This window comes from Eubacterium sp. AF19-12LB, from assembly GCF_003479125.1.
Classification (GTDB): domain Bacteria; phylum Bacillota; class Clostridia; order Lachnospirales; family Lachnospiraceae; genus Eubacterium_U; species Eubacterium_U album.
This window is the reverse complement of sequence record NZ_QUGP01000009.1, coordinates 56,638-114,308: the sequence shown is the minus strand read 5'-3', so window position 1 is coordinate 114,308 and position 57,671 is coordinate 56,638. Positions and strand designations below refer to the sequence as shown.

Below are 57,671 nucleotides of genomic sequence, written 5' to 3'. Positions count from 1 at the left end.
AGTAATTTAATCCGTCAAGATCATCTGCTTCTTCCTGAATTACGATATCAGCATCTGTCTTTTCAATATTTACAACTGTTTCAAACATAAGTCTTGATCCGTCCTGAATGAACTGACCCATTGAATGTAAATCTGTTGTCAAATCAACTGCTGCAGGGAAAATACCTTTCTGGTCTTTTCCTTCGCTTTCACCATAAAGCTGTTTCCACCATTCACCAAAGTAATGTAAACTTGGTTCATAGTTAGCTGTAATTTCAATTGATTTTCCTTTTCTTAATAAAATATTTCTGATTGCTGCGTATTTTACTGCATCGTTATCTTCAAATGTATTGTTTAAAGCTTTTTCTCTTCCGCTTGCAGCACCTTCCATTAATTTATCTATATCAGCACCACTTACTGCGATTGGAAGCAAACCTACTGCTGTAAGAACTGAGAAACGTCCACCTACATCATCAGGTACTACGAAGCTTTCATATCCTTCTTCTGTTGCAAGATTCTTAAGAGCTCCCTTTGCCTTATCTGTTGTAGCGTAAATTCTCTTTGCTGCTTCTTCTTTGCCATATTTCTTTTCAAGTTTTTCCTTGAAAATTCTAAATGCGATAGCAGGTTCTGTTGTTGTACCAGACTTAGAAATAATGTTAACTGAGAAATCTCTGTCTCCAACAACATCTAATAATCCCTTTAAGTATGCAGGGCTAATGCTATTTCCTGCATAGTAAATTTCAGGTGTTTTTCTGATTTCTTTTGATACATTGTTATAGAAACCATGTCTTAAGAAGTCAATTGCTGCTCTTGCTCCTAAATATGAGCCACCAATACCAATAACAACTAAAACTTCTGAATCACTCTGAATCTTCTTAGCTGCTGCTTTAATTCTTGCAAATTCATCCTTGTCATAATCTACAGGTAAATCAATCCATCCTAAGAAATCATTTCCTGCTCCTGATTTGTTAACCAAAACTTCTTTTGCATCTTCTGCGATTTTCTTCATTGCTACTACTTCATCATCTGAGATGAATTTTGATGCCTTTGAGTAATCAAATGTTACCTTAGCCATATCTTTTTCCTCCGTCATTTCAAATCCTGCTATCCCGTACACCTTGCAAACTGTCATGGTATCTCTCCACTAAATCCACAGTGTCCGGTAAAGCGTTTATTTATCGACATAATATAATATTCATGCCGACCGGTAAAATTTCCTTCAAATTCTCTCTAACATATATACAATAAATATTTTGTCGTCATATGTCAATGTTTTTAGCATATTTATTGAAACAATTTTATTGGAGTCAACCCGAGAATATATCCCCGAAACTATTTTGCTTAATCTGTGAATATTTCCTTAAAACATATTTGTTTCAACCTGCGAATATTTCTATATAAATTATACAATTGAACCTGTAAACATTTCTACAAAACTTATATGATTAAATCTTAATTTATTTTTGCAAAACCATTTAAATCTTTACTGCAAATATTCTCCTAAAACTTCGTTGATTATTCTCTCCTGTTCTTTTGTAATATTTATTCTACCCTGTTTTTCATTTTCTATTTTTTTATTTGTATTATTTATTTCATTTACATTAACATTCTGTTCCGATTCCTGCTCATTTTTGCTGCTACCGATTTCTATGTTGTAATCATTTTCCCGCCTACTAATCTGCTCTCGCAAATTAACACTATTTTCAAAGAAATCCGTAATAACATATATCAGTTCTGTTTTTCTGTCATTTGTATGAATTGTATTTTCAACTACAAATAATGCAAGTGCAAAATAAAATCCTACAAGAATATACGACATCGCCGTTGTCTTTCCGTATCCCTGATTATACAGTATATATCCACATAATCCGCCTATTGCGACGCATAAAAATCCGCACCAGCTAATAATTTTATTTATGGAATCAAGATAAAATATGCCTATTTTACACTTATTTATGTACCTACTTACTAAAAGCATGGGATTAGCCACCGTGCCGTTTATGGTTTTAATACTTTCAAATTTCAATTTTATCTGGCGAAGAATATTACTTTTTGGGCTATCCATATTTTCTGCCTTTTTAATCATTTTACCAAAAATCCACATTACCAGACATTTACTTACAATTCCTACTAAAAAAATACTTCCTAATAAACATAGGAAGTACGCTTTATTTTCAATTATTGATGTGATTTTTTCCATATTAACAGTAAAACATGACATACATTTGTCAAACATAAAAAACCTCCTCGTACGATATGTATTGACCAGCCTTTTGTTGGTGGCCGATAGTCGGAAACATTAATGTTTAAACTTTGTTTTCTGTTTCCTTTATACAATAAAATTTTATCATACAAGAGGTCTTTTAACACTATAAATCGTTCGTCAAATTTCTACAAATTCTTAATTAACTGTTTTAATATTTTAATTGAATTAGCCGCTGCTTTCTTTTCAAATGTAGGGTAATCCATTTCTGCACTTCCATCTGCCTTATCAGAAATCGCTCTGATTATAAGACATGGAATATTGTTAACATATGCTGCATGTGCTATAGAAGCACCTTCCATTTCTGCACAATCTCCGGCAAATGTATTTACCAAATCATCTTTCTTTTCCTTACCGGCAATAAACTGGTCGCCTGAAACAACTCTTCCTGTAAATACCTTAACAGAAAGATTTGCCTCTTCTATACTTTTGACTGCTACATCAATTAATCTGCTGTCACTATGAAATACAGAGTTGTCCATATCAGGAATAACTCCACGTTCATAACCTAACGCCGTCACATCCATATCATGCTCAATGGCATCCTTTGATATAACAATATCGCAAATATCAATATCACTATTTAATGAGCCTGCAACTCCTGTATTAATAACAGAATCTACTTTATATCTGTCAGCAAGAATCTGTGTGCATATAGCTGCGTTTACCTTTCCAATACCACACTTTACAACAACTACATCTTTGTCATGAATATGTCCTTCATAAAAATCCATTCCTGCAACTGATGTAATTTTCGCATCCGGCATTTCATTTTTTAATTCCTGGACTTCGCTGTCCATCGCTCCAATTATTCCTAACACGTTACACCTGTTCCTTTATTTATTTTCTTCTAAGTACAATTTTAATGCCTTTGCAAGCTGGTCCGGACATGAAGTTCCTCTTCCTGCACAATCAATTCCATCCATTCTTTTAATTGCTTCGTTCACATCCATTCCTTCGACTAATGCAGCAACTCCCTGTGTATTTCCACTGCATCCTCCAAGAAATCTTACATTAGTAACTTTATTATCAACAACATCAAAACTAATTTCTCTTGAACACGTTCCTTTTGTCTTATAATTCATAACTGCACTCCTATCAAAGGCTTTCTAATCGCCTATCTTCTTTTCATAAATTTCTACAACATCATCTATATCACCTTTGGCAATTAACTGACCATGTTCCAAAATGATTGCCTTGTTACACAATCTCTTAACCTGAGCCAAACTATGTGATACAAATAAAACTGTAACCCCATGATCAAACATTTTTTTCATTTTCTTTTCGCATTTTTTTCTAAATTTAGCATCACCAACTGATAATACCTCATCTAAAATAAGAATTTCCGGTTCTACAACTGTAGCAATTGAAAATCCAAGTCTTGCCTTCATACCTGAAGAATAGTTTTTAATTGGAACGTCTATAAATTCTCCTAACTCAGAAAATTCAAGAATTTCATCATATTTTGACATTAAAAATTCTTTTGAAAATCCAAGAACCGAGCCATATAAGAATATATTTTCCCTACCTGTATAGTTAGGATCAAATCCTGCACCAAGTTCAATCATAGGTGCCATATGTCCATATCTTTGCACTGAACCTTTTGTTGGCTTATAAACACCTGCAATTACTTTAAGAAGCGTACTTTTTCCTGCTCCATTAAGTCCAAGTATTCCGAGACGTTCGCCTTTTTTCAACTCAAACGAAACATCTTTTAACGCCCAGAATTCATTAAAACGAAGCTTTTCGCCTTTTAATTTCTTTATAAATAATTCTTTAAAATTATCAACTTTTTCTTTGCTTAAATTAAAACAAATACTAACATCATTAACTCTAAGAGCTACATCATTCTTTGCCATAACTCCTCCTAAATATGAAGAATAAACTTATCCTGATTTTTCTTAAATACATATATTCCAAATATCAGTAATACAACACTACAAGTTCCTGAGTATGCAAATAATTTTAAATTTGACACTCCGTAACTATAACTGTTAAACATAGAATGACCTTCTAACAATACAGCTCTGAAGTTACTGATAATTCCGTAAAGCGGATTTAATTTGATAAGAATTAATCCCTGTCCCATACTTGAGATTTTGTAGAAAATTGCTGAGCAGTACATAACAAGCATCAACACAACATCCCACAAATATTCCATATCTCTAAAGAATACACATACCGTTGACAATACCATTCCTGCACCAATTGACAAAATAAACAAAATTGTCAAAGGAATAACCGCTTCAATTACATGCCATGTAAGTGGAACACCTAAAACTACTGAAACTACTGCAAGAACTATTAATGACAGTAAGAATAAAATGTAGTTATAAATGCAACTTGAAAGCGGATACAAATACTTAGGTACATAAACTTTCTTTATCATTGCCTGATTTGCCCTGATAGACCTCATCGCAATCTTTGTTGAACTTGAGAAGCAACTATATATAAGTCGTCCACACAAAATGTAAACAGGATATAATCTGTCACCTTTACCAAGCAACTGTCCAAATACGATTGTAAGAACAATCATTGTAAGTAACGGTTCAAGCATTGTCCATATCAATCCAAGATATGATCTTCTATACTTTAACTTAATTCCTTTTTTTACAAGTTCGATTAATAAATATCTGTATCTTGCAAAATTTTTCACGTACTTATTCATATAACCTCCAAAACTGAAGCACTTATTTTTATAGTTTATCCATATAAGATTAAATTCCCGACAATAAACTAATCTTATTATATATTATAATTTTTTTATGTCAAATTAACGGGAAATATAATGATATAAATAGCTTTGGCTTATATAATTAATAATAGTTGCCACTTTTGTTACACACATAAAAATGCACCACTTTCGTAACAAAATTTGTTTAGAAAGTAGTGCATTAAAATCAGCATATTGTGAATATGTATATCTGGGAAATTTTCCAGTTTTACCAGCCAAAGCTTTTTATCTGAGATAATTTTTTTGAATTCAGCGCGAGCGTTATTTAGTTAATATTACAAACCCTCACAATTAAGAATTAATCTGTGGGAATTTTTGTTATTCTACATTTTTCAATGCATCTGTCATAGATATTTTTTAATTAGTTAAGTGCAAGCAATTTCCATGTCTTAATTACTTTTACTTTATCAATCTGAATTTCTGACGTATTGTCCTGATTTGAACAATATTTGCCTGCTGCAGATTCGAATACCACATATGTCTTCTTTCCGCTTACACAAATTCCTTCCAGCATTGATGGAAGCACAACCGTTTTAACCGGTGTATCAAGTGCGGATGCTGTCACAATATTTACCGGTTCATAAACCATTAAATATGAATCTGCTATTCTTCCGTATGACTGGGACAATGTAAACTTTCTTTCTGTAGCAGAAATCTTATTTACAACCAATCCCTGTGTATTTGCAGGAACATAAAGGTTATATTGATTTGTAAATGTTAATCGTTTTGTCTTTTTATTTCGCTTAACTCTATATCCATACATAAGGCACGAATTACTGTTTGCACTTCTTCCTGCCCAGAAATGAGTTCCGTCAAATGCTGCAAAGTCTGCGCATCCTCTAAGAGTTACTCTATAGCTAAATTTTATTGTCTTTCCATTTTTAGCTTTCAAAAGTTTTTTATATGTAATTATACCTACTTTATCTACTGCACCCGGAAGGTTATTTATACCTACTACTAAATTTTTCTTTACATTTGTTACTGAACCTACATGGTCTTTTATTGTCAATTTAAGTTTCTTTACGAAATTACCCCGTTTATCATATATCAAAAGTATTGATTTTGCTGTCAAATTCTTGTGATACATTGAAACTACAATGTATTTTCCAATAACACAGGTTCCCTGTGGTACATAATTTTTAAGAGATAATAATATGTATTTATCCTTTACTGACTGAATTCCACTATTTACAAGCATATCGTATACTCTTAAATCCTCAGCCATTCTTTCTTTTTCAGAATCTGTATATTCCCAAGGTATATTGTTAACTCTTGCATATTTTTTTCCTGCTGAATTTGAATATACCTTAAGAGTTAAATTTGTTGCTCCTGCAAAAGCATTTGCACCTATTGTCTTAACTGTTTTATATAATGTAAGTTTTTTAAGTGATGTACAATTCTTAAATGCACTTTCTCCAATTTTCTTAATTGTTTGAACCATCTTTATTGTTGATAATTGAGTACATCCGCTAAATGCCTGATATCCTATTGAAGTAAGTGTTTCCGGTAATATAACTTTTTTTACTGAATTTGCATTAAGTAAAACTCTGTTTGGAACTTTTGTCATTCCATTAGCAAATGTAACTGTTGTAACATTTGCCCCTTTGCCGATTATTTCATATGTACTTGTTACCGTGCTTGGAATTGTAAGACTTGTAAGCCCTGTCATTTTGTAAAATGCATGATAATTTATTTTCTGCAAGCCCTCAGGCAAAGTTAATTCTTTTACTTTTTTAATTCCATAAAAAGCTCTCTTATAAATATACTTTATTGTTGTCGGTAATTTAATTTCCGTAACGGCACTACATCCTCTGTATGCTTCAATTCCAATAATCTGCAATCCTTCAGGTAATTCAATTGTCTTTAATGCTGTACATTCTTTAAAAGCATTTTCTCCAATTTCCTGAAGTAATGAACCCTGTTCAAATGTTACCTTTTCAATATATTTATACTGATAAAATACATTTGCATTAATCTTTGTAACACTTGCAGGAATTACAATTTCTTTATTTGTTGTATCTGTTGCTGCCTTTTTGTACCCTGTAAGGACTCCGTTTTCAATTACGAAATCAGGGTTAATTGTAGGAGCTTCTGTTGTTGGCACTTCTGTTGTCGGTGCCTGTGTTGTTGTTTCAGTTGTTGATGACTCTTCTGTTGTAGATGTTTCATCAGTTCCTGTTTCCTTAGTACTACTTTCATCCGTGCTCGTTTCTTCAGCCGGCTTTGTTGTCTCTGTGTTTTCTTTTGTTGTTTCCTGTTCACTATCAGCTATGCTTACTTCTGCTGCCATGACTTTATCCTGTTTATAGTTTCCATGACCTGCAAAAGCACCTGATGGTAATGCGATAGTGGCTATCATAACTGCAACAAGCAACTTGCTTATGCTTTTTAATGTTTTCTCTTTCATAACTACCTCCTCTAAACTCTACGTTACATTATAATGGTTCTTTCTTTTTCGTCAAAGGATTTATGCCATCTGCCAGACAATTGCCACATTTAAAATTAACTCTTTCTTATTTGAAAAATACAGTTGTGTATACTATAATCTTCCTATATGTATATAGCATTAGGAGGTTTATATGCTAAGTAAAATTAAGACAAAATTAGGCAATTTCAAAGAAACTGCAAGACGTAGCAAATACGCGCATTATTATAAAGATTACGATATCGAAGACAATATTATTTTATACGACTCATATTTTAGCCGTGGAATGCTTTGCAATCCTTATGCAATTTTCAGAGAATTAATTTCAAATTCTGAATTTGACAAATACACTCATGTATGGGTTGTTGATGACCGTGTAGGAAACGAACCTGTTATGGAACAGTTTGCTGACCACGATAATATTTATGTCATAAGAAGGCATAGTAATGACCATTTGAAATATTTAGCGACTGCACATTATATTATTTCAAATGTATCTCTGCCTTTTTATTATTGCAAAAAGCCCGGACAAATTTTTGTCAACACATGGCACGGCACTCCTATAAAAAGCTTAGGATACGATATTCCGGGTTCAGCAGCCACTATTTCAAATGTTCTTAGAAATATGCTTTCTGCTGACTATATGATTTCTGCGAATCCATTTTTAACAGAAGTTTATTTAGATAAATACAAATTACGCGGACTTTACAACGGAAGTATTATCGAGGAAGGTTATCCAAGAAATGACCGTCTTTTAAATTGTCCTAAAGAAGAAATAAAGTCAATTCTTCTTAAATATGGAATAGAACTTGAAAAAGATAAGCAGGTTATTTTATATGCACCTACATGGAAAGGTGCCGATTATAATAAGCCTGAAGTAAATCCTGATGACTATTATAATTTTAAAAGAGAATTGGAAGAATATATAGATACGGACAAATATCAGATTCTTCTTAAGCCGCACCAGGTTGTATATAAAGAGTTGGTAAAATCAGGTATGTTTAGCAATTCCTTAATTCCTGCTTTTATTGACACAAACGAACTTTTGTCTATTACTGATATTTTAATATCAGATTATTCAAGTATATTTTTTGATTTTTTAGCAAGCGACAAACCAGTGTTATTTTACATTCCTGACTTAGAAGAATATAAAAATTATCGTGGTTTATATATGGAACCTGACAAGCTTCCCGGACCTGCATTAACATCTGTTAAGGAAATTGGAAATTCTATTAACAATTTGGGTGAAGTTATTAATAAATATAAAGATAGTTATTCACAAGCCAAGAATTTTGCATGTCCATACGATGATGGCAATGTTTCTTCAAGAATTGTTGACATTGTTTTTAGAGGAAATACTTCTGATTCAAATGGTAATCCATACCGCATTATTAAATGTGAAAATACAAAGAAGAAATTATTATTCTTTGGCGGCGGACTTCGCATGAACGGAATTTCCACTGCTCTTAGAACAATGCTTGATTTCATCGATTATGATAAATATGACGTAACAGTTTATGCCGGCAATTTAAAATTTGCTGACAGTAAGGATATGATTTGTACATTTAATGATAAAGCCAGAATTTTTGCCAGAGTATCATATACTCCCGCCACATTTGGCGAGCAGATTCGAAATGACTTTTTAAGAGTTTTTGGATTTAATTTTCCTTTAATGAAGAAAATTTACCCAAAAGCAATGTATGACAGAGAATTTATCCGTTGTTTTGGCACAAGTGATTTCGACGCAGTAATTGATTACTCAGGATATGGTTCATTTTATTCAATTCTGCTTTTAAGTGCCAAAAATGCTAAGAAGCTTATTTGGCAACACAATGATTTATTAACAGATAAGAATAAAATCGTTAATCACAAAAAACCTCACAGCAGAGAACTTAGGGTTGTTTTTTCAACTTATCAGTTTTATGACAAAATTGTAGGCTGTTCAGAGGCAACGATGAAAGTTAATTTAGAAAAAATCGGATATAGTGAGTTAAAGGATAAATGTTGCTTTGTAAGAAATGCTGCTAATTTTGAACGTGTAATAAACGGTTCTAAAGAATCCTATACGGCTGAATCTGCAAATGAAGCAGGTTTTCCTGATTTATTAAATAAAGACCTAATTTCATTTGTAAACATGGGCCGTCTTTCACCTGAGAAAAATCAGGCTGCATTAATAAAGGCATTTGCAAAAGCTTATGATGCAAATAAGAATTTAAGATTGTATATTATTGGCGATGGTGCCCTTATGGGTGAACTTAAAGGTCTCGTTCATAGTTTAAATCTGGATGGAAAAGTTATTTTAACAGGAAATTTGGATAATCCATTTATGCTTATGAAGGATTGCAGTTGTTTCATTCTTCCATCCCTTCATGAAGGTCAACCTGTTTCCTTGTTGGAAGCGCGTTTGTTAAAACTTCCAATAATTATGTCAAATTTCAGTTCCGCAGCTTCTTCATTATTTGACAACGGACAACTTGTAATTGGCAATTCTGTTGATGATATTTACAACGGATTAATTGCTTTTATAAATAATGAAGTTCCTACTTGCGAATTTGAATACGCCGATTATAATAATATTACAATCAAACAATTTGAAGATATTATTAATGAATAATTAATCTCTATCAAAAACATTATTTATAATTTTAAGAAAGGAATCGCCATATGAAATATACTGCTAATGCTCCGCAAGGTTTTAAGTATAAATTAAAACGTACAGTAAAAAAAATTGTTCAGCCTTTTCGTATATCCGAAAAAGATAAGGGCAAGTTACTTTATAACAAATTTCTTTCTATGCCGGTTAATGACAAATTTATTTTTTATGAAGCATTTGCCGGGCTAGGAATTTTGGACAACCCGAGAGCTATTTTTAAATATTTGTTAAATCAGGAGGATTTTAAATCATACACTCATATATGGTCTGTTGAAAATCCGGAACTTGCCGCAGATAATATTTCTGAATTTTCATCTTTAGATAACGTTATTATTGTAAAGCGTGAATCTGAGGATTATTACAAATATTTGGCAACAAGCAAGTATTTAATAAATAACTCAACTTTTGGATATTATTTTGAAAAGCGAAACAGCCAGGTTTATATTAATACCTGGCATGGTGTTCCTACAAAATATATGGGATACGAGCATACTGCCGAAAGAGTTGAAAATGCCCGTGGTCCTGCACGTAACTTTCTTTTAGCTGATTATTTGGTGTCTGCCAATCAGTTTATGACTGAGGTTATGTATAAGCGTGCTTACAAACTTGATGGATTGTTTCAGGGAAAAATACTTGAATTAGGACATCCGAGAAGTGATGCAATCATTAATCCTAATACTTTAGATGTTCACAGAAAACTTAACACTGCAGGCATTCACACTGATAAAAAGATTATTTTATATGCCCCTACATGGAAAGGCACTTTATATAATAATTTAGATTATAACGTAGAGGATTTTAAAAAGACCGTTGCCAAATTATCCGAAAATATTGACACTGAGCACTATCGTATTTATCTTCGTGTTCACTATTTCCTTTATAAGATTTTGGCAAATGACCCTGAATTAAGACCTATGTTAATTCCATTTACAATTGATACTAATGAATTATTATCTGTTGTTGATGTTTTAATATCTGATTATTCAAGTATATTCTTTGACTTTCTGGCAACTAAGAAACCTATTCTTTTCTACGTTCCGGATTTAGAAGAATATCAGTCAGGTCGTGGTTTATATGTTCCTGTCAGCAGACTTCCGGGATATGTGTCCTCCAATATAAATGACATTTCCATTACTCTTGGAAATATCTGTACATCGGAACTTGTTAATCCGATTCGAGAAAAGTATTTGGAACGTTACTCTAAACTTCATGAGGACATGTCGCAATGGTGTATTTATAACGATGATGGCAATTCCTGCAAACGTTTAGTGGATGTAGTGTTTAGAAGAGAACCTGTTTCTGAGCTTGAAGGTGACGGCGTATATTCTGTTATCAATGGCTTAGAGGCTCATAAAGAAAAGATTTTAATATGCGTAAATACTAATTATAACGATATGACATTTTATGAAAATCTTCGTAAGAAATTGGAATCATACGAATATAGAACAACTGATGTTACAATACTTACTACTTCCTTTACTGACACTAAATATAAAGTATATTTTAACAACAATATTCCGAAAGAAGTCCGTGTACTTGTATGGTATGCACTTCCTTATGTGACAAAATATAACCAGAAATTTTTCAAACGTGAAATCAAGCGTTCTTTAGGAAATGTGCGTTTTGACGAAGTCTTAATGAAAGGTACATTAACTGAATATTGGGCTGAATTTGGAAATGCAATAAAGAAATTGTAGGATATTTTTAATTCAATAAAAAATACGGATGATATTTAACTTATTTATATCATCCGTATTTTAGTTTACATAATTAATTATATTGTCATAATCCTCTAACTAATCTTCTATTATTTTAATTTGACTTGTAAGGAAATTACTGCATCCTGTTCTCTAGATGCATTATTCAAATTTTATTTTACTTCAAATTTTTCTGATATTTGCAATTTCTCTCCTGTCTCCATTATTTTGCAATTAAATGTTATTCTATATGTTCCAGAACTTGCAATATTATATATATTGATGGGTTTATTAATTGTATAATTTTTACCGGCAGCAACATATACATATGGAGATGAACTTACAATCGCCTCTTTTAATCCTACACTCTTCCACTGATTATTCTCGAGTTTTTCTATTATTCCATTTGTATTAATTTGTAATAATTTATCTGAAGTATTATTAATTACAGTATTTATATGTTCATCCTGTTTATTCACTGTTGCTTTTACAGTCTTTGTATTAGCATCTACTGTATTTTTCTTTACAACTACTGTTATTTTCTTTACCTCTTTGTCCTTTATTAATTTAACTTTAACTGTTCCTTTTTTTATTGCCTTTATCGTTCCATTTTTTACAACTTTCACAACTTTTCTATCTGAAACTTTAATTTTAAATTTCTTCCACCCTGTATTTGTAACTTTGGCTTTTGTTCCTTTTTTCATTACAATTTTCCTACAATCTGAAGCATTGTAATTAATTGTCGATGCTTCAACAGGAATTGCCAATACAGATATTGCCAAGATAGTTATTATAAATAGTTTTGTTTTATTCACAATATACCTCCACCAGTTTTAGTTATTCAATAGCCTCTTTTTATATTAAATATTTTATCATAAAAAGCGATGCCAAAATTTTTTTTGCGTAACTTGTATCTTTTTTTGCATAACTTGTATTTTTTGTAAGCACATACGCCACATAACACAAAAATAGTTAGCCATTCAGTTCGATTCCGCTTCGCTCTAACATCACTGTGGCTAAGCGCCAAATTCCTTGCATTACTAGTTAGCCATTCAGTTCGATTCCGCTCCGCTCCATCTCACTGTGGCTAAGCGCCAAATTCCTTGCATTACTAGTTAGCCATTCAGTTCGATTCCGCTTCGCTTCATCTCACTGTGGCTAAGCGCCACATTCCTTGCATTACTAGTTAGCCATTCAGTTCGATTCCGCTTCACTCCATCTCACTGTGGCTAAGCGCCACATAACCAAAAAACCAAAAGCACCCTTTTATGCAAGCATAAGGGTGCTTTTGGTTTTTTGGTTGAATGGCTAACTAGTTTCCAAATACAGCTTTTACGACTCTTTCGGCTGCATGTCCATCGTCTATGCAACAGAATCTGTCATAAAATTCTGCGTATTTGTCTTTATATTCTTCTGTTACTTTATCTATATTTTTTATTGCTTCCACAACTTCATCGTTTGTCTGAAGTATTGGTCCCGGAAGTTCTTTTTCTACGTCAAGATAGAATCCTCTGAGTACATCTCTGTATTTTTCCAAATCATACATGTAATAAAGAATTGGTCTCTTTAAGTTCGCATAATCAAAGAATACAGATGAATAGTCTGTCATACAAATATCTGAAATCATGTACAACTCAGTTATGTCATCATAATCACTTCCGTTATATACAAATCCCGGGTATTTAGATAAGTCGAGTTGGTCTACAATCCAATAATGCATTCTAAGAAGCACTACATATTCGTCTGAAAATTCTTTCTTTAATCTGTCCAAATCGAGGGCAAGTTCAAATTTATATTCACCTGCATCATAGTAATTATCATCACGCCATGTTGGTGCATATAAAAGTACCTTCTTGTCTAAAGGAATTCCAAGTTTTTCCTTGATAGCCTTTGAGCGTTCTTCTAAATCCTCTGCGTAAAGAGGGTCATTTGCAGGATAACCTGCTTCAAGGATTTTTTCTTTATCAAATCTAAAGCAGCTTTGGAATTTTTCTGTTGAAAATGGATTGTCTGACAATAAATAATCCCATCCTCTTGACTGCTTATATACAATGTTTTTGTAATGTGGATTAGCCGCATGTACGTCGTCCATATCAAATACAAGTCTCTTCAAAGGTGTTCCATGCCATGTTTCAAGCATTATCTGACCTTCTTTTCTAGGAAGCCATGTTGGCTGTCTCATATTGTTAACCCAGTATTTAGAACGTGTCATATAGTAAAAATATCTTAATCCAAATCTTTTTACTGTTGTATGTTTTCCATCAATCTTAATTCCTTTTTTATCTACAATCCAAATATATTTATATTTGTCACCGTAAACTTTCTGCATATACTGATATACATACTTAGGCTGTCCTGAATAATTTCTTCCTACAAAACTTTCAAATGTTACCCAGTTTTCCTTCATGCTCATTTTATAGAAAATATGAAGGTTTACAGCTCTTAAGAACTGTCTCTTATTTGTAAGCATTTTTCCAAGTTTTTTCTTAATCAAAATAATATTTGTCCAGCGCTTCATTGCTTTTAAATTATTTTTTCTAACCTTGCTTATCAATACCTTATGTAAAAATGGCATTGTAATAAGTGATTTTTTATCTGTCTTTGCAATAGCTGTCTGGAATGGCACAAGTCTTTCATTATCCCACTTAGAATCTTTATCCCAATGGAATCTTGGAGCATAAAATCTGACAAAATATTTGCAGATTATCTCTTCCATATGTGCTTTTATCTTTTCATTATCTTTTGCATATTCAATAGCGAGATTATAACTTGCTATGTAATGCTGCTCTCTATTTTCATCTACAATCTGATTAATTGAAGGATTATCTTCTTTATCATTATGATAACGCTTTACATAAATTGCATTTTCATCACATTTATAATTTTTTACACAACACATAACCTTTGTAAAGAAAGGTGCGTCAGCATAATACAACTGATTTTCGTCAAATCTTATATCATTATCATCTAAGAAACTTTTTCTGTAAAGCATTCCAAGTACTGTTACTGTTTTTAATCTGTTGTACATGTTATATCTGTATTGGAAAATATCATTGTAAGTATATATCTGTTTCTTATCTTCGCTGTCGTTATCTTCATTTTCACCTTTTTGCTCTTCGTTGAAAGCTTTTTTCTGGAACCATGTATACATAATATCTCCATATGCAACATCATCCTCAGGTGTCATTAATTTTACTAATTTTCCAATTGTATCGCCGTCAAGATAATCATCTCCATCAAGGAAATAAACAAATTCCCCTGTTGCCTTTTCAAGTCCTAAATTTCTAGCTGCGGAAACACCATGTTTTCCTTCTAATCTGAATAATTTAATCTTTGCGCTTTCTTTGTATTTTTCGATTACTTCAGACGGATCATCTTCATTTCCATCTACAACAAGGATTGTCTCATAATCCTGAAATTCCTGCTCTGAAATACTTTCAAGACAATCTTCCAAATATGCCAATCCTTTTTTGTGTGTAACAATAATGCTTACCATTACTTTGCTCCTTTGAACCTTATTTCTTGTTTAAATCCTTTTTAATCTGTGTTGTTGAAATGTCCGGTGTTCTTGGTAAATAAACAACTTCGCATAAATCCTTAAGGAAGTCAAATTTGCCTTTCCAGTCATCTCCCATTACGAAAGTATCAATATTATACTTTTGTACATCAGATCTCTTCTGGTCCCAATTTTCTTCTGGAACTACTAAGTCTACATATCTGATTGCTTCCAACATTTTCTTTCTGTCTTCATATGAAAAATAGCATTTTTTCTGTTTTTCATTCCAGTTAAATTCATCTGTTGAAAGAACAACTACTAAATAGTCTCCTAATTCCTTAGCTCTTCTTAATAAATTGATATGACCATAATGCAACAAATCAAATGTTCCATAAGTAATTACTCTTTTCATTGGTTAATCTCCTTTAATTTATAATTTTTTCCAATGCTCTCCTGCTGGAATCACTTCCATCAAGATAATTAAATTTATTATTAAATTGCAGATATTTATTATCTACATTAAAATCGTTTAATGACCCTTCTATTGCATCTGCGAGTTCATTCTCATCTCTTACAATTCTGCCGGGTAGTTCATTTACATCTATATAAAAATCCCTAAGCTCATTCTTATATTCTTCATAATCATACATATAGAATATAATAGGTCTTTTAAGATTTGCATAGTCAAAAAATACTGAAGAATAGTCTGTTATAAGTATATCACTGATTACATACAATTCATTAACATCTTCTACATTTGACACATCATACACAAATCCTGCATATTTTGAGAAATCAATTCTTCCCGAAATAAAATAATGAGCCCTAAATAATATAACGCAATTTTCTCCAAATTTATCTCTCATTTTATCAAAATTCATAAAATTCTGAATTTTAAAACCATCTTTTGCACTATATTTGTTATCTCTAAATGTTGGTGCATATAAAATAACTTTTTTATCCATTGGAATATTAAGTTTTAATTTTATATTTTTGCATTCATCATCAGTAAATTTAAACAAATAATCATTTCTCGGATAACCTACAGTTAACACTGCATCTTCTTTTCCAAATTTCTTCAAATCAAATGCTGAAATAAACTTTTCTGTACAGTATTGTGACGGAGAAATCATATATGTAATTTTTTCAGCCTCTCCATCGTAAATTTTTTGAATATTTTCATATTTAGTCATTGCATTTCCTGTACATGTAATGTCGCATCCTATTTTTTTGAGAGGTGTTCCATGCCATGTCTGGACGAAAACATGTTTTTTGCCCGGTTTCAAAAATAACCTTGTATTTGAATTAACTATCCAATACTTTGCTTTTGTCAACGCCTTATAATATGAGTAACTTTCAAATTTAACAAGTTGAGTATTTTTTTTATTACTAAAATCTTCTCTGTCTGTTTTTCTCAAACCCCAGAAAAATGAAAAATCTTTATATTTATCATCCTGCTGCATTTGCAAATACATTGCTTTTGGACTACAGGCAAAGCTTCTTCCCTGAAATGACTCAAAAAACACAGCCTTTTCATCAGTTTTTGTTGTGATTTTTGCAATAAAAAACAACATTCTTTTGTATAGAAGCATAATGCATCTCAACAAATCTTTTATTTTTTTCATGAGTTATGTCTCCTAAATACCTTAGCTACAACTCTTTCACAGCTTTTACCATCATTGTAGAAATTTATTTTTTTATTTAACTCTCTACGTTCTTTAGCGTATCTGTCATTTCCTTCTATTACATCTTCTATAAAACTTAGAACATCACCATAATTAGATATTTTATATCCTGGCATGTAATCATACGGATTTTCAAATACAAAACCTCTGTTTTTTTTGTACTCTTCTATGTCATCTACCGTAAATCCAATAGGTCTGTCTAACATCATAAAATCAAAATAAACTGATGAATAATCTGTTATAAGTGCGTCTGCTGCTCTAAGTAATGAATAAACTGTCATTTCAGATTTATTCAACTGTTCCTGTGTAACAAATTCTATATATGAATATTTTTTCATCTCACCTGACAATTTTTGAAGGGGATGAATCTTTACTATAAGCTTAGCATTTCTTAATTTTAGCATTTCATTTAATTCAAGTGCCTGCCTTTCAGTAAGCACCGGTGTTGGAAAATCTTTTTCCTCATTTCTGTAAGTTGGCAACCACAAAATAACTTTATCGGCACCTCTTCTTACAGCACCATCCATGATAGGATTTTCCTTGAACATTTCATCGTTTCTAGGTTGTCCTGTTATAATTACCTGTTTTTCATTGCAGTTAAAACTTTTCATCAAAATAGGATTAAATAATTCTGATGTAGAAACTATATCAGTAAAAAAATTATAATCTATTTTTTCTAACCCTGACTCCATGTTTCCTATCTTCTTTAACGGCATACCGTGCCACAAATTAACAACTTTCTGTTTTTTTGATGGCTTAATAGGATATTTGCCAAAGCAATAGAAAGCATATTTTGCCTTCATAAAATACTTAATGCCCTCTTTATTGTTTACAAATGTAACATTCTCAGGGGCATTGTCCTTATAGTCTTCATAATCATTTATGCTTACTACAAACTTATAGCCCATATTGAATTTTTCCTCAATGAGGTAATCATACATAGCTTTAACATTGTCCCTAAATCCTAAATTAGAATAAAAGAATATAAGCCTGCTATCCTTTGCAGTAAATTTATTTAATATTGTTAAGGGCTTAAAAAAAAGCCTTAATACATTCTTGTTCATTTTCTCATTACCTTACTTGCGTAAAAGTTTTGCATATATGAATTTTCTAACTTTATATGGGACTATACTCACAATACTTCTTGCTACCGTATCACCTATAAATTGCCCTGTTGTTATAAATCCAATATCTTTTAAATGCTTTTTAAATATATATATATAGGATATATATTTTAATCCTCCACGGCGTTTGTACATTCCTTCGCCTGCTCTCATATACAGCACCGGTTCCCTTACATTATATCCTATGCATCCGTCATTTAACATTGTTGCCCATAAATTATAATCCTCAAAATATGTATAATCTTCGTACAATCCTGATTTTAAAACTGAACTTTTTTTATACATAACTGCCGGATGATTAAATGGGCTTCTTTTTTTTGCAAATTCAATAATCTGCTCATTTTTTTCAGGAAGCTCTCTTTTGGCAGTCGGCTTATCTACGCTTTCATCAAATTCCACAATAGTTCCGCTAAGAATATCTGCTCTATTTGCTTCCATTGCTTCTAACTGGCGTTCCATTCGGTCCGGCATACTGATGTCATCGCTATCCATTCTTGCAATAATTTCGTTACTGCACTGCTCAATACCTTTATTTAATGCCTTTGCCAGTCCCATATTTTTTTTAAGAGTAACTATTTTAAATACACCCGGGTATTCTTCCACATACTCTTTTATTGTATTATCCAGTTTTTCTGTTAAAGGGCCATCTTTTACAATAATAAATTCATTTGTTTTTACAGTTTGATTTAAAATACTGTCTATGGCCTCTCTTAAGTTTTCTGCCTGTTCCTTATAATAAACAGACATTAAAACAGAATAATTTTCCAAAGTTATAACCCTGCCTTTATTTTTTCAATACATCTTTAGTTATTGTCGCTGTCTTCTGATTCTTTTCAACACCTTCTGTATTATCTTTCATAAACATAATCTTAAATGTCATAAGAATAAGTTTAATATCAAGCCAAAAACTATAATGTTCTATATAATATAAATCTAATTTCAATTTATCATATGGTGTAGTATTATATTTTCCATAAACCTGAGCAAATCCTGTAAGTCCGGCTTTAACCTTAAGTCTAAATGAAAATTCAGGAATACTTTCCAAATACTTTTCAGCAATTTCCGGTCTTTCCGGTCTTGGTCCTACAATAGACATTGTTCCTAATAATATATTAAATACCTGTGGAAGTTCATCTAAATGAGAAGCTCTAAGTACTCTTCCGATTGGAGTAATTCTGTCATCTTCCTTAGCCGCCAATCTTGCTCCGTCTTTTTCACTATCTACTTTCATACTTCTAAATTTAAATATCTTAAATTTCTTTCCATCTAAAGTAAGTCTTTCCTGAGTATAAAATACAGGACCTCGGTCGTATACCAAATCACACATTGCCACAATAATTGTCAAAATGATTGTTGGAATACAAAGTATAAGTGAAATAACAATATCAAAAATTCTCTTGATTACTGTCTGTTCCCATTTTAAAGCCTTGCTCTTGGTAATAAGTAATGGTGAATCAAATATATTATTTGTTTCGGCACCCATTAAAATAATGTCTGATAATTTAGGTGTTACATATACCCTTTTTCCGCATCCATAACAATATTTTAATATTTCATTTCTACTCTGTGCCGGTATATCACAAAGCAATACTGCTTCATGCTTTCTTATTGTCTTATATACATTCTCGTTGCCTTCATCTATATGAATTGATGCCTTAATGTCATATTTGTCTTTACGGGAGTTCATTTTCTTTACTAACCCCTCAGAATCTCTATCACAATATACAAGCAACAAATCTCTTGGTGGATATAACCATCTGTAGACTAATTTTGCAAAGCAGCTCCAAATTAATGCACATAAAAGATTGTCAAAGCTCATTCCTAAAATAGGAGCTACATTAACCATCTTTAATGAAAGCATTGAAATCTGCAAATACATTACCACATTAACAAATCCGAATGATAAAATCTGAGAAAATACCATATCCCCAAATCTTAATCTGCTTATTTGAAATGCTCCATAAACGTTTGCAAACACGCCAAACAATAATGCATATAAAAAAACAATTACGATATGTCCTTTAAAGAAGAACATTCTTGTTAAACCTTCACTATAATAAGTGTCCCAAAAATGCCAGAACGTATAAGTCTGCGCTACAATTATTATTGCCTGAAGCAACAATATAATACATCTTCTAAACGCACTTGATTCCCTCATAACTACTCCTGTCCGTTTAAACTACTACTATTTATTAGTGTACATAATTCTATTAATTTTATCAAAGCCTATAATGTTTGTCAATTAATGCCATATTTGTGAACTTTTTAAAATTTTCTTAATTATTGACATCATCGCCTTCATTAGTTTGTTTTTTTTTATTCAATATAGTATAATTACACAGCAAGTACGCTTGTATTTAATTACAGGCTGATTTTTCTCATTTATTTTGGAGGTACATATGAGCAAATCAAGAAATGAATATAAATCTGTATATGGTAAAGATTTTAATTCAGATTATTCAGATTCAGGAAAGAAAAAGAATCCAAATAAAGTTAGTACAATATTTGGAATTATATTATCAATATTACAATTAGTTACTTCAGTCTTTTTAATGATTAAACTGGTAACTATCAACATTTTAACAATGCCACTTACAATTGGTCTTGGCGTTGTTCTTGGAATATTCTTCTTAATTACAATTATATTTGCAACAAGGGGAACTATTTTAAGACGTATAGGTAAGATACTTTCTATTATAGTTATTATTATTTGTCTTTTAGGTACATATTTTGTTGCACCTTTAACAAAAATTATTGATACTAAAGGGGCTGCCGTTTCTGAAGACCCATTTGTTGTGTATGTTTCAGCAAGTGATACTTTTGGCGAATTAACTGACTCTAATTCAAATGGTCGTTCAGACACAAATATTTTAGCTATTGTTAATCCTAAAACAAATACAGTTGCTTTAATTTCAACACCTAGAGATTATTATGTGGAAATTCAGGCAGGTAAAAATATTGCTGCAAATTCATACGATAAACTTACTCACTGTGGTTTATACGGAAGTGGTGAACCGGCAGAACCAACAAGTCCTAGTGAATGGGGTTGGGGACAGGAAGTGACATGGAAGCCGGGTTATCAGGTTTTAATGAACACATTATCTAATTTATACGGAATACAGATTAATGGTAAAACTTTAACAACTGACAGTCCTGAATATCATTATCTCAGATTAAACTTTACAGGATTTTCTGAATTGATTGATGAATTAGGTGGAATAACTGTTAATGTTGAAGAAGGTTTCAGCACATATACTTATGCAAACTACACTGATAAAGATATGCAGACTAATAAATCAAAACGTAAGAAATATACTTTTACTAAAGGTAAAATGAAAATGGATGGAGCAACAGCTCTTACATATGCACGTGAGCGTCATTCATTTGCAAGTGGTGATGTTCAGCGTAACAAAAATCAGATTTCAGTTATAAAAGCAATGACTGATAAAATGCTTTCAGTTTCAACTTTAACTAATTACAATAAAATTATTAATGCAATCGGTTCAAGTTTTACGACTGACATGGATTTAGGTTCTTTAGCAAATCTTCAATTAAAGAAACAGTTAAGTGCCGGTTACAATGGCTGGAACATTGTTTCATACAGTGTTAGTGGTTTAAATGACGGCTATAAACAGTGTACTTGGAACGGACAGAATCTATCTGTTTTGTCAATTGATGAAACTTCTGTTGCCAATGCTTCTTCTATCATAGAAAAAGTTTTAGGTGGAGAAGATTACGAAACTGTTCAGGCTTATGTAGACAGCTTGAATGCAGATAAAAAATAAAATTATATGTTGTTATATTACGACACTCATGGGGTCAAAATGTGATTTTGGCCCCAAAATTATGATTATAAATCAGGAAACAATTTAAGTTTTGTTAAACTAAAATTAACAAAGTTTATTAACTGTTTTCTACGATTATCCACCAACCATTAGGCGGAGTCATTACATATTATGCAAGGAGATGTATTATTATGAAAAAGATTATTCTTACAGGCGGTGGTACAGCAGGACATGTAACACCAAATATAGCATTAATTCCTAAATTAAAAGAAGCCGGTTTTGACATTAAATATATCGGGTCTTATAACGGAATGGAAAAACAATTAGTCGAAAAAGAAGGTCTAAACTACGTAGGAATTTCTTCAGGTAAGTTAAGAAGATATTTCAGTTGGCAAAACTTTACTGATCCTTTCCGTGTAATTAAGGGATATTTTGAAGCTAGAAAAATTATTAAGAAATATAAACCGGACGTTGTATTTTCTAAAGGCGGATTTGTAACTGTTCCTGTTGTTATGGCAGCAAGTGCTTACAAAATTCCAACAATTATTCATGAGTCCGACATGACTCCCGGTTTAGCAAATAAAATAGCAATGCGTTACGCAACTAAGGTATGCCACACATTTCCTGAAACAGCTAAATTTCTTGGAGATAAAGCAGTATTTACAGGTTCTCCATTAAGAGAAGAATTGTTTAAAGGAAACAAAGTTAATGCTCTTAATATGTGTTCATTTACTACTGACAAACCTGTTTTATTAGTCGTAGGTGGAAGTCTTGGTGCCAAAAAAGTTAACGATGCAATTCGTGCTGCTTTACCACAATTACTTGAACATTTTCAGGTTGCTCACCTTTGCGGCAAAGGTAAACTTGACGAAAGCCTTGTAGGTACAAAAGGTTATGCACAATTTGAATACATAAGTGATGAAATGAAAGATTTCTTTGCTATGGCAGATATTATTGTATCCCGTGCCGGTTCAAATTCAATTTGCGAAATTGCAGCACTTAACAAACCAAGTGTTTTAATTCCATTGTCTGCAAATGCAAGTCGTGGCGACCAGATTTTAAATGCAAAATCATTTGAGAAGCAGGGATTCTGTGAAGTAATAGACGAAGATACAATGACAACTGATGTTCTTTTAGATACAATTAAGAAAGTTTATGACAACCGTGCTGATTACATTGAATCAATGCGTGTTTCCGGACTTTCTAATGGTGTAGACACTATTATTTCGTTAATCAAGGACGTTACTTTATAAATTAAAATACCAAATTTAAAAAGGCTTTCACCCACATGAGTTTGCTCATACGTTGGTGAAAGCCTTTTAATTTTGACATCATTATAATAAATCTTTTGCCTTGCTTATAATTTCATCGACAACAGCCTGGTCAACTTCATTTTGAACCCATTTGATATTTGCTGTATCGCCTTTATATCTTGGAATTATATGCATATGGAAATGGAATACAGTCTGACCTGCAATTTCACCATTATTCTGCAAAATATTAACTCCTTCACATCCTGTAACTTCTTTTAATACAGTTGCTATTTTTTTAGCGAGTACAAATACTTTTGAAGCTGTTTCTTCTGAAAGTTCAAATACGTTTGCCGCATGCTCTTTTGGCAAAATAAGAACGTGTCCCTTTGTTGCAGGACTGGCATCAAAAATAACTCTAAAATCATCATCTTCATAAAGTGTATTTGTTTCAAATACGCCATTTGCTAATTTGCAAAAAATACAATCATCATTTACCATTGTCTTACACCTCTGTCTTTCTTTTATTTATGCAAAGGATTATTGCAAGCACTGCTCCGGCTATAAATCCACCTATATGTGCTACAAAATCCACTGTTTCCTGAAAACTTCCAAATATAAGAAGGAAAACAACAAATGCTATTCTTCCTATGCTGAGTTTTCTTCCATCATCACGATTCATAATCATGAACACAATAAACGCTCCAAATATACCATATATTGCTCCTGAAGCTCCTGCGCTTACCGCATAATCCGCTATATAATAGTGATACACAACAGATGCTATACTTGCACAAAGTCCACTTACTAAGTAAATTCCTGCAAAATGTCTTTTTCCAATTTTAGTTTCCAATTCATTTCCTAAAACAGCCAACATAAACATATTATTAAGTAAGTGCTCTGCTCCAAAATGCAGAAACATAGATGTGAAAAGCCTGTAAAACTGACCATTCATAAGCACATCTTCATAATTGCTTGCGCCTATCTTTATCATATAATCAACATCTTCCGTGTTTCCAAATATTTGAGCAATTATAAATACAATTATATTTATCGCTACCAATAAAATTGTTATTATCGGAATCTTTTTCTTCTGTCTAAAATGGTCTGTTATGTCTACAATTTCTCCATTATTATCTCTTACCTTAACCTCATCCCAGTCATATTCATATTTTCCATCTGAGATGTCAGTCTTTTCAAGTTCACATTCTACAATACTTCTTAATCCTTCAAAATCATCCGGCTGGTTTTCATAGATTAACAACTTTTTTGTATTTAAATCAGCTATCCAGAATTTCATGCCATGTTGCTGAAACCATTCTACATTTTCTTTTCTATCGGTGATAATTATATAAAACGCTTCAAAGCTTTTTCCACCGGTCAATAGAATTTTATTTTCCACCTCTTTTGTAGATTCCACAACCTCTTCATAATTAAGTGCATTCAATCCCCAATTTTTAACTATGACACAAAATTTTGCTTCGCCATCTTTAAATCTAAACATGCAATCTGCGGTAACAGTATTTCCTGAAATATTTTGATATCCCATTTTCTCTAATGTATGCGTTATTGTATGCTGAATCATAGAAACTCCTTACGCCAATTCTTTCTCCGCGCAATCAAGCGCTGCCTCTATTACCTTATCCATATCATAATATTTGTAATTTCCAAGTCTTCCACCAAAAATTACATTTTCTTCTTTATCTGCCAACTCTTTGTACTGTTCAAATAACTTTCCATTTGTTTCATCATTAATTGGATAATATGGTTCAATTCCCGGCTTCCATTCTGATGAATATTCCTTTGAAATAACCGTCTTTGGCTGATTTCCAAATTCAAAATGCTTGTGTTCAATAATTCTTGTGTAAGGTACTTCTCTTTCTGTATAGTTTACAACTGCATTCCCCTGATAATTATCAGTATCTAAAACTTCTGTTTCAAATCTTACAGTTCTATATTCAAGATGTCCTAATTTGAAATCAAAGTATTCATCAATCATACCTGTATATATTGTTTTTTCAGCAATATCAGGATGTAGTTTTTTAAATTCAAAGTAATCTACTCCAAGTTCTACCTGGCTTCCTTCTAACATTTTTTCAACAATTTCAGTGTATCCGCCAATAGGGATTCCCTGATATCTGTCGTTAAAATAATTATTGTCATAAATAAATCTAAGCGGAAGTCTCTTTATAATAAATGCCGGTAAATCCTTGCAATCTCTTCCCCACTGCTTTTCAGTGTATCCTTTTATTAATTTTTCATATACATCTGTTCCAACTAATGACAATGCCTGTTCCTCTAAGTTCTTTGGCTCGCTAATATTTAGTTCCGCTCTCTGCTTTTCAATAATGGCCTTGGCTTCAGCAGGCGTTGCAATGTTCCACAATTTACTGAATGTGTTCATGTTAAATGGCAAATTATATAATTCATCCTTATATCTTGCCACAGGAGAATTTATGTAATTATTAAATTCTGCAAACTCATTAACATAGTTCCATATTTTCTTATTACTTGTATGAAAAATATGTGCACCATATTTATGAACATTAATATCTTCTATCTTTTCGCAATAAATATTTCCGGCAATATGGTTTCTTTTGTCGATTACAAGACACTTCTTCCCTGCCTTAGTTGCTTCATGGGCAAATACTGCTCCAAACAATCCTGCTCCTACTATTAAATAATCAAATTTCATTTTTCTTTCCTTTTCTTTTAATATATTTCTTTCAAATAATACCCTTGTTTGTATACTAATTTCCTAATATTACTTTTTTATTTTAACTCTTTCAAATACTCTTTAAATTTCAAACTTCTAAAGAACAATTATACAGCAGGTTAGGATATTAGTCGACAATTTTATCAGTGCAACTTTCCTATCTATTGAACCGCTGTTGTGCCTATGTTATACTATAAAGGTTGTATTTAGTACATTAGTACATAAACAACATAATACTATATGGAGATTAATATTATGAAAAAATTTTCGGAATTATTTATTAAGTACAAAGAAATTATTATGTACTTAATTATGGGTTTTGCAACTACTTTTATAAGCTGGGTTTCTTATTCAATTTTCACCTTCGTATTCTCAGCGTTCTCCGATGACACAAATGTATTACTTTCAAGTATTGTTTCATGGACAATTGCTGTTATATTTGCATATTTTACAAATAAAATATGGGTTTTTGAAAGTTACAGCTGGAAACCTTCTTTTGTCATTGCTGAATTTGGCAAATTTATTTCCGCTAGAATTTTCACCGGTATAATTGAGGTTTTTGGAACACCTCTCCTTGTAAAATTAGGTGTAAACGGAACAATTTTCGGTATAAAGGGAATGGTTAGCAAAGTTACAATAAGTGTTGTAGTTATTGTCTTAAATTACGTTTTAAGCAAACTTGTAATCTTTAAGAAAGAAGTTGAAAATTAAATACATATAAAAATGAGCATCAAAAGTGTATTTTATAATAATTTGATGGCAGGGTCAAAAGGTCTTTCACCCACTCATGATCAAGCTCATGTGGGCTTAAACCTTTTGACCTTGGCATCACAAATTTAATCTAATACACATTATGGTGCTCTTTTTTTACTCTTTGTTAAGCATTTGATAGCCCATGTTTATTTATTATCTACTTAAAAATGTTAATAATTTCGCAGGCTTCGTTTCAATTTAATATGTTTTTTCTTTTCAATTCTAAATTTTTTCATTTGCTCCCTAATGTAGGCAAATGTAGCATCCTCACCTTCACTGGCAAGCATTTTCAAAAGTTTTTCAATCTCATCCGATGTTTTTGGATGGATTGTTCTTTGACCATGTTTTGCATTAAAGTAATCTATAGGATCAGTTTCCTTATATAAACTTCCATTATAAATCTTACTTGCAGCAACTCTGTCACAAAACATTTCCACTACATAATTATAAGGCATTTCTACCGGATCATTTCTATGAGTAACATTACTATAGTCCATCCAATACTCAAAATGATGTTTATTTCTTCCTTTATGATGTAACCATGCGACAGAATACCCTTTATCAATTCGTTCACCTTCATTAGGGCTTTTTGTACCTGTATAGTATTTAACTCCAGGTATAAATTCTGTTGGTGAATATTTTGACAAGTCATGTCTTAACCCCTGCCAAAGTATCCCTGCTTTCTTACAATGTTTTATAACCATATGCCTATGTTTCGTTATTGTTCTTAAATGTCCAAAAAAATTGTTAACCACGCTCATTATTTAGATTCTCCATCAAGATTAATTTTAGGCAGATTATCGATTGCACTGTTACTACTATTTTCTGACTCTTTATAATCAGAATGTACACCCATAGCCTTCCATTTGCCATTGTATTTTATGCAATCAACTATATACTTCTTTTCATCTCCTGTGCTTGTCATTAATTTTACATTAACTACGCAATAATCTTCTATGGAATTTTTATTATCTACTTCACTTCCATACAGTTCCTTAGCTTTATCCAGATCTCCATGATATTTTACTTCTGCGCCTTTAACCACGAGATCATAATCCATCTCCTTTAAAAGACTCTTTACATAGTTCTTTGCAGCGTTTGTTGGTTTATGAGTACTTAAACTTGTGGTCGACTGAATAACAGCTACCACAGCAATCACTATAATAGCAACTACGATAAGACCTATTAAAACAGTTATTCCATTTTTCTTAGTTTTATCTTTCTTTTTTGACATTTATTCACTCTCTTATTTTTTATTATTTTATATTTTACTTTTTACCTTTTATGGCTTTCTTTATTAAGCCTGGTAAATAAGTAATTGCTTTTCCAATTTTAAAACTCGTACTATTTTCAATTTCTGCAATTCTAGCTTTGAGTCTTGAAACCTGAGCTTTCAAATTTTCTTTTGCAATCTTTAATTTTTCATTCTTTTCCCTTAGTCTGTCATTTTTATCTTTAAGTCTGTCATTTTTCAATCTTAGCTGATATCTTGAATTCTTTAATTTTCTAACTTCATTTATTGCCCCCTGATACTCGCACACCATAAATTCTATTGCTGTACTTTCCTTCATTCTCTGATATCTGTTATAATCTTTTTCATTATAATAAAACTCTTTATCTTCAGGATAATTCCATTCCTTAAACACTTCATTTTTATACTTATTGTAAAGTACTTCATATGATTCAAATTTAGTCTGAACACTTAAGAAATAAAAGCATGCACGCATTGCCTTGTTAAGAAAACTCTGTCTTACTTTATCAAATCCTGCTTCATCTTTAATTCTATCATAAGTTTTTTTATAAGCCTCATATACACATAATGGGGTCTTAGAATTTCCACCAATAAGGCTTGTTGATAAATTAATTCTATACTGAATTACACTTTCATTAATATAGGTAAATGTGTTTGCATAAAAAAATGCTGTCATTACAAAATAATTGTCATTTGCCCTTTGTATCTGCTGAAATTCAAGATTATTATCAATAATTAATTCCCTTTTATACATTTTATTCCAAGGAACATTTGTTGAAAAATTAAATAATACATCTTCAACATCCTTCTTTAAAAATGGAGTTTTTTCAGGAATCATATCATATTTAATGTATACATTATTCTTCAAAATCTTGCTGGTTTCATTATCATAGTAATCAGCCGGGCAAATACATATATCCGCATCGTCTTCTACTATTTTGTCATACATTTTTTCCAACGCTTCCGGAAGAAAAATATCATCTGCATCCCAAAATACTAAATATTTTCCTGATGATTCTCTGAATCCATAATTTCTTGCAGCACCTGCAAAACTGTTTTGCTGATGCAATACTTTAACTCTATCATCTGTCTTACTTATTTCTTCAAGAATCTCTCTTGTTTTGTCAGTAGAACCATCATCTACAAATATTATTTCTATATCTTTAAGAGATTGTCCTAAAATATATTCTGCAGTCTGTCTAATAAAGGCTTCTGAATTATACACCGGCACAATTACCGATACTTTAACTTCTTTTTCCATTTCGTTATCCCTCCGTTTGAAATGATTTTTATCATTCGTGATTATAGCACACAGGCTATCTTTTGTCATTAAAACGAATATTTCTTAAGGAAATGTTAAGTTGTAAAATAATATGTATTCGTTTATATTTAACGTGTAAACATAAAATTTAAAATAAAATATAATACTATCGTTTTCATTTGTTCAAAATCAGAAGATTTTAATATGTTATATTTTATTTTACACTATAAATACGGAGGATTTATGAATAAAAAGCAATTTATTTTAAGTGGTGCACTTTCAATATTAATTATTGTTGCAGTAATATCTGGCACTGTAAAATTACTGGAACCTAAGCATACAGAACCTGCTTATAGCACTGATGTTTCCAATGAACCTTCTAATAATTTAGCCGAATCTACTACTGAAGAGCCAACAACAACCAATACTTTTACAATTGATTTAAGTTTTATTGGAGATTGTCTTTGCGCAACAGATGAAAATACATATTATGCAAATTGTTTTAATGACGTTGCTGATGAAAAGAAGCCTAAATATTTTCTTTCTAAAGTCAGTAACATTTTCCTTAATGACGATTTTACAATGGCTGATTGCGAAAATGTTTATTCAGATAGCAAGAATTTAAAAGTACGTGATAAGGGACAATATGCTGACCCCGGAATGAGAGCTTTTTGGTTTAAATCTGCTGCAAAAAATGCCGCAATTCTTTCTGCCGGCGGAATTGACGGTGTTTCGATTTCAAATAATCACATTAATGACTATGGCGAGCAGGGACATTCTGATACTAAGGCCGCACTTGATGCAGCCAATGTAAAATGGGGCGAAGAAGGCTCTAATATTTATTTTTCAAAAAATGGATTTAATATTGCAATTCTTTGTGTATCTATGTACAACTCTTACGCTGTAGATTCAATTAAAGAACTGCTTACAGAAGCATCAGAAAATTCTGATTACCAGATTATATATTTTCACGGAGGAGAAGAAGCTATACATGTACCCGAATCATGGAAAAAACAGGCCTGCCACGATTTAATCAATGCCGGAGCTGATTTGATAATGGGCGACCATCCTCACGTGTTGCAGCCAATGGAAAAATATAAAGGAGTTACAATTATTTACTCTCTTGGTAATTTTATTTTCGGTGGTAACAGGCATCCTGAAAACAGGACAATTATTTACACACATAAGCTTACAATAACCGATGGAGTTTTATCTAATCAGTCCGGTAAAATTATTCCCTGTTATGTATACACAGGCGACACAAATAACTGGCAGCCTGACATTATAACTAATAAGGCACAAAAGAAAAAAGTTATTAAATTTATGAAAGGAAAAGCTGATTTGCCATATTAATTTTTGGCAATGCATGACTTCTTTAATTCTTTCATCATATATTCAACCTGCATTTTTACGATATCTATATCAGATATGCTATATAACATTCTGGCACCGGCTGCATCTTCTATTTCATTAAATGCAGCCTGCCCATTGTTAAATATAAAATCTATTGCAGCAAAATCCATTGGTAACATTTGTGTAATTGTGTCTACATATTTTCTTTCAGTCTCATTTAAATCATATAAAGAAACATTTCCGCCCAGGCTATAATTACTTTTAAAGCTTTTTTCTGAGGTTCTTAAAACTGCTGCCACCACTTTATTCCCTATTATATATACTCTTACATCTTTTCCTAAATCTGTACAGCATTGTTGTTTTACAAATTTATCATTTTCAATTTTTTTAATTGCAATCTCTTCATCGTCATTTGAATTAATCATAAATACCTGACTTCCACCATGACCACTACAACTTTTTAACACATAAGGATATGAAATCAAATTGTTATTAACATTTACACCACTTATTAACATTAGTTTTTCATATTCCGTTGGCATAAATGGTACTTTTCCCTTTAGAAATTTATATGTTAAGCCTTTATTGTTTGCAATTCTTGTTACTTCAGACGAATTGAATACCCTGATTCCGATTTTTTCATACTCTTTTGAAATTATATAATCCCTGCTTCTGTTTATTACAAAATCAGGTTTTCCTAACTCCATTTTATGTTCTTTATAAATTTTATCTGTCAGTACTAGTTTTATATCTACACCAAAATCTGCAAAGGCTTCTTTATGCATTTCAACATACATTTTATTTTTCTGTGCATCGTTTTTTTCATAAATCATGTAACCTGTCATAATTAACAACTCCAAACCAGACTTTGTATTATAATTTGCACTTATCTATAACATATTCAATAATTGCATCAGCAACATTTATGCCTGTGCAATCACATATATTCTTAAAGTGTGCATTGGAATTCACTTCGCAAAAAATCGGTTCATCATTTTCTCCAAACATCAAATCAACTCCTGCAAAATCTAATCCTAGTGCCCTGCACACGTTTAATGCCATATCCTGTTGTTTTTGTGTTGGATTATACTGTTCCATTTTTCCACCATTGGTTATATTCGCTCTAAAGTCATCCTCGTTTAAACGCTTCATTGTCGCGACTACTTTATTTCCAACTACATTTAATCTCAAATCCTTACCTACTGAACTTTTTACAAATTCCTGCATTATGAATTCATTTCCATCTATTTTTTTTATTGTATCTATGGCTTCCTGATGATTGTTAACTTTATACACCTGTGCTCCAAACGAGCCTTTATTTGCTTTTATTATGAACGGAAATCCTAGGCTTCCTTCAACCTGCATTAAAAATGCATAATCTGAATATTCTTTTTCAAATGTCATTGGTGACATGAATGTTTTTGGCATCTTTATCTCTTCATTTTTTAAAGCAATAAATGTTAATGCTTTATCGTCGCAAACCTCAATTGCCCTTGCATTATTGAATACTTTTAATCCTGTTTTTTCCAATAATCTTGCTAATTTGTAATCCTTATCCCAAAATATTACAAAATCCGGCTTGTTATTCCAATCTACTTTCCCACTTTCTATTCCAAGAATTGATAGCAACCTGTCATTAGTCATTATTTTCAATTCACAATTCTGTTTTTTTGCTGCAATTACAAGCCATTGGTATATTTCATTAAATTTATCACTATTTAAATATCCGTTAACTACAAGCCATCCCTTCATTTTGTCCACCACCTCTTAATTATAATTTTGTACTATTATGCCTTTTTTTCTTATAAACGTAAAGAACGGTTAGGGCCCCCTTGCCTTAACCGTTCCGGACTGAAAAATATGTTAGTATACTTATGAACCCTAGGAGTGGTTCTATTTTACGATTCTTCGTAAAATCAAGTATTAGGTACTACGTGTTAAATTATATCAAATTTCTAAAATATATAAAGTATATTTTCAATGTTTTTATTGATATTTATTAATATTTTTCTTTTATTAAGCGATTTTATGTATATTTTTGTAAATAATCATATGAGATATTAATTTTCTATTGTGATTTTTTAATTTATTTACTATTATTAAAATAGATTTTTTTACTTAAGGAGGGTTTTATGTCCGATAATAATAACAACGATAATAAATATTCAGATGTTTCATCTGACAATATTTCAACAAACAATTCTAACAATAACACTTCTTCTAACAAGCATATTGCTGAAATTATTACTATTGCACTTTTAGCTATAGTTTTAATTTTCTTTGTTGTTCAATGTTCCCGAAATAAAAACGAGTCATCATCAACTTCAGGAACAATCGCTGCAAGTTCAAGTTACTCCGGCACTACTGTTCCACCTGTTGTTGTTCAGAATGAAAGCGGTGACCAGACAGAAATTGCGGATTCAGAAATTAATTTTAGAAACATTAGTTTTGCATCATCCATGGATGAAATCAAAGCATTAGAGAGTAAGTCCGATGATACTTTAGATAATCCAGATGATTCATCATCAGTTGATGGATATACTTATCTTACATATTCATTTAATGGTAAAAATGACCCTACAGCATTCGGAACTGTAGCTAATGTTTCCGACGCTTCCGCATCTTTAGTTTATGTATTTAAAGATAACAAACTTATAGAAGTTCGCTGGCAATATGGAAAGTTAGATGCTTCAGCTTATGATTCAATTATCGCTGATGCTTCTTCCCAATTTGGTCCTGCTACTTACAGCAGAGAATATTCAAATGGATACAAAGAATCCTGGTGGAGAACTAAAGATGTATTAATTTCATTTTTGTATCAGGACTCAGGAATTTCAATTTATTATAAATCTTTTAACTAAATATTATATAGACAAACAAAAACCACATCAAATTGATGTGGTTTTTGTTTGTCTATAATGCCTTCTTAATTGCATCCATTAATTCATCATATGTTTCAAATGCAGGAAGTTCAGGATATTCTTTCTTTATTTCCTCTGTACTTCTAAATAAAAATCCCGCTTTACTTGCTTTAATCATTCCAAGGTCGTTGTGACTATCACCGCTGGCAATTGTCTGATATCCGATTGACTGTAACGCTTTAACTGTTGTAAGTTTTGAATTTTCAATTCTCATCTTAAATCCTGTGATTTCACCATCTTCAGCAACTTCTAATGAATTACAGAAAATTGTAGGATATCCTAATTTTTTCATTAAAGGACCTGCAAACTGTGTAAATGTATCACTTATAATAATTACCTGAGTCATTGCTCTAAGTTCATCTAAAAATTCCTTAGCACCTGGCATAGGATCAATCTTTGCAATTGTATCCTGTATTTCTTTAAGACCTAATCCATGTTCTTTAAGAATGTTAATTCTATATTTCATAAGTTTATCGTAATCAGGCTCATCTCTTGTTGTTCTCTTAAGTTCAGGAATTCCTGTCTCCTCTGCAAATGCAATCCATATTTCAGGAACTAAAACTCCCTCTAAATCCAAACAAACAATGTTCATATCCATAATTTTATCCTCCAATTATTTTACTCAATTTTTTATTATAACAAATTCAACTTCAATTGTACATTTTGAAGTTATTTTTTTATTTAAACCCTCCCATAACTTAATTGACATGCCATTTTTGCAGTATTATCATATAAATTTATTTAAATATTATATATTTTAATATACATATAAATTTATGAAACGTATAAAAATAGTGTTTTAGGAAGTGATTTTTACCCTTATGGCAGAAAAAAACTTACAAACTACCTTAAATTAAAGTATCTCTGCTCTAGAACAGGAACGTCAATTTTTAGAAGTTCTTTGCAGAGACTATACTTCTGTGTATTACGCTGATTTATTAAATACGGATACGGATTAGGACTTTCTATTGGTAAGGAATTAGTTAATCTAATGAATGGAAGTATTGATGTCAGAATGAATGATTATATGTCTAAACCGATTGCTATCAATAAATTGCTGGGTATTCTTGCTAAGTATGGGAGAATCTGATGCGGCATTCGCTTCTTTTCTAACGCAATGAGTCCACATACAGTTCCATTCCGCTTCGCTACATCTCACTGATGCGGCATTCGTCTCTTCTTAATCGCAATGAGTCCACATACAGTTCCATTCCGCTTCGCTACATCTCACTGATGCGGCATTCGTCTCTTCTTAATCGCAATGAGTCCACATACAGTTCCATTCCGCTTCGCTACATCTCACTGATGCGGCATTCGTCTCTTCTTAATCGCAATGAGTCCACATACAGTTCCATTCCGCTTCGCTATATCTCACTGATGCGGCATTCGCCGCATCACCAAAAAAGGAACAGGTTCTTTCTGAAAGCAAGCTTTCTCTAGAACCTGTTCCTTTTTTGGTGTATGTGGACTCATTGCTTACGCACAAAAAAAGCACCATCCCCGTAGTTGCACTACAGAAACGGTACCCGCAAATGCGCGATCAGGGGCTCGAACCCTGGACACCCTGATTAAGAGTCAGGTGCTCTTCCAACTGAGCTAATCGCGCTTAGTATTTTTGACAACGATGATATTATAATTCATGATTATACAAAAATCAACCCCTTTTTTTTATTTTTTTATTATTATCTTCTTGTATTGATTATTTGTTACTGTTATACTTCAATTAATTGTTATTTTCAGTTTAAATATATGGAGGTTTCCTATGAATCAAAATAAATTTCAACCCGACAAAAAATTATTTACCCTATGCATCTATGCTCTTATTACTACAGTTGTAGCAGTATTTTTTATAAGATGTATTTGGAACTGGTCAGAAACTAAAAGTCTTCTTTTGGGTCTTTTATCCAGCCTCTCTCCATTTTTACTTGGTTTCTTTATTGCATACATAATGGGTAACCTTTCATCAAAGTTGGAGAATCGTTTTTTTACAAACACAATTCATATATCTAATGTTAAGGTACGTAAAATGGTTGCTTTAATATCCTCATACGTTATTGTTTTTGGTATGTTGATTTTAGCACTATTCTTTATTATACCTTCATTTATACAAAGTATTTCTGATATTGCTGGAAATATTTCTACAATATATCAGAATTTTATTAATTATATAGAAGAAATAAGTTCGAAATATCCTAACTCAACTGTCGAATATGTTCAGGCTGCAATTCAGGATGCCATGCCTAGCTACTTAGAAACATTTAAATCATGGGCTGCCAATTTAGCTCCTTCAATTGCCAATGCTTCCATTTCAATTGTTAGATGGGTATTAAATTTTATTGTTGCAATTATTGTTTCTATTTATATGTTACTTGATAAGGATATTCTTTCAAGAAGCTTTAAACGTATTGTTTATTCAATTTTTAGAAAAGAACGTGCAATCTATGTATGGAGCACTTTTAAGCATGCAAATGACATTTTCAGTGGATTTATTATTGGTAAAACTATTGATTCATTAATCATTGGTATAATATGCCTTTTAGGTATGAAGTTGTTTAATATTGGTTCATCATATGCAGTTATTGTTAGTATATTTGTTGGTCTTACAAATATGATTCCATATTTTGGTCCATTTATTGGTGCTATACCTAGCATTTTAGTGATATCCTTATCAGTGTCACCTAAGCAGGGACTCGCTTTCTTAATTTTTGTTATAATTTTACAACAGTTTGACGGAAATATTCTTGGTCCAAAGATTTTAGGTGACAAAACTGGTCTTCGCCCTATTTGGATTATTTTTGCAATTACAGTCGGAGGATGGATTGGTGGAATTGTCGGAATGTTTTTAGGCGTTCCTTGTGTTGCTGTTATTTCAAGCATTCTTGACGATATTGTTGAGCACAACTTAGAAAAGCAAAATGTTAATCTTCCTAAAATAAAGCATGAATCTAATTCAAAGAGTTTTACTGATTATTTAAAAATTATTTCGGACTTTATGAAGGTAAAAAAATAAGCATTTAATAACTTTTTAAATATTAAATCTTTAGCAAACTAATTTAAAAAGCTAAGCATTTTATAATGTATTTATACATAATCTAATTTTATTAAATACATTATTGACGCTTAGCTTTTTATTTTTATTATCTGTTTGCAATTAATTTATTAATATTATTACCCATTTTTGAAAATCTTTCTTCATACTCGGTCATAATATTCCCTTCATTCATTTTTTCATTGTTGTGTAAATCTCTTGTATATTCCACTATATTCCATCCTGCTTCAGGAATCTGTTCCAATGAAAAATCAAACAAATCATTATTATCTGTCTTAAATTCAACTACTCCATCTTTTTTTAATATATTGTCATATCTTTTGAAAAATTCTTTTGATGTAAGTCTTCTTTTTGCATGTCTGTCTTTTGGCCATGGATCGGAAAAATTTAAGTAAATTTTATCAATTTCTTCCTTATTAAATGTGTCTTCGATTTTTTCAGCATCCATTCTTATAAATTTTAAATTTGTAAGTTCTAATTCTTCCATTTTTTCTATTGCACGAATTAAAACACTTGAGAACTTTTCTATTCCAATGTAATTAATATCTGGATTCTGCTGCGCTAATGTTGTAATGAATTTACCTTTTCCCATTCCTATTTCAATTCTTATAGGATTATCATTTCCAAAAATTTCTTTCCATTTTCCTTTATTTAATTCTGGTTCATTAATTGTATATTCACTTTCTGCAATTGCTTCTCGTGAACCCGGTACATTTCTTAATCGCATTTTATCCTCCGAAAATTTAATTTTATAATTTACTTTTTCACTTAACTTATAATATTTTATAATAAAATGTTTATAAAATAAATAAACATTTTTCTTTTCTTAAGAATTTTTCTTTTTGTTGCATTTTATTTAAAAAGTGGTAGTCTATTTATGAGACTTTTATACATACTAATTAAACAAAGGAGGCTGCATATGGTAAATGATATTAATTCAATCATATCGGATTTAACTAAAATCGACAAAGCTTCTTCTCAGATTATGGAGAGCACCCGTAAGGAAAAAGAAGCTTACGCAAGCATGATTAAGCAAAAGACTAAAGAATTCGATGAACAACTTTCCAGCAGCATCGACAAGCAGGTAAACCAATTAAAAGAATCTTTACTTGTTGAAAATGAGCACGCTATTGATGACTTCAAGAAGGAAACAGAAGCCTCATTAAAAACTTTAGATTCTATGTACACTGCTAACAAAGATTTATGGATTGAGTCCATATTTAACCATATTGTAAAGGAGTGATTCTATGACAGGTGGAAATTTATTAGCTTACAGTGCTTTGACAACTAAAATCAAAGCCATGCATAGTAAATTACTAACAAACGAACAATACGAAGAACTTGCTCACTTTACTACTGTGGCAGATGCATTTGCATATCTGCAAAAGCTTCCTTATTATGAAGAACTTTTTGCAGATATTGACCCTTCTACAATTCACCGTGGACAGATTGAATGGTTACTTAATTTTTCAACATATTCTGATTTTTCTAAGATTTATTGTTTTGCTCAGAAAAGGCAGCGTAAATATCTCAATCTTTATTTTATGAGATATGAAATTCAGACGCTTAAAAGATATATGAGGGCAATGCTTGATCCTAGACAATCTACTTCTATTTCTGTAATCGAGAATGATTTTGAGAAGCATTCAAAGATTGACACTCAGAAGCTTTCCCAGACTACAACTATGGAAGAATTTATAAATTGTTTAAAGGGTACTATTTATTATGCACCACTTCTTAAGGTCAGCACTTTAGATAACGCTGCACTATTTGACTATGAAATGGGATTGGATTTATTCTATTTTGCTTCTATATGGAAAGCAAAAGATTCCTATTCTAAAAAAGAATGTGCATATATTACCGAATCATACGGTTCACGTATTGATCTTCTGAATATGTTATGGATTTACAGATGCAAATCTTACTATTCAGTTTCATCAGCTTCAATTTATACTTTTTTAATTCCTGTAAATTATAAATTAAAAAAATCAGAAATAAAAAATATAGTTGAAGCACCAACTATTGAGGATACTATTTCTTTAATATCAAAAACCAGATATGGAAAACACTTTGATTTCACAAGCAAAATGCCTTTTGAAGAGCAGTGTAATCATATTATGGATGAAATAATTTTTAAAGATTTTAAAGAATCTCCTTATTCATTAGCTGCAATAAACGGATATTTTCATATGAAAAACTCTGAATCAGCTAAAATCATTACTGCTCTTGAATGTATTCGTTATCAATACAGTCCGGAGAAGACATTACAATATATAAATGGAAAGGGGAGTGGTATCTAGTGATTGTACAAATGAGTTTTGTAACTCTTGCCGGACCTAAATCAGATATCGACAGAGTTATTGATACGTATTTATCAAAATACGAGATACAACTTGAAAATGCATTAGTAGAACTTAACTCATCAGGAAATTTACTTCCATACGTTGAAGCTAATCCATACAAAGATATTTTAGATAAGAGTCACGCTTTACTTGAATTAATGGATGAAAGCATTGCTAATTCTCCATTAACCGATATGAGTGTTGAAGAAGCTACTAATGTAATAAATAACATCGATGACCAAATCAAAGATTTAAAAGAAGAAATTAATACTCTCAATATAAGAAAAGATAAATTAAATGAAGATTATGATTGTATTTCTCCTTTTAAAAATTTAGAGTACGACTTAAAACAGGTTTTGGGAATGAATTACATCAAATACCGTTTTGGTCGTGTTCCTAGAGATATGTGGGACAGTTTCCAAACATTTATTAATCCTGATCTTGACGCTGTTTTTATTGATTGTCTTGTTGACAATGATTTTATATGGGGTGTTTATTTTGCTCCTGAAATATCAATAAAAAAAGTTGATGAATCATTTGAAGCTTTACATTTTGAACAGGTTAAAATTCCTGATAATTATTCAGGTACTCCTGCTCAGGCATGTATGAATATTGCAAAGTCAATTTCAGAAATTGATGAAAAAATAAGAACTGTAGAAAGTAGAATTTCAACTTTAGTTCAGGTAAATAAATCTCATGTTTTATCTGCCTGCAACAGAATAGAAATTGCATATGGAAATTTTGATGTAAGAAAACTTGCAGCATGTACACGTGATTCTAACATAGTTTTCCATATTCTTTGTGGATGGATGGCAACAAAGGATGCTCTTTCACTTCAGGCCGAGACAGAAAATGATCCTAATGTTGTTTGTATGATTGATAATAAAACTGATGAATCAAAGGTTCCACCTACAAAATTAAAAAATCCTAAATTTGCAAAACCATTTGAAATGTACGTTAAAATGTACGGTTTACCAAAATACGGCGAATTTGATCCTACTATTTTTGTAGCAATAACTTATTCACTTCTTTTTGGTGCAATGTTTGGTGATTTAGGACAGGGATTATGCATATTTGCCATAGGCTTAATTGTATACCTGATAAAGAAGATTCCTTTAGCCGCTATTTTATCAGCAGCAGGATTTACTTCCGCCATATTTGGATTATTATACGGAAGTGTATTTGGATTTGAGGGTGTAATTCCTCAAATATGGGTTAACCCAAGAACAAGTAAAATGAATTTGCCTATAGTTGGTTCATTTAACACAGTTTTTGTAGCTGCCATATTATTTGGTGTATTCTTAATACTCATAACAATGATTATTAATATGGTAAATGCTTTCAAAAATAAAAAATATGCAGATTTACTTATAGGACCTAACGGTCTTACAGGTCTTATATTTTATGCATCGTTAATGGCTGTAGTTATTTTATACATGTCAGGACATTCTCTTCCAGGAACTATCGTTCTTGTAATAATGTTCGTCATTCCATTAATTCTAATTGCATTAAAGACACCTATAGTAAATCTTGTACAAAAGAACAAAAAGTTATTTCCTGAATCAGCAGCAATGTATTTTGTTGAAGGATTCTTTGAACTTTTTGAGATGTTGTTAAACTATTTTTCAAATACATTATCATTCCTTCGTGTCGGTGCGTTTGCAATCAGCCACGGTGCCATGATGGAAGTAGTTTTAACATTAGCAGGAGCTACAGACGGAGGTTCACCAAATATCTTAGTTTTAATTCTTGGTAACATTTTCGTATGTGGTATGGAAGGCCTTGTTGTAGCAATTCAGGGATTGCGTCTTGAATACTATGAATTATTTGGCCGTTTTTATTCAGGTTCCGGTAAGGAATTTAAACCTTATTCAAAAAATATTAAACACTAGGAGGACAAAAATATGTTATTAAAAGTCACATTATTTATCGCATTAACTTTATCAATTATCGTACCTATGGTAGCTTACTTTGTTGGTGAAAAGAGCAGAGGCCGCTTTAAAAAATCATTAGCAATAAACGTTGTTGGATTTTTCGGTTTATTAGTTTTATCAACTGTTGTTATGTTTGCTCAGACAGCAAGTGCTGCTGAAACAACTACTGCCGGCTTATCATTAGGTTCAGGTCTTGGATACATCGCAGCTGCATTAGCAGTTGGTAGCTCAGGTATTGGTGGTGGTATCGCAGTAGCAAGTGCATCAAGTGCTGCTCTTGGAGCAATTAGTGAAGATGGAAGCGTATTTGGTAAAGCACTTATCTTTGCAGGTCTTGCAGAAGGTATTGCTCTTTACGGATTAATTATCGCATTCATGATTTTAGGTGCATTATAAATCATACAACTTTAACACTTACACAGATAGGAGGAACAAATTATGAGAATGTTTCTCATTAGTGATAACGTGGACACTCTTACAGGAATGCGTCTTGCAGGAATTGATGGAGTTGTTGTTCACGAAAAGCAGGAAATTAAGCAGGCTTTAGACGAAGTTCTTTCTCAAAAAGATATTGGAATTATCTTAATGACAGAAAAGCTTGGAAAAGAAATTCCTGAGATTGTTGATGATATTAAATTAAACCGTACGTTTCCTTTGTTGCTGGAAATTCCTGACCGCCACGGTTCAGGCCGTCGTCCGGATTTCATTACAGCATATATTAATGAAGCTATCGGAATAAAAATATAGAAAGTGTGGGCTTAGCATGACAATAGAAGAAAAAATGGAACATTTTAAAAATGTCTCCCTGGATAATGCATCCGCTAAAAGTAATGATATACTAACAGCTTACAAACAGTCTCTTGATGAACAGTTTGAAAAACATAAAGAAACAGCACTTTTAGAATCTAAGTCCGTTGAAAGCGCAAAACTAAATGCGGTGAGACTTGAAGTTAAAAGAGAACTTTCAAAAGTTCAGGCTGAAGTTCGTAGAACTGTTACATTACACCAAAACAAGCTGAAATCTCAAATTTTTTCAGCAGTTGTTGAAAAATTGAACGCTTATAAGAAAACAGAAGAATATAAAAAGGAACTTATATCACAAATCAACAAAATATCTTCAGATTTTAATGATACTACAGTAGAATTTTATATTGATTCAAGTGACGAATCTTTATTATCTGATTTACAAAGTCATACAGGTGCCGATATTAAAATAAGCACTGTTCCTTTTATTGGTGGTTGTAAAGCTATTATTTCAGATAAAAATATGTTAGTTGACAATTCTTTTAAAACAAAGCTTGCTGAGGAGCAGGAAAAGTTTACGATTTCAATTTAGGAGGCAGCCAGATGGTAAAAACAGGAAAGATATACGGTATTAACGGTCCTGTAGTTTATATAAAAGGAAAGACCGATTTTCAGATGGGTGAAATGGTTTACGTAAGCGAAGAAAAACTTGTTGGCGAAATCATTGGTCTTACATCTGAAATGACTACCGTTCAGGTATACGAAGAAACTAGTGGTCTTAAACCGGGCGAATTAGTTTATGGAACTGGAACTGCAATCTTTGTTACTCTTGCACCAGGAATCTTAAACAATATTTTTGATGGTATTGAAAGACCTTTAAGTAAAATCAGAGAAAAATCAGGCGCATTCATCAGCCGTGGTGTTAGTGTTGATTCTCTTGATACAACAAAAAAATGGGATGTTCACGTTACAATTAAACCGGGTGATTATGTATCCGGTGGTACAGTTATAGCAGAAGTTCAGGAAACAAAAGCCATTTTACATAAATCAATGGTACCCCCTTATATTTCTGGAACAGTTATTAGCGTTGTAGATGATGGTCCTTATACAATAAACGAAACTATAGCAGTAATAAAGAAAGACAATGGTGAAGAATTAGAATTGACTCTTACTCAGAAATGGCCAATTCGTACACCTCGTCCTATTAATAAACGTTATCCTGCCAGCCAGCCACTTGTAACAGGTCAGAGAATTCTTGATACTCTCTTCCCTATTGCCAAAGGTGGTACAGCCGCTATTCCAGGTGGTTTTGGTACAGGAAAAACAATGACTCAGCATCAGATTGCAAAATGGGCAAATGCCGACATTATTATTTACATCGGATGTGGTGAACGTGGAAACGAAATGACACAGGTTCTTGATGAATTCTCAGAATTAGTAGATCCTCGTTCAGGAAATCCATTGATGGACAGAACAACATTAATTGCAAATACATCTAACATGCCTGTTGCTGCCAGAGAAGCTAGTATTTACACTGGTTTAACTCTTGCTGAATACTACAGAGATATGGGTTACGATGTTGCTATAATGGCCGATTCTACATCTAGATGGGCTGAAGCCTTAAGAGAACTTTCAGGCCGTTTGGAAGAAATGCCTGCAGAAGAAGGTTTCCCTGCATATCTTGCAAGCCGACTTTCAGCATTCTATGAAAGAGCGGGTTATATGGAAAACCTTAACGGAACAGAAGGTTCTGTTTCAATTATTGGAGCTGTTTCTCCTCAGGGTGGTGACTTCTCAGAACCTGTAACACAGAATACAAAACGTTTCGTTAGATGTTTCTGGGGACTTGATAAATCATTAGCTTATGCAAGGCACTTCCCTGCTATTCACTGGCTTACAAGTTATAGTGAATATGTAAATGATCTTGCAGACTGGTACAACACAAATGTAGGTCCTGATTTTGTAAACTGCAGAAACAGAATTTTAGCTATTTTAAATAAAGAAAGCGAATTGATGGAAATTGTAAAACTTATTGGTAGTGACGTACTTCCGGATGACCAAAAGCTTATTCTTGAAATAGCCAGAGTTATACGTTTAGGATTTTTACAGCAGAACGCATTCCATGCTGAAGATACATGTGTACCTCTTGAGAAGCAGTTAAAAATGATGCAACTTATCCTTTATTTGAATGATAAGGCTTTTGAGATTATTAATCTTGGAATTCCTGTATCAGTATTAAAGGAAAACAATATGTTTGAAAAAATTATTTCTATCAAATATGATGTTGCAAATAATGAACTTGAAAAATTTGATGATTATAAACATGAAATTGATGATTACTATGCATCAATCATGGCTAGACATGCATAAGGAGGTACCAAAATGGCAATAGAATATTTAGGTTTAAGCGAAATTAATGGTCCTCTTATTGCACTTGAAGGTGTAAAAGATGCGGCTTACGATGAAATAGTAGAATTTTCAATGAATGACGGTGCCGAGAAACGTCTCGGTCGTATTATTGAAATTTACAAAGATAAAGCAGTTATACAGGTATTTGAAGGTTCAGAAGGAATGTCCCTTTCAAATACACATACAAAATTAACAGGACACCCTATGGAAATAGCCTTATCACCTGATATTTTAGGAAGAACTTTCAACGGAATTGGCCAGCCTATTGATGGTCTTGGTCCAATCGTTGCTGAAGAAAAGAGAGATGTAAACGGAAAACCACTTAATCCGGTTTCCCGTGAATATCCAAGAAACTATATTAGAACAGGTATTTCAGCTATTGACGGTTTAACAACATTGATTAGAGGACAGAAACTTCCTATATTCTCCGGAAATGGTTTACCTCATGATCAGTTAGCTGCACAGATTGTTAATCAGTCATCTCTTGGTGATGATGTTGATGAAGAATTTGCAGTTGTCTTTGCTGCAATGGGTGTAAAACACGATGTTGCTGAATTTTTCCAGAAAACATTTGAAGAAAGCGGAGCTTCTGAACACGTTGTAATGTTCTTAAATTTGGCAAATGACCCTGTTGTAGAACGTTTGATAACCCCAAAGGTTGCTTTAACTGTTGCAGAATATCTTGCATACGAAAAAAATATGCATATCTTAGTTGTTTTAACTGATATGACATCATTTGCAGAAGCTATGCGTGAAGTTTCATCTTCAAAGGGTGAGATTCCTTCAAGAAAAGGTTATCCCGGATACTTATACAGTGAACTCGCAACTATATATGAAAGGGCAGGTATTGTTGAAGGAGCAAAAGGTAGCGTAACTCAAATTCCTATTCTTACAATGCCTAACGATGACATAACACATCCTATACCTGACTTAACAGGTTACATTACAGAAGGTCAGATAGTTTTAGACCGTTCATTAAACGGACAGTCACTCTACCCTCCAATTAATGTATTACCTTCCCTTTCACGTTTGATGAAGGATGGTATCGGTAAAGGATTTACAAGAGAAGATCATCAGGATGTTGCTAACCAGTTATTCTCATCTTACGCAAAAGTTGGTGATGCCAGAGCTCTAGCATCAGTAATTGGTGAAGATGAATTATCACCTACAGATAAAAAATATCTTGAATTTGGTAAAGCTTTCGAGCAGCAATTTGTTGGTCAGGGACCAAATGTAAATAGAACTATTGAAGAAACACTAGATTTAGGTTGGAAGTTATTACATCTTCTTCCTAAGAAAGAACTTGATAGAATTGATACAAAGATTCTTGAGAAATATTACGATAGTGTATCTTTAAATGATGACGAAGAAGATTCTGATTCACTTTAATTTTTCAAACAAGGAGGTTTTTTATGGATTTAAATGCAGTACCAACCAAAGGTAACTTAATAGCCGCAAAAAATTCTCTTGCTCTTGCGAAACAGGGCTTTGAACTAATGGACAAAAAACGTAATATTCTTGTTCGTGAAATTATGGATTTAAATGCTAAAGCTAAAGACATTCAGGACGATATCGATAAAACATTTACTGAAGCTTACACAGCTTTGGAAAGAGCAAATATCGAACTTGGAATCCAAAATGTTGAAATATTTGCATTTAATGTTCCTCTTGAACATGATGTAAAAATAAAAAGTCGAAGTATCATGGGAACTGAAATTCCTCTTGTTACTAATAACGAATCTGTTCATAATCCTGTTTACTCTTTTTATGGAACTACAGAGTCTCTAGACAAGGCAAAAACTTGTTTTGAAAAAGTAAAGGATTTAACAATCAGACTTTCGATGATTGAAAATTCAGCTTACCGACTTGCTTATAATATTAAGAAAACGCAAAAAAGAGCAAATGCTCTAAAGAATATAACAATTCCAACATATGAAGGACTTGTTAAAACAATTTCTAATGCGCTTGAAGAAAAAGAGCGAGAAGAATTTACAAGGCTTAAAGTAATAAAAGCTAGAGCTGACGCAAAATAAAAATTAATATTCATACATTAACACGTGAAAATAGGATATTTTCTATTTCCACGTGTTAATTATTTATAAGTTAGTTTTCACATTTAATTAATACTTTTTTCACATTTATAAATTAGAATTTACAATATAGGACATTTTATATTTATTAAGTTTTAATGAATTTTTTGTCTTTTATATTCATTTATTTTGCTGTATACTATATTATGATATTTAGGTTAATTAAACTAATTTTCCATTTATTAAACTATTATAGATTATAACCAACATCAAAATATAGGAGATTAAGAATGAAACGTATATTATCTATGGTCATGATGATTGTTATTACGGTAACATCATTTGGCTTTTGTTCATATAATAGTAACTCTGTTGTAAGTGCAGACACTGTTTCCTGGCCTAGTGGACCGGGATTAGTTGCCGAAACTGCCGTAATGATTGATGCCTCTACCGGTTCAGTACTTTTTGATAAAAAATGCCATCAGAAAATGTATCCAGCCAGTATCACTAAAATCATGACAGCATTACTTACCATTGAAAATTGTAATCTTGATGATACTGTTACATTTTCACAGAGCGCTATTGACACTCTTGAACCTGAAGCAGCCAATATTGGAGCTGTCGTTGGTGAAGAAATGAGTGTTAAAGATTGTTTATATGCATTAATGTTGCAATCCGCTAATGAAGTAGCCTCTGCTTTAGCAGAACATGTTAGTGGAAGTATTGAAGAATTTGCTAAATTAATGAATAAACGTGCTAAACAGGCTGGCGCAAATGATGCTCATTTTGCAAATGCATGTGGACTTTTTAATAAAAAACATTATGTAACCGCTTACGATATGGCAAAGATTATGCAGGCAGCATTACAATATCCGGTATTTAGAGAAATTATTAATTCCTCAAGTTATACACTACCTACAGATAACAAGCGAAAAGAACCTCTTACTATAAGTCAGCGTCATCAGATGGTTCAGCCATGGAATTCCTTCCATTATGACGGAATCATTGGTGGTAAGACCGGTTTTGTAAATGAATCCGGAACAACTTTAGTAACAAGTGCTCAAAGAGACGGCATGACTCTTATTACTGTTGTTCTTAATTCGCCTGGTACAAATTCCTATGTGGATACAACAGCTTTATTAGACTTTGGATTTAAGAATTTTAAATTGACAAATGTATCTGAAAATGATACTAGATTTGAAAACAAATCAACATTTACTAACAATTTTGATTCTATATTTAAAACTAAGCTTCACAGATTATCATTATCTAAAGATGCTGTAGTTGTACTTCCAAAAGATGCTAATTTTGCTGATACAACTTCTACTATTACTTTAAACGAGGATAGTTCTGACGACAACAATACCGTTGCTACGATTTCTTACTCATATGGAAATCATACAATTGGAACTGCTCCTGTTTTGTATAGTGAAGTGTCAAATAAAATAAGTGTTAATGCCACTGTTACTCCTGAAGAATCGACTACAGTTGACACAGAAACTTCTGTAGATTCTGAAAATTCAAATAATTCTTCAAAAGTTTCTGACAAAGACACAACTAAAAAGACAACTAAAAAAGAAACTGTATCAAAGTCTCACTTTAAATTTAGTTCAGCTATATTTAAAATTATAATTATTGCAGTAATTTTAGTTATTTTAGCAGTAATTATTATCTTCTTTAAGAAGAAAATGGACCATTTAAATGCAGTAAGAGCTTCAAAAAGAAGACGTAACCGTTAAAAATCAATGAATTGAAAGGATGGGTTTATATGAATTGGGTTGCACCTATTAAGGATTCTGAAACATTATCAAAATTTAAAGAGGCATTGAAAAACACAGACTATAAATATTACATTATGTTTGAAATTGGAGTTGGAACAGGTTTACAACTTCAGGACATTTTAAATTTCAAAAACAAAGATGTTACTGACAAAGATGAAATCACAGTTGAAATTGGAACAAAGAACATCAAAAATACTTTCAAAATTCCAGAAGATTTGAAGGCAATTATTAAAGATTATACTAAGGGAAAAAATCCTGAAGCATTCTTAATTAGAGGACATGCTTCATCTGATAAACCGGTTTCAAGAGAACAGGCTTATCGAGTTTTAAGATCTGTTGGTCACAAGATTGGCTTAACTTCAATCGGAGCACAGACAATGAGAAAAACTTTTGCTTGGAATTATTATCATGAAACAGGTGATATTTACTACTTACAGAACTTATTTAACCATGCATCACCTTCAATTACATATAGATATATTGGTGAAAAGCCAAATATCGAGATTGTATTGAAGAAAATGACACCACAGGAAAATGAACGTAGCAGATATTTCTTATATCTTAACGGAAGTGGTAAGAACAGATTAAATAATATTATTGATGCTCTTACAAATATTAGAGATAATTTTGATTCTCCTACAAATAACGATGCCTTCTACGGTAAAGTTGATTGCTTATTAAATGAACTTGATTCATTGATGGAGAATTACAACAATACAAAATAATAATAATAAAAAGGACATGTTAACGTTCCCGTCTACATGTCCTTTTTATTATTTGTCATCCAATTCTGATTTTATCTCATCTTCATCCCATATTTCTTCGATGACAATCTCACTATCTAACGATTTTTGTCTTCTCTCTCGTCTTTTTTCCCTAATGCTTTCCTGTTTTTCTCTAATACTTTCTGCTCCCTCTTCATCAGTACTCCTCATGATTTTAACAACAAAGAAACTATCTTCTTCCCGAGGTTTAACTTTTATTTTTCCTCGAACATATCCATGTTCCTGACACTCACCCAAACAATAATACATTTTTCCACTGTCTGAGAACCAATCTATAAGAACTTTTAATGGTTTATCACACACATTACATTTCATACTGCTTACATCCCTGTCAAAAAACATCTCATCTTTACTTAAAAATTCCCTTGAAATATATTTTGTATAAGTAGGAAATCTAACAAATACTTCTTCTTCCTTAATTCTTGGAGAATAAAAAGTATCAATTGAAAGCATTTCTTTTACTTTATCAAAATCCATTGCTTTCATTACTTTAGCAGTATACTCTGCATCACATATAGCTCTATGGAATTGTTCATCTTCTTTGATATTCAATTCTTCAACTGCATATGACAAAGTTCTCTTTATATGACCATCTTCATAACACAAACTATACATTTTTTGCAAATCAACATAAAATAATGGAAATTCTAATATTCTTTCCATCCCATAATGTTTCATGTTCTTCTGCAATTCTGTCAAATCCATTGATCCCCATGTACAAAAGATATAGTCATCTCCGCACCAATTTAGAAAATTTCTTATCACTTTTCTAAAATCTTCACCCGAATTTAACTCTTCTATTGTCAAATGAGTAATTTCCTGGATTTTATAATGCAATCTTTTATAAACTCTAGGTTTTACAACCTGCTGAAATTCATCTACAACTTCTAAATCATCGTTTACTTTAACTGCACCTATTTCTATTATTTCAAATGGTATGTCAGGATGATTATTGTTTTTACCATAAGGATTCTGATTCCATTCCAAATCCATTACAATATAATCCATAATCTCGGTTTTATAACCTTTCCTTTAAATATCGTACTTTACAATTGTATTATAGCAATTGTAACATTTGAGTAATAGGGTATTACACGTACTTTACAATTATCTTATTATTTTAATTACTTGTCAATATGTATTACATTTATATTTTATTTATCTATTTGATTTAATTGTTTATTTTATTCTTAAAAAGTAATAATCTCCATTTTATAGTTTATTTGTTTCTTAATTTTATCCCATGTTTGGCAAAGAGACTTTCTTAAATATTTATTTAAAAATTTAATATTTATTTAAAAATTTATTTTCTTAAAATTTTGTGTTACCATCATTCCTGACAAATAATCAAATTCTGTTTTATTTAAATATTTATTTCCATAAACAATATATTATCCTAAAATAAAAAACCGAAAACTTTGACTACAAAGTTTTCGGTATAACATCCAGGCGTCGCTAAGAGGAGTCGAACCTCCGGCCTACCGCTTAGGAGAGCTCCAACCTATTGTCACTCTCTGTCAATCTGAGGTAAGGTAAACCCATATGGGACACTATTAAAAACTGTTTCCGATTCAATTTGAGTTATTCTGAATACCCCCTCTGTCAAGCTCTGTAAAGCTCTGAAAGTTAGCTGATTGTTTGCTCCAGCTAATAATCGGGGAATGCCTTGATATTACCATCGACATCTGTTATATGACCACCATGCTTCGTACGTTCGATCATGGTAAACAGTATTCAATTAAACTTCCTATCGAAAGCACAAGATATTTTCTTGTCTACAATTAATATACCGCATACGAGACGGTTTGTCCATGCGTTTTTGACTGGCAAATTTTATTCATTAAAAATTTCTGTAACCTTTTCTGTAACGGAATCGAAGAACTTCTAAAAGTCTTTTCTGTTCATCTACATTGGCTTCGAGAAATAATTCCTGTCTGCCTTGTGTTCGTGTATGCTACCAACTATTTGAATTTAAAGATTCATTTATTGATTCATTTGAAGCTTTATTTGTATTATTATTCCGATACTTATTTCTTATATCGTTGCGAATCGTTTTTTCACTAAAATTACACTATTTTTTCACTATTTTTCATTACTTCATCGTCTTCGCCAGTGAATTGAGCAATGCCCGCATCTCTGGATTTGCCAACACTTTTGCCAGAAGTTCCGGATCGATTTCATCAGCAACAGTTGCATTATTATTTTCCTGCTGTACATGCATCTGTGGATCCAGATTCTTCTTCTCATAAAATGCTTCTTCAAAAAGCTCTGCATTTTTCCTTCGGTCATCATCCAGAATATGAGAGTACACATCCGTAACCATATTGACCTGAGCATGGCCGGAATCACCCTGTACCGCCTTGATGTCTCCACCATTCAATTTCAGCTTATAAGTAACGCTGCTATGACGGAAACTGTGAAATACAACCGGTGGGAGATTATAGTCCTCGATCAGTTTTTTTAAAGGACCACGGATTGCTCCATCTCCGAGAGGAAGCCCAAAGGTACTTGCCATAACCAGGTTATAGTCCATATATTCATCACCAAGAATTTCTTTCATTTCATCTTGCTCAGCTTTCCAGTCTACCAGCATATTAGCAACGCTCTTCGGTAAGAATATTTTACGCACACTGCTTTCTGTCTTCGGTGTTTTCAGAATACGGACCGTAGAATTCTTCTTATGATTTGTCGGAAATACCAACAACACATCTTTTCCATCCAATGCATTTAAAGATTCTTTTCTTATACGCTGTGATTCTTTGTTGATGAAGACATATGCACGGTTTTCTTCAATTGCCTCATGAGAAATATCTACACAATCCCAGGTAAGACCAAGCAGCTCACCAAGTCGCAGGGAACATGAGAAAGATAGATTAATTGCGAGCTTTAATCGTTCATCTTCACAGACACTGAGCGCATACATCAATGTATCCGCTGTCCAGATGTCTCTTTTTTGTGATTTATGTTTTGGTACAGTTGCATGAGTACAGGGATTCTTCTCCATCAATTCCCATTTCACTGCCTGCTCAAAACAGTTCCTAAGTAGCTTATTAACATCCCTGACCGTACTGGACGATACAAATTCATTTCGACTGGTTTTATTTAATGGATTGATAACAGCACGCTTCTTTAAAAGACTCTGATAATATCTTTCGATAAATCTGGTATTAATCTCTGACAGCTTTGCATCACCAATAACCGGAAGAATATAGTTATTGATAAGAGAGACATTTCCTTCATATGTAGAAAGTGCCCAGTTTTCTTTTCCATACAATGCAACATATTCTGTAATAAGCTCATCCAGTGTTTTGCATTTACGAACGACAAATGATCCCATCTCTTTTTTATATTCAATTTCTTTTTTTCTTCTCTTTGCTTCGGCTTTTGTTTCATAGGTTTCCCATTTCTGTTTTCTCTCGCCTTTTTCATTCGTATAGGAATAGATTACATTGAATTTTCCGTTTCGTTCTCTTATTGATGCCATATTATTGCATGCTCCTTTCCAAATCTCTTTGTTCCATCCAGTCCTCAAATTCATCCCGAAGGATCCTAACTCGACTGCCAACTTTTATTACTGTGAACTTCCCTTTATCCGCCCACTTGTTGATCATGCTTCTGCTGACCTTTGCCAGATAGGAAGCTTCATCAAAAGTAAGATACTTTATATTTCCATTGCTTCCTCGTATTCCGGTCTGTGATAATTTCTTCCGCCGGAAATTAGCCAGGGCAATATTTTGTTCCTGTGCAAGTTCTTCATAATCATTCGATGGATCCAGCTTATACCGATCCTGACCTTCCAGGAATTTTCGAAAACTCTCTTTTGTGATCCTTTTCTTTTCTGCAATCACAATGAATTCAAAAAAATGATTATACTTTGGATTATCAAGAATTGTATATACTGCGCTTCTGGTTGTTCCAAGCAGCTGTGCCATCTCAGGCATCGTAATTGTTGCATCTTCCAGAAGAGCGTCTTTTTTTCTGTCTTCCTTTGTTCGATACCGGGACTGGCTTTTATACCAGTTCTGAAAAGATTCTTTTGGTATTCGTTTCCAGTAATCGACAATAACAGCTTCCATTTGATTTTTCTTGAGTAAATCATAAACAAGATACTCATCAACACCCAACAGATCCGCAACTTCCTTAACGGAATAGGACCAGGATTTCAATTCTTTCCCTGGTTCTTCTCCGGTAACTTTATGGTATTTAATCTGATTGGCGTACCATTTTTCAAAGCTGGCAATATTGATTCGTATCTTTCCAGCAATCTCTTTAGATTCAAAAACATTTTTATGCACCAGCCAGTATCGATCTGTCTTTTTTAATCCCAGCAGCTTTCCCATTTCCGGCACGGTCATCCAGGTTCTCTTTTGTGTCGGACGCCGTTTGTAAGGACTGTCTTCTGATATCTTTGAAATGATCTCTTCAACATCGTCCATTTCCGGAACTTCTTTTTGTTTCATAATTGCTGTTGCCATTTATTCTTCACTTCCTGTCTTTTTTAGTGTTAGTGTTTTTTCTTATATCATATCTCAAATCCAGATAAAAATTTAGGATGTCGATTGCAGACAAAATCTGCCTGATCAACACCCTGTTTTTTATTGTTCCAAGTTATCGAGCCAGTCATCGAAACTCTTCTTAGAGATGCGATACTTTCCGCCATCCAACTGGATCCATCGGAATTCCTTTTTCTTTAAAAGGTTATAAATAGTAGGTCTGCTGACTCCTAAGATTTCCTGTAACTCTTGAACTGTATAACATCTTTTTTCTGACATTTCTTTATCCTCTTTTCTTTGAAATATGAAAGAAAAATTATCCCTTCATATAACGAAACGCTCAGAGCATGTTTTACAGTGGTCAAAAGCAAATTTTTTTACTTTTTTCTTACGAGTTTTCTTTAATGCAACTCGTAACATTAGATTTTTACATTTTTCATGAAATTAAGTAAAGAAAAAGAGCATATGGAATTGAATCCATACACTCTATGATTACTGGAACTTTATTTCATTTTTAATTCAACAAACTTGAAGTTATCTCTCTGTCAGTCGATTTTCCTCGCCCCAGACACAGAGCTGATCCAGCACCTTCATCAGCGACTTTCCACGTTTAGACAAGGAGTACTCCACTTTCGGTGGAATCTGCGGATACTCGGTACGGATAATCAGTCTATCTGCTTCCAGTTCCTTGAGATTCGTGCTGAGAGTCTTGTCGGAAATGGTTTTCAGATACCGTTTCAGTTCATTGAATCGCACCGTCTCAAACTCCATCAGGCAGTAAAGAATGACCATCTTGTGCTTGCCGGAGATCAGCGACAGTGTGTAGGCAAAGCCGGTGTCCTCGAAATTGGCGTTCTCAATATAATTTTTTATCATTTCACTTTCTCCTAAGATAGTACCTATCATAATTATCAGTACTTGAATTTATAATTTGCATGGATATAATTATAAGCAGGATGAATAGTCCTGTCAATATGATCACAAGGAGGAGTTATCATGAGAACAAAACTGAAAATTACCGAAGGCATTTTCCCCATGCCTGTTCTGATGGTTGCAACTTACAACGAGGACGGCAGCGTCAATGTCATGAACGCCGCATGGGGCACTATGCAGGAGCGGGACACCGTTGTTCTGAACCTTACCGAGACACACAAGACTGTACAGAACATCAAGGCACGGGGAGCATTCACCGTCAGCATTGCCGATGCTGCCCACATAGTGGAAGCAGACTATTTCGGCGTAGAGTCCGGAAATAAAGTCGCCGATAAATTTGCCCGCAGCGGTCTGACCGCCAGCAAAGCAGAAACAGTAGATGCCCCTGTCATCAACGAGTTCCCGATCTGCCTGGAGTGCAGGTTTATCGAGTATCAGAACAATGAATACGGATGTGGCGTCATCGGCAAGGTGGTCAATGTCACTGCCGATGAGAGCGTTATGGTGGATGGAAAAATTGATATGTCTAAGGTCAACGCCATCGCATTTGACCCCTACACCCACGGCTATTATAAAGTCACTGAGCGTGTGGGCGAAGCATTCCGGGATGGCTTAAAGCTGAAAAAGTAAGGTATGCAGAAAAGGAGCTTTCGCATAAGCGAAGGCTCCTTCTTAAAATATGTGGATTTCACAAATTCCGATTTTTCGTTCTCAGCGACTTCCCAATAAATGGGAATTTAACGTTCTCTTTTATGCCTATCAATAAGCAACAAAACAAACATAATAAACCATATCCCCCATGCAATCAAACAACCAATTCCTAGATATTGGATATCTATGATTATTCCAATAATAAAAGGAACTGACATAAACATCATTCTTTTTCCATATGCCTTACACATAGCATTCTCATCGTATTTCTTTCGTTCATCCGCTGATTTCATATTATAACCCGACAAGAAATTAGCAGCTTTTCCTTCTGATTTATAAAACCACATTCCAAACAAAAACATAATCACTGCCATCATAAAGTCAAAAACAATATAGATCATATAATCATAGAACATATAATACAATTTCTCCTTTCAGCCAATCACTCTTATCTCTTTGAATTTTCTACATTACTCCTCATCTTTGACCAAACATAGCAAATCAGTATATCCTGACTGCATAAGTAATTGCTTAAAACCAGAAAGCACTTCTTCTTTTGTATAATTGTTATTTTTCAAAAACTCACTATCCTTCTCACTAAGGTATTGGTAGAAAAGAGCTGCTGCCATTACCTCATTTCTGTCTGTATAATCAATGCTATCTAAAAGTATATTCTCTGCTTCGTTAATTTTCCCAGAATCAATCATATCAAGAAAATCTTTCAAATTTTTCCCTGATACTTCATATTTATTTTCTTTTTCAAGTTCAACAGAAACATACTTTTTCCCAAACATTAAAGAAAATAATACTCTTACCATTTCTTTTATCATTCGCATAATATAGTCTTTTTCGTCTGTGAAATACATTTTTCACCTCCATAACTACCGATTTTCCAACAATACAAGCAGGAAATTATTTATCATCTGTATTGTTTTCCTTTTTCTTATGAGTCGAACCCAAGCAAAGAAATGAAGAACCAAGACATAACCATACTATAGCCATAGAACTTTCATTTCCACTCGTAAAGCCAATAGCTGACGCTATGAAAAACAGAACTGATGCAATGTAAAATAAGATTGATTTGTTTATCCCTTTTTTCATAAATAAGCATCTCCTGCAAACAATAATTTATTTTAATAAATATTTTTTAAACGCTTTATGATTATCAAAGTGGACTTCTCTAAAAAACAGAACTAACCAAATAATATAGGTTGGTATAGCCATATATGGGGTTAAAAGGCAGGATAATGTCGCTCCTGCTAACATTATAACAGTCCATATGAAGCACTGATTTCTTATATCACGAGAGATCTGAGCTTTATCATACATTGCTTGTTCTTCTTTAGAAAATGAATTAAATCCTGAAACAAATTTAGTTGCTTTTTCCTTAAAAATCGCAAATAACACACCTATAATTACAAATGGTATAACCAAAATTATACATGACCAAAATCCTATATTCATAATACATACCTCCTCTTAAAATACCAATTTCTCAGTTTCAAAAGCTGGAAGTTATTGATCTTCTGAATCCAATCCAAGTTCTTTCAGCTCTTTTTCGTTTTGGATATCTTCAACAGTTTTCTTTCCAGTGATAGCACTGTAGGCTTCTTTGATGCCATTTTTCACTGCCCATTTGATAACGAAATACAGCGCAATCAAAATAACAATTGCGGTTCCTCCACTTATACCTAATTCATTCCACATAATTCAATCCTCCAAATTTCGATTTCTATTTTCGTTTCCATAGCATAGTGTACTCTTTTTCACCAGTAGCTTCATCCAAGCCTTCACATTGAATAATGAACGCTTCTCTTTGGTAAAAAGAAATTGCTCTGGCATTCTTCTGGTATACATTTAATCGTAAGCTAACTTTTTTATCCTTAACATAATCTAATAAAAGCTTACCTATGCCACATGACTGCATTTCATCGGAGACAAAAATACCTTCTATATATTTATCATTTAGTCCTACAAATCCTTGTATCATTTTATCTGCTTCAAACACATAAACTTCGTATTGTGACATCATTTCTTTTACTAATTCATAATTACTTTTCCAGTATTGATTGGAAATAAAATAATGGGCTTTCAGATTTGTCTTTAACCATATGTCAGCAATTCTATCGATATCTCCGTTCAGCAACTTTCTAATCATAACAAATTTTCTCCACAACTACATCCTTTATGCTTTTCTCTTTTTTTCATTCTATCACAAGCTCACCATTAATCATCATTTTTTTGATATTTTTTCTTTTCCCCCACTGTAAAACAGTCTCTGAGCGTTTCGTTATATAGAGGGGTACACATACAGAGCAAGATCCACCCATGTTTAACAGTATTGCCATTTGGCATCCTGTTCTCCTATGGGATTTATCTTGATGGGGATCTCCCCATACCCTCTCAATAACAGACGTTTCACTTGTCTGTTGGTTCCACCTAAAGGTGTTCACAGCACTATTTCTAATATCGGAAGGGACAGCCGATATTGAAATATGTGGATTCCCGGCGGGAGGAATAGTCTCAGCGAAAGGAGGAGTATGAGAACAAAAAACAAAGATAAAGAACTGAATCACAGACATTTTATAGGATTACGTCTTACAGATGTCGAACTGGATTTATTAGACCAAGGCGCTGCTTGTTTATCTGTTAGCCGATCAGAATATCTGAGGAAACTTCTATTGGAAAAGCAAATCCATCATCAGATTGAAGTTGTTGCAGACATGAATGATCTCAGAAAACTGGTCAGTGAATATGGAAAAATCGGATCGAATCTCAATCAGATCGCCAAGCATTTTAACAGTGGTGGCAGTCAGTCTCGTGCTATAGAAAATGAAATCCATCAGTGCATCACGGACTTATTCCTATTGAGAAAAGAGGTACTGAAACTGGCAGGTGGTATGAATGGCAATCGTAAAACACATTAAAAGCAGAAATGCAAATTACTCGGCTGCTATCAATTACCTTCTGTTTGAACATGATGAAAAAACCGGGAAAAAGATTGTAGATGAATCCGGACGAAGCATCCTACGAAAAGAGTTTTATATGGATGGACTGAACTGTGATCCGATGTCTTTTGACAAGGAATGTGAACTGACAAATGCTCATTTTCACAAAAATAAGAAACGTGAAGATATCAAAAGTCACCACTACATTATCAGCTACGATCC

The 57,671-nt window shown here is 32.6% G+C and carries 57 protein-coding genes and 1 tRNA gene (2 of these 58 only partly in view); 22 read left to right on the top strand and 36 right to left on the bottom strand.

The annotated features are described in order from the left end of the window. The 7 genes from DWX29_RS10025 to DWX29_RS09995 form a co-directional block, all read right to left on the bottom strand. Positions 1–1,057 carry the 5' portion of a glucose-6-phosphate isomerase gene (locus DWX29_RS10025; protein WP_117910551.1) on the bottom strand. It extends 290 nt beyond the left edge of the window, so the window shows 1,057 of its 1,347 coding nt (coding positions 1–1,057); it begins with the start codon at positions 1,055–1,057; the stop codon falls past the left edge of the window. A 408-nt stretch (positions 1,058–1,465) separates the two neighbouring features. After that, positions 1,466–2,218 (bottom strand): hypothetical protein, encoded by a 753-nt coding sequence (locus DWX29_RS10020; protein ID WP_117910520.1) that lies wholly within the window; start codon positions 2,216–2,218, stop codon positions 1,466–1,468. 155 nt (positions 2,219–2,373) lie between these two features. Continuing rightward, positions 2,374–3,066 carry a 5'-methylthioadenosine/adenosylhomocysteine nucleosidase gene (locus DWX29_RS10015; protein WP_022088734.1) on the bottom strand — a complete coding sequence of 231 codons (693 nt, stop codon included), beginning with the start codon at positions 3,064–3,066 and terminating at the stop codon, positions 2,374–2,376. A gap of 15 nt (positions 3,067–3,081) precedes the next feature. Then, positions 3,082–3,330 carry a TIGR03905 family TSCPD domain-containing protein gene (locus tag DWX29_RS10010; protein ID WP_022088735.1) on the bottom strand — a complete coding sequence of 83 codons (249 nt, stop codon included), beginning with the start codon at positions 3,328–3,330 and terminating at the stop codon, positions 3,082–3,084. Positions 3,331–3,354: 24 nt separating this feature from the next. Continuing rightward, a complete protein-coding gene (locus tag DWX29_RS10005; protein WP_022088736.1) occupies positions 3,355–4,104 on the bottom strand; it encodes an ABC transporter ATP-binding protein in 750 nt (249 codons plus the stop codon). 8 nt (positions 4,105–4,112) lie between these two features. After that, positions 4,113–4,913: an ABC transporter permease gene (locus DWX29_RS10000; RefSeq protein WP_022088737.1), complete on the bottom strand. Its 801-nt coding sequence runs from the start codon at positions 4,911–4,913 to the stop codon at positions 4,113–4,115. 427 nt (positions 4,914–5,340) lie between these two features. Beyond that, positions 5,341–7,386 (bottom strand): leucine-rich repeat domain-containing protein, encoded by a 2,046-nt coding sequence (locus tag DWX29_RS09995; protein WP_118565778.1) that lies wholly within the window; start codon positions 7,384–7,386, stop codon positions 5,341–5,343. Between the two features lie 172 nt (positions 7,387–7,558). Here DWX29_RS09995 and DWX29_RS09990 point away from each other — a divergent pair, with 172 nt between their 5' ends. Together DWX29_RS09990 and DWX29_RS09985 are read left to right on the top strand one after the other, a co-directional pair. Further along, positions 7,559–10,018, top strand: coding sequence for a glycosyltransferase (locus tag DWX29_RS09990; protein ID WP_118565777.1), 2,460 nt, complete (start codon positions 7,559–7,561; stop codon positions 10,016–10,018). Positions 10,019–10,068: 50 nt separating this feature from the next. After that, positions 10,069–11,754 carry a CDP-glycerol glycerophosphotransferase family protein gene (locus DWX29_RS09985; RefSeq protein ID WP_118565776.1) on the top strand — a complete coding sequence of 562 codons (1,686 nt, stop codon included), beginning with the start codon at positions 10,069–10,071 and terminating at the stop codon, positions 11,752–11,754. Between the two features lie 173 nt (positions 11,755–11,927). Here the strand turns inward: DWX29_RS09985 and DWX29_RS09980 are convergent, their stop codons facing one another. From DWX29_RS09980 to DWX29_RS09950, 7 genes are all read right to left on the bottom strand, one after another. Continuing rightward, positions 11,928–12,569: an immunoglobulin-like domain-containing protein gene (locus DWX29_RS09980; protein WP_022088741.1), complete on the bottom strand. Its 642-nt coding sequence runs from the start codon at positions 12,567–12,569 to the stop codon at positions 11,928–11,930. Between the two features lie 497 nt (positions 12,570–13,066). Continuing rightward, positions 13,067–15,250: a bifunctional glycosyltransferase family 2 protein/CDP-glycerol:glycerophosphate glycerophosphotransferase gene (locus tag DWX29_RS09975; RefSeq protein WP_118565775.1), complete on the bottom strand. Its 2,184-nt coding sequence runs from the start codon at positions 15,248–15,250 to the stop codon at positions 13,067–13,069. A gap of 19 nt (positions 15,251–15,269) precedes the next feature. Continuing rightward, positions 15,270–15,662: a glycerol-3-phosphate cytidylyltransferase gene (gene tagD, locus DWX29_RS09970; RefSeq protein WP_022088746.1), complete on the bottom strand. Its 393-nt coding sequence runs from the start codon at positions 15,660–15,662 to the stop codon at positions 15,270–15,272. A gap of 13 nt (positions 15,663–15,675) precedes the next feature. Continuing rightward, positions 15,676–16,875, bottom strand: coding sequence for a CDP-glycerol glycerophosphotransferase family protein (locus tag DWX29_RS09965; protein WP_022088747.1), 1,200 nt, complete (start codon positions 16,873–16,875; stop codon positions 15,676–15,678). Then, a complete protein-coding gene (locus DWX29_RS09960) occupies positions 16,872–17,999 on the bottom strand; it encodes a CDP-glycerol glycerophosphotransferase family protein (RefSeq protein WP_118565774.1) in 1,128 nt (375 codons plus the stop codon). The genes DWX29_RS09965 and DWX29_RS09960 overlap by 4 nt, the downstream gene beginning before the upstream one ends. Positions 18,000–18,011: 12 nt before the next feature. Then, positions 18,012–18,827, bottom strand: a complete 816-nt coding sequence (locus DWX29_RS09955; protein WP_243053258.1) for a glycosyltransferase — start codon at positions 18,825–18,827, stop codon at positions 18,012–18,014. Between the two features lie 16 nt (positions 18,828–18,843). Further along, positions 18,844–20,217 carry an exopolysaccharide biosynthesis polyprenyl glycosylphosphotransferase gene (locus tag DWX29_RS09950; RefSeq protein WP_118565772.1) on the bottom strand — a complete coding sequence of 458 codons (1,374 nt, stop codon included), beginning with the start codon at positions 20,215–20,217 and terminating at the stop codon, positions 18,844–18,846. Between the two features lie 241 nt (positions 20,218–20,458). On the opposite strand from DWX29_RS09950, the gene DWX29_RS09945 reads away from it, so the two are divergent. Further along, on the top strand, positions 20,459–21,844 hold the full coding sequence (locus DWX29_RS09945; RefSeq protein ID WP_022088751.1) for an LCP family protein: 1,386 nt from the start codon (positions 20,459–20,461) through the stop codon (positions 21,842–21,844). A gap of 191 nt (positions 21,845–22,035) precedes the next feature. Then, a complete protein-coding gene (locus DWX29_RS09940) occupies positions 22,036–23,097 on the top strand; it encodes an undecaprenyldiphospho-muramoylpentapeptide beta-N-acetylglucosaminyltransferase (RefSeq protein WP_118565771.1) in 1,062 nt (353 codons plus the stop codon). 81 nt (positions 23,098–23,178) lie between these two features. Here DWX29_RS09940 and DWX29_RS09935 read toward each other — a convergent pair whose 3' ends face one another. From DWX29_RS09935 to glf, 3 genes are read right to left on the bottom strand one after another with little or no spacing between them, the layout of a single operon-like run. After that, the gene (locus DWX29_RS09935; RefSeq protein WP_118565770.1) at positions 23,179–23,595 is read right to left on the bottom strand and encodes an HIT family protein; all 417 of its coding nucleotides are present in this window, start codon (positions 23,593–23,595) and stop codon (positions 23,179–23,181) included. Positions 23,596–23,599: 4 nt separating this feature from the next. Next, the gene (locus DWX29_RS09930) at positions 23,600–24,679 is read right to left on the bottom strand and encodes a rhomboid family intramembrane serine protease (RefSeq protein WP_118565769.1); all 1,080 of its coding nucleotides are present in this window, start codon (positions 24,677–24,679) and stop codon (positions 23,600–23,602) included. A 9-nt stretch (positions 24,680–24,688) separates the two neighbouring features. Further along, positions 24,689–25,789: a UDP-galactopyranose mutase gene (glf, locus tag DWX29_RS09925; protein WP_118565768.1), complete on the bottom strand. Its 1,101-nt coding sequence runs from the start codon at positions 25,787–25,789 to the stop codon at positions 24,689–24,691. A 276-nt stretch (positions 25,790–26,065) separates the two neighbouring features. Between glf and DWX29_RS09920 the strand changes: the two genes are divergently transcribed. Beyond that, positions 26,066–26,521: a GtrA family protein gene (locus DWX29_RS09920; RefSeq protein ID WP_022088756.1), complete on the top strand. Its 456-nt coding sequence runs from the start codon at positions 26,066–26,068 to the stop codon at positions 26,519–26,521. Between the two features lie 212 nt (positions 26,522–26,733). Here DWX29_RS09920 and DWX29_RS09915 read toward each other — a convergent pair whose 3' ends face one another. The 3 genes from DWX29_RS09915 to DWX29_RS09905 are packed head-to-tail and all read right to left on the bottom strand — an operon-like array spanning position 26,734 to position 29,076. Further along, a complete protein-coding gene (locus DWX29_RS09915; RefSeq protein ID WP_022088757.1) occupies positions 26,734–27,324 on the bottom strand; it encodes a DUF5662 family protein in 591 nt (196 codons plus the stop codon). Then, complete coding sequence (locus tag DWX29_RS09910) at positions 27,324–27,797, bottom strand: hypothetical protein (RefSeq protein WP_022088758.1); 474 nt, start codon at positions 27,795–27,797, stop codon at positions 27,324–27,326. The genes DWX29_RS09915 and DWX29_RS09910 overlap by 1 nt, the downstream gene beginning before the upstream one ends. Positions 27,798–27,831: 34 nt before the next feature. Then, positions 27,832–29,076 carry a glycosyltransferase family 2 protein gene (locus DWX29_RS09905; RefSeq protein ID WP_158574533.1) on the bottom strand — a complete coding sequence of 415 codons (1,245 nt, stop codon included), beginning with the start codon at positions 29,074–29,076 and terminating at the stop codon, positions 27,832–27,834. 243 nt (positions 29,077–29,319) lie between these two features. Here DWX29_RS09905 and DWX29_RS09900 point away from each other — a divergent pair, with 243 nt between their 5' ends. Further along, positions 29,320–30,429, top strand: a complete 1,110-nt coding sequence (locus DWX29_RS09900) for a CapA family protein (RefSeq protein WP_158574532.1) — start codon at positions 29,320–29,322, stop codon at positions 30,427–30,429. Here the strand turns inward: DWX29_RS09900 and DWX29_RS09895 are convergent. Next, positions 30,426–31,274 (bottom strand): ATP-grasp domain-containing protein, encoded by an 849-nt coding sequence (locus DWX29_RS09895; RefSeq protein ID WP_022088761.1) that lies wholly within the window; start codon positions 31,272–31,274, stop codon positions 30,426–30,428. The two genes, DWX29_RS09900 and DWX29_RS09895, sit on opposite strands and share 4 nt — an antisense overlap. 28 nt (positions 31,275–31,302) lie before the next feature. Beyond that, the gene (locus DWX29_RS09890; protein ID WP_117910538.1) at positions 31,303–32,181 is read right to left on the bottom strand and encodes a RimK family alpha-L-glutamate ligase; all 879 of its coding nucleotides are present in this window, start codon (positions 32,179–32,181) and stop codon (positions 31,303–31,305) included. Between the two features lie 380 nt (positions 32,182–32,561). Here DWX29_RS09890 and DWX29_RS09885 point away from each other — a divergent pair, with 380 nt between their 5' ends. Beyond that, positions 32,562–33,290 carry a hypothetical protein gene (locus DWX29_RS09885; RefSeq protein ID WP_022088763.1) on the top strand — a complete coding sequence of 243 codons (729 nt, stop codon included), beginning with the start codon at positions 32,562–32,564 and terminating at the stop codon, positions 33,288–33,290. 52 nt (positions 33,291–33,342) lie between these two features. Here DWX29_RS09885 and thrH read toward each other — a convergent pair whose 3' ends face one another. Together thrH and DWX29_RS09875 are read right to left on the bottom strand one after the other, a co-directional pair. Then, complete coding sequence (gene thrH, locus DWX29_RS09880) at positions 33,343–33,942, bottom strand: bifunctional phosphoserine phosphatase/homoserine phosphotransferase ThrH (RefSeq protein ID WP_118565787.1); 600 nt, start codon at positions 33,940–33,942, stop codon at positions 33,343–33,345. Between the two features lie 941 nt (positions 33,943–34,883). Further along, positions 34,884–34,956 (bottom strand) — tRNA-Lys (locus DWX29_RS09875). A gap of 156 nt (positions 34,957–35,112) precedes the next feature. Between DWX29_RS09875 and DWX29_RS09870 the strand changes: the two genes are divergently transcribed. Next, positions 35,113–36,360 carry an AI-2E family transporter gene (locus tag DWX29_RS09870; RefSeq protein ID WP_022088765.1) on the top strand — a complete coding sequence of 416 codons (1,248 nt, stop codon included), beginning with the start codon at positions 35,113–35,115 and terminating at the stop codon, positions 36,358–36,360. A gap of 127 nt (positions 36,361–36,487) precedes the next feature. On the opposite strand, the gene trmB is transcribed toward DWX29_RS09870, so the two are convergent. Then, positions 36,488–37,126 carry a tRNA (guanosine(46)-N7)-methyltransferase TrmB gene (trmB, locus tag DWX29_RS09865; RefSeq protein ID WP_117910542.1) on the bottom strand — a complete coding sequence of 213 codons (639 nt, stop codon included), beginning with the start codon at positions 37,124–37,126 and terminating at the stop codon, positions 36,488–36,490. Positions 37,127–37,318: 192 nt separating this feature from the next. On the opposite strand from trmB, the gene DWX29_RS09860 reads away from it, so the two are divergent. The 11 genes from DWX29_RS09860 (at position 37,319) to DWX29_RS09810 (ending at position 48,364) form a co-directional block, all read left to right on the top strand. Beyond that, positions 37,319–37,642, top strand: a complete 324-nt coding sequence (locus DWX29_RS09860; protein WP_022088767.1) for a hypothetical protein — start codon at positions 37,319–37,321, stop codon at positions 37,640–37,642. A 4-nt stretch (positions 37,643–37,646) separates the two neighbouring features. After that, positions 37,647–38,699 (top strand): V-type ATPase subunit, encoded by a 1,053-nt coding sequence (locus DWX29_RS09855; protein WP_022088768.1) that lies wholly within the window; start codon positions 37,647–37,649, stop codon positions 38,697–38,699. Continuing rightward, positions 38,699–40,633 (top strand): V-type ATPase 116kDa subunit family protein, encoded by a 1,935-nt coding sequence (locus DWX29_RS09850; protein WP_118565765.1) that lies wholly within the window; start codon positions 38,699–38,701, stop codon positions 40,631–40,633. Before DWX29_RS09855 ends, DWX29_RS09850 begins: the two co-directional genes overlap by 1 nt. Before the next feature lie 12 nt (positions 40,634–40,645). Then, positions 40,646–41,071, top strand: coding sequence for an ATP synthase subunit C (locus DWX29_RS09845; RefSeq protein WP_022088770.1), 426 nt, complete (start codon positions 40,646–40,648; stop codon positions 41,069–41,071). Positions 41,072–41,113: 42 nt separating this feature from the next. Further along, positions 41,114–41,422: a V-type ATP synthase subunit F gene (locus DWX29_RS09840; protein WP_022088771.1), complete on the top strand. Its 309-nt coding sequence runs from the start codon at positions 41,114–41,116 to the stop codon at positions 41,420–41,422. Positions 41,423–41,438: 16 nt separating this feature from the next. Continuing rightward, a complete protein-coding gene (locus tag DWX29_RS09835) occupies positions 41,439–42,011 on the top strand; it encodes a V-type ATP synthase subunit E (RefSeq protein ID WP_022088772.1) in 573 nt (190 codons plus the stop codon). 11 nt (positions 42,012–42,022) lie between these two features. Then, the gene (locus DWX29_RS09830; protein WP_022088773.1) at positions 42,023–43,789 is read left to right on the top strand and encodes a V-type ATP synthase subunit A; all 1,767 of its coding nucleotides are present in this window, start codon (positions 42,023–42,025) and stop codon (positions 43,787–43,789) included. Between the two features lie 12 nt (positions 43,790–43,801). Beyond that, positions 43,802–45,217, top strand: coding sequence for a V-type ATP synthase subunit B (locus DWX29_RS09825; RefSeq protein WP_022088774.1), 1,416 nt, complete (start codon positions 43,802–43,804; stop codon positions 45,215–45,217). A gap of 23 nt (positions 45,218–45,240) precedes the next feature. Further along, complete coding sequence (locus DWX29_RS09820) at positions 45,241–45,861, top strand: V-type ATP synthase subunit D (RefSeq protein ID WP_022088775.1); 621 nt, start codon at positions 45,241–45,243, stop codon at positions 45,859–45,861. 287 nt (positions 45,862–46,148) lie between these two features. Beyond that, positions 46,149–47,597, top strand: a complete 1,449-nt coding sequence (locus DWX29_RS09815) for a D-alanyl-D-alanine carboxypeptidase family protein (RefSeq protein WP_022088776.1) — start codon at positions 46,149–46,151, stop codon at positions 47,595–47,597. Between the two features lie 29 nt (positions 47,598–47,626). After that, positions 47,627–48,364 (top strand): tyrosine-type recombinase/integrase, encoded by a 738-nt coding sequence (locus DWX29_RS09810; RefSeq protein ID WP_022088777.1) that lies wholly within the window; start codon positions 47,627–47,629, stop codon positions 48,362–48,364. A 48-nt stretch (positions 48,365–48,412) separates the two neighbouring features. Here DWX29_RS09810 and DWX29_RS09805 read toward each other — a convergent pair whose 3' ends face one another. The 5 genes from DWX29_RS09805 to DWX29_RS09785 all read right to left on the bottom strand — a co-directional run bounded on the left by DWX29_RS09805 (position 48,413) and on the right by DWX29_RS09785 (position 53,793). Then, on the bottom strand, positions 48,413–49,432 hold the full coding sequence (locus DWX29_RS09805) for a 3'-5' exonuclease (protein WP_243053257.1): 1,020 nt from the start codon (positions 49,430–49,432) through the stop codon (positions 48,413–48,415). A gap of 1,084 nt (positions 49,433–50,516) precedes the next feature. Next, on the bottom strand, positions 50,517–51,908 hold the full coding sequence (locus tag DWX29_RS09800; protein WP_195992920.1) for a tyrosine-type recombinase/integrase: 1,392 nt from the start codon (positions 51,906–51,908) through the stop codon (positions 50,517–50,519). A 1-nt stretch (position 51,909) separates the two neighbouring features. Then, positions 51,910–52,899: a helix-turn-helix domain-containing protein gene (locus DWX29_RS09795; RefSeq protein WP_118565762.1), complete on the bottom strand. Its 990-nt coding sequence runs from the start codon at positions 52,897–52,899 to the stop codon at positions 51,910–51,912. A gap of 120 nt (positions 52,900–53,019) precedes the next feature. After that, positions 53,020–53,196, bottom strand: coding sequence for a helix-turn-helix domain-containing protein (locus tag DWX29_RS09790; RefSeq protein ID WP_003864535.1), 177 nt, complete (start codon positions 53,194–53,196; stop codon positions 53,020–53,022). 255 nt (positions 53,197–53,451) lie between these two features. Beyond that, positions 53,452–53,793, bottom strand: a complete 342-nt coding sequence (locus tag DWX29_RS09785; RefSeq protein WP_117499815.1) for a helix-turn-helix domain-containing protein — start codon at positions 53,791–53,793, stop codon at positions 53,452–53,454. Positions 53,794–53,913: 120 nt separating this feature from the next. Between DWX29_RS09785 and DWX29_RS09780 the strand changes: the two genes are divergently transcribed. Then, a complete protein-coding gene (locus tag DWX29_RS09780; protein WP_117499816.1) occupies positions 53,914–54,480 on the top strand; it encodes a flavin reductase family protein in 567 nt (188 codons plus the stop codon). Between the two features lie 107 nt (positions 54,481–54,587). Here DWX29_RS09780 and DWX29_RS09775 read toward each other — a convergent pair whose 3' ends face one another. From DWX29_RS09775 to DWX29_RS09750, 6 genes are all read right to left on the bottom strand, one after another. Further along, positions 54,588–54,902, bottom strand: a complete 315-nt coding sequence (locus DWX29_RS09775) for a DUF3784 domain-containing protein (protein WP_029471623.1) — start codon at positions 54,900–54,902, stop codon at positions 54,588–54,590. Positions 54,903–54,971: 69 nt separating this feature from the next. Continuing rightward, positions 54,972–55,367: a DUF6483 family protein gene (locus tag DWX29_RS09770; RefSeq protein ID WP_117570147.1), complete on the bottom strand. Its 396-nt coding sequence runs from the start codon at positions 55,365–55,367 to the stop codon at positions 54,972–54,974. A gap of 46 nt (positions 55,368–55,413) precedes the next feature. Continuing rightward, positions 55,414–55,602, bottom strand: a complete 189-nt coding sequence (locus DWX29_RS09765; RefSeq protein WP_005342828.1) for a hypothetical protein — start codon at positions 55,600–55,602, stop codon at positions 55,414–55,416. A gap of 27 nt (positions 55,603–55,629) precedes the next feature. Continuing rightward, a complete protein-coding gene (locus DWX29_RS09760; protein ID WP_023923463.1) occupies positions 55,630–55,965 on the bottom strand; it encodes a DUF3784 domain-containing protein in 336 nt (111 codons plus the stop codon). 51 nt (positions 55,966–56,016) lie between these two features. After that, positions 56,017–56,208, bottom strand: coding sequence for a DUF6019 family protein (locus DWX29_RS09755; protein WP_008373533.1), 192 nt, complete (start codon positions 56,206–56,208; stop codon positions 56,017–56,019). A 25-nt stretch (positions 56,209–56,233) separates the two neighbouring features. Continuing rightward, positions 56,234–56,659 (bottom strand): GNAT family N-acetyltransferase, encoded by a 426-nt coding sequence (locus tag DWX29_RS09750; RefSeq protein WP_117499790.1) that lies wholly within the window; start codon positions 56,657–56,659, stop codon positions 56,234–56,236. Between the two features lie 382 nt (positions 56,660–57,041). Here DWX29_RS09750 and mobC point away from each other — a divergent pair, with 382 nt between their 5' ends. Beyond that, positions 57,042–57,428: a plasmid mobilization relaxosome protein MobC gene (gene mobC / locus DWX29_RS09745; RefSeq protein ID WP_005334781.1), complete on the top strand. Its 387-nt coding sequence runs from the start codon at positions 57,042–57,044 to the stop codon at positions 57,426–57,428. Then, positions 57,406–57,671 carry the start of a relaxase/mobilization nuclease domain-containing protein gene (locus DWX29_RS09740; protein ID WP_118565761.1) on the top strand. It continues 1,288 nt past the right edge of the window, so the window shows 266 of its 1,554 coding nt (coding positions 1–266); it begins with the start codon at positions 57,406–57,408; its stop codon lies beyond the right edge, outside the window. Before mobC ends, DWX29_RS09740 begins: the two co-directional genes overlap by 23 nt.

What these genes read in the sequence shown, in the direction of transcription:
- DWX29_RS10020 (WP_117910520.1), bottom strand. Translation starts at nt 2,218, where the DNA reads ATGTTTGACAAATGTATGTCATGTTTTACTGTTAATATGGAAAAAATC.
- DWX29_RS10010 (WP_022088735.1), bottom strand. Translation starts at nt 3,330, where the DNA reads ATGAATTATAAGACAAAAGGAACGTGTTCAAGAGAAATTAGTTTTGAT.
- DWX29_RS10005 (WP_022088736.1), bottom strand. Translation starts at nt 4,104, where the DNA reads ATGGCAAAGAATGATGTAGCTCTTAGAGTTAATGATGTTAGTATTTGT.
- DWX29_RS10000 (WP_022088737.1), bottom strand. Translation starts at nt 4,913, where the DNA reads ATGAATAAGTACGTGAAAAATTTTGCAAGATACAGATATTTATTAATC.
- DWX29_RS09995 (WP_118565778.1), bottom strand. Translation starts at nt 7,386, where the DNA reads ATGAAAGAGAAAACATTAAAAAGCATAAGCAAGTTGCTTGTTGCAGTT.
- DWX29_RS09990 (WP_118565777.1), top strand. Translation starts at nt 7,559, where the DNA reads ATGCTAAGTAAAATTAAGACAAAATTAGGCAATTTCAAAGAAACTGCA.
- DWX29_RS09985 (WP_118565776.1), top strand. Translation starts at nt 10,069, where the DNA reads ATGAAATATACTGCTAATGCTCCGCAAGGTTTTAAGTATAAATTAAAA.
- DWX29_RS09975 (WP_118565775.1), bottom strand. Translation starts at nt 15,250, where the DNA reads ATGGTAAGCATTATTGTTACACACAAAAAAGGATTGGCATATTTGGAA.
- tagD (WP_022088746.1), bottom strand. Translation starts at nt 15,662, where the DNA reads ATGAAAAGAGTAATTACTTATGGAACATTTGATTTGTTGCATTATGGT.
- DWX29_RS09965 (WP_022088747.1), bottom strand. Translation starts at nt 16,875, where the DNA reads ATGAAAAAAATAAAAGATTTGTTGAGATGCATTATGCTTCTATACAAA.
- DWX29_RS09960 (WP_118565774.1), bottom strand. Translation starts at nt 17,999, where the DNA reads ATGAACAAGAATGTATTAAGGCTTTTTTTTAAGCCCTTAACAATATTA.
- DWX29_RS09950 (WP_118565772.1), bottom strand. Translation starts at nt 20,217, where the DNA reads ATGAGGGAATCAAGTGCGTTTAGAAGATGTATTATATTGTTGCTTCAG.
- DWX29_RS09945 (WP_022088751.1), top strand. Translation starts at nt 20,459, where the DNA reads ATGAGCAAATCAAGAAATGAATATAAATCTGTATATGGTAAAGATTTT.
- DWX29_RS09940 (WP_118565771.1), top strand. Translation starts at nt 22,036, where the DNA reads ATGAAAAAGATTATTCTTACAGGCGGTGGTACAGCAGGACATGTAACA.
- DWX29_RS09935 (WP_118565770.1), bottom strand. Translation starts at nt 23,595, where the DNA reads ATGGTAAATGATGATTGTATTTTTTGCAAATTAGCAAATGGCGTATTT.
- DWX29_RS09930 (WP_118565769.1), bottom strand. Translation starts at nt 24,679, where the DNA reads ATGATTCAGCATACAATAACGCATACATTAGAGAAAATGGGATATCAA.
- glf (WP_118565768.1), bottom strand. Translation starts at nt 25,789, where the DNA reads ATGAAATTTGATTATTTAATAGTAGGAGCAGGATTGTTTGGAGCAGTA.
- DWX29_RS09920 (WP_022088756.1), top strand. Translation starts at nt 26,066, where the DNA reads ATGAAAAAATTTTCGGAATTATTTATTAAGTACAAAGAAATTATTATG.
- DWX29_RS09915 (WP_022088757.1), bottom strand. Translation starts at nt 27,324, where the DNA reads ATGAGCGTGGTTAACAATTTTTTTGGACATTTAAGAACAATAACGAAA.
- DWX29_RS09910 (WP_022088758.1), bottom strand. Translation starts at nt 27,797, where the DNA reads ATGTCAAAAAAGAAAGATAAAACTAAGAAAAATGGAATAACTGTTTTA.
- DWX29_RS09905 (WP_158574533.1), bottom strand. Translation starts at nt 29,076, where the DNA reads ATGGAAAAAGAAGTTAAAGTATCGGTAATTGTGCCGGTGTATAATTCA.
- DWX29_RS09900 (WP_158574532.1), top strand. Translation starts at nt 29,320, where the DNA reads ATGAATAAAAAGCAATTTATTTTAAGTGGTGCACTTTCAATATTAATT.
- DWX29_RS09895 (WP_022088761.1), bottom strand. Translation starts at nt 31,274, where the DNA reads ATGACAGGTTACATGATTTATGAAAAAAACGATGCACAGAAAAATAAA.
- DWX29_RS09890 (WP_117910538.1), bottom strand. Translation starts at nt 32,181, where the DNA reads ATGAAGGGATGGCTTGTAGTTAACGGATATTTAAATAGTGATAAATTT.
- DWX29_RS09885 (WP_022088763.1), top strand. Translation starts at nt 32,562, where the DNA reads ATGTCCGATAATAATAACAACGATAATAAATATTCAGATGTTTCATCT.
- thrH (WP_118565787.1), bottom strand. Translation starts at nt 33,942, where the DNA reads ATGAACATTGTTTGTTTGGATTTAGAGGGAGTTTTAGTTCCTGAAATA.
- DWX29_RS09870 (WP_022088765.1), top strand. Translation starts at nt 35,113, where the DNA reads ATGAATCAAAATAAATTTCAACCCGACAAAAAATTATTTACCCTATGC.
- trmB (WP_117910542.1), bottom strand. Translation starts at nt 37,126, where the DNA reads ATGCGATTAAGAAATGTACCGGGTTCACGAGAAGCAATTGCAGAAAGT.
- DWX29_RS09860 (WP_022088767.1), top strand. Translation starts at nt 37,319, where the DNA reads ATGGTAAATGATATTAATTCAATCATATCGGATTTAACTAAAATCGAC.
- DWX29_RS09855 (WP_022088768.1), top strand. Translation starts at nt 37,647, where the DNA reads ATGACAGGTGGAAATTTATTAGCTTACAGTGCTTTGACAACTAAAATC.
- DWX29_RS09845 (WP_022088770.1), top strand. Translation starts at nt 40,646, where the DNA reads ATGTTATTAAAAGTCACATTATTTATCGCATTAACTTTATCAATTATC.
- DWX29_RS09840 (WP_022088771.1), top strand. Translation starts at nt 41,114, where the DNA reads ATGAGAATGTTTCTCATTAGTGATAACGTGGACACTCTTACAGGAATG.
- DWX29_RS09835 (WP_022088772.1), top strand. Translation starts at nt 41,439, where the DNA reads ATGACAATAGAAGAAAAAATGGAACATTTTAAAAATGTCTCCCTGGAT.
- DWX29_RS09830 (WP_022088773.1), top strand. Translation starts at nt 42,023, where the DNA reads ATGGTAAAAACAGGAAAGATATACGGTATTAACGGTCCTGTAGTTTAT.
- DWX29_RS09825 (WP_022088774.1), top strand. Translation starts at nt 43,802, where the DNA reads ATGGCAATAGAATATTTAGGTTTAAGCGAAATTAATGGTCCTCTTATT.
- DWX29_RS09820 (WP_022088775.1), top strand. Translation starts at nt 45,241, where the DNA reads ATGGATTTAAATGCAGTACCAACCAAAGGTAACTTAATAGCCGCAAAA.
- DWX29_RS09815 (WP_022088776.1), top strand. Translation starts at nt 46,149, where the DNA reads ATGAAACGTATATTATCTATGGTCATGATGATTGTTATTACGGTAACA.
- DWX29_RS09810 (WP_022088777.1), top strand. Translation starts at nt 47,627, where the DNA reads ATGAATTGGGTTGCACCTATTAAGGATTCTGAAACATTATCAAAATTT.
- DWX29_RS09805 (WP_243053257.1), bottom strand. Translation starts at nt 49,432, where the DNA reads ATGGATTATATTGTAATGGATTTGGAATGGAATCAGAATCCTTATGGT.
- DWX29_RS09800 (WP_195992920.1), bottom strand. Translation starts at nt 51,908, where the DNA reads ATGGCATCAATAAGAGAACGAAACGGAAAATTCAATGTAATCTATTCC.
- DWX29_RS09795 (WP_118565762.1), bottom strand. Translation starts at nt 52,899, where the DNA reads ATGGCAACAGCAATTATGAAACAAAAAGAAGTTCCGGAAATGGACGAT.
- DWX29_RS09790 (WP_003864535.1), bottom strand. Translation starts at nt 53,196, where the DNA reads ATGTCAGAAAAAAGATGTTATACAGTTCAAGAGTTACAGGAAATCTTA.
- DWX29_RS09785 (WP_117499815.1), bottom strand. Translation starts at nt 53,793, where the DNA reads ATGATAAAAAATTATATTGAGAACGCCAATTTCGAGGACACCGGCTTT.
- DWX29_RS09780 (WP_117499816.1), top strand. Translation starts at nt 53,914, where the DNA reads ATGAGAACAAAACTGAAAATTACCGAAGGCATTTTCCCCATGCCTGTT.
- DWX29_RS09775 (WP_029471623.1), bottom strand. Translation starts at nt 54,902, where the DNA reads ATGATCTATATTGTTTTTGACTTTATGATGGCAGTGATTATGTTTTTG.
- DWX29_RS09770 (WP_117570147.1), bottom strand. Translation starts at nt 55,367, where the DNA reads ATGTATTTCACAGACGAAAAAGACTATATTATGCGAATGATAAAAGAA.
- DWX29_RS09765 (WP_005342828.1), bottom strand. Translation starts at nt 55,602, where the DNA reads ATGAAAAAAGGGATAAACAAATCAATCTTATTTTACATTGCATCAGTT.
- DWX29_RS09760 (WP_023923463.1), bottom strand. Translation starts at nt 55,965, where the DNA reads ATGAATATAGGATTTTGGTCATGTATAATTTTGGTTATACCATTTGTA.
- DWX29_RS09755 (WP_008373533.1), bottom strand. Translation starts at nt 56,208, where the DNA reads ATGTGGAATGAATTAGGTATAAGTGGAGGAACCGCAATTGTTATTTTG.
- DWX29_RS09750 (WP_117499790.1), bottom strand. Translation starts at nt 56,659, where the DNA reads ATGATTAGAAAGTTGCTGAACGGAGATATCGATAGAATTGCTGACATA.
- mobC (WP_005334781.1), top strand. Translation starts at nt 57,042, where the DNA reads ATGAGAACAAAAAACAAAGATAAAGAACTGAATCACAGACATTTTATA.